This window comes from Chlorobaculum tepidum TLS (assembly GCF_000006985.1).
Classification (GTDB): Bacteria; Bacteroidota; Chlorobiia; order Chlorobiales; family Chlorobiaceae; genus Chlorobaculum; species Chlorobaculum tepidum.
Map to the genome: position 1 here is coordinate 1,927,019 of NC_002932.3, position 56,615 is coordinate 1,983,633.

A 56,615-nucleotide genomic window follows, 5' to 3' on the forward strand; every position below is an offset into this window, starting at 1 on the left:
GCCGATAGAGATGATGATTGCTTTCATGCCGGCGACTCAGACCAAATAGCTTGCGATGCGGAGAATGTCGGCGAAGACGCCGCCTGCTGTCACCTCGCCGCCAGCGCCAGGCCCCTTGACCACCAGCGGGGTCTTGAGGTAGCGCTCGGTCGTGAAAACCACGAGGTTCTCCGAGCCGTTCAGCCCGGCCACCGGGCTTTCGAGCGGCACGCGCTTCAGCCCCACCTTCGCCTTGCCGTCCCGAAGCTCGCCGGTGTAGGCGATGGTCATCCCCTCGCTCGCGGCACTCGCCATCTCATCGACGTACCAGTCGTCGATTGAAGAGAGCTGGTCGAGAAACTCGGCGGGCGACATTTCGCCTCGCAGCGGCTCCGGGACGAGGCTCTGGCACTCCACGTCCGCGTACTCGAGCTGATAGCCAAGCTCCCTACCGAGAATAAGCAGCTTCCGGGCGAAATCGGCTCCGGAGAGATCATCGCGCGGATCGGGCTCGGTGTAGCCAGACTCCTTGGCTTTGCGAACGATCTCGCTGAAACGCCCGCCCTTGCGCAGCTCGTTGAAAATGAAGCTTAGTGTACCCGACAAAACGCCCTCGATGCAGACGATCTTGTCTCCGCTGTTCTTCAGGTCGTTAAGCGTGTTGATCACCGGCAAACCCGCCCCAACATTGGTTTCGTAGAGGAACTTCGCATTACTGGAGCGTAACGCATCCATGATCTTGCGATACAGATCCCACGGCCCAGCCATGCCAAGTTTGTTGGCCGTGGCAACAGAGATATTCGCCCGGAGCAGCGCGGGGTAGCACTCGGCCACCTGCCTGCTCGCCGTACAGTCCACAACGATGGTGTTGTGCAGGTTCCGTTCCTGAATCAGACGGATATACTGCCCGATCCCCTCGTGCGACTCGCGCGGCTTCAGCGAATCGTGCCAGTGTTCGAGATCGATTCCGGCAGGCTCGATGCACATCGAGCGGGTGTTGGCCAGACCCGCAACCACAACGTCAAGGCCCAATTCTTTCTGCAGGGTGGCGCGATGCCGCCGGATCTGGCTGATGAGACTTTTGGCGATGGTGCCGGTACCCACGATGAAAACGTGCACCTTGCGCATCGAAAGGAAGAAGGATTCGTGGACGCAGTTGAGCGCCTTGTTCTCATCCGCGCTGTCGATGACCAGCGAAATGTTCATTTCGTTGGCCCCCTGCGCGACGGCGATCACGTTGACGCCGTTCTTGCCGAGCGTCTCGAAGAGCTGTGCCGACACGCCGGGGTGGCCCAACATCTTATTGCCCACCACGGCCACCATCGCAAGATTGCGGCGGACGCTGACCGGATCGATCCGGCGCTCCTCGATTTCGCGGGCAAACTCCTCTTCGAGCACCTTCTTGGCCATCGACGCCTGTCCGGGCGCTATGGCCAGGCTGATCGACTGCTCCGACGAGGCCTGCGAGATGAAGATAATGTTGATGCTGTGGCGAGCGAGGCAGGTAAACAGCCGAGACGCCGTTCCCGGCACGCCCGCCATGCCGCTGCCGGAAAGACTGAGCAGCACCACATGGTTGATCGAGGTCAGTCCGGTCACCGTACCCGGAAGCGCCTCTGCACCCGCAGCCTCGATACCGATCCTCGTGCCAGGTTTTTCGGGATTGAAAGAGTTCTTTATGCGCAACGGAATACCCGCCTTCATGACCGGCTGCACGGCCAGTGGATGCAGCACCTTCGCGCCGGCGTGCGACAGCTCCATCGCCTCGGCGTAGCTGATCTCCGGAATGACCCGCGCGTCGGGCACGCGCTTGGGATCGGCGCTGTAGAAGCCATCGACATCGGTCCAGATCCACACCTCTTCGGCATGAAGCGCCGCGCCGAGAATCGTCGCCGTGAAATCGGAACCGCCGCGCCCAAGGTTGGTCACACTGCCATCCGGCGCGGAGGCGATGAATCCGGTGACCACCGGCAGAACGTCGAAACTCCGGAAGCGTTCGTGAATCAGCTTTCCTGTCGCCAGACGATCCACCTTGGCAAAGCAATGGTTGTCGTCGGTCACGATCACACTGCGTGCATCGACGCATTCAGCTGGGGTACCCGATACGTGCATATAGCGGCTCACGATCCGGCACGACAGCCGTTCGCCGTAACTCAGCACAAGGGCGAGACTCTTGTCTGAAAGCTCCCTGAGCAGAAAAACGCCATGCAGCACATCGTTCAGTTCAGCCATCATCTCACCCAACCAGGTCTCTTCTGCTGACGCCTCCGTACCGAACAGTTCACGGATGATCCCGCCATGCAGCGAGGCGATTCCTTCGAGTTTATCGCGGTATGCCGCATCACCATTCCCCGCCAGCGCCGCAGTCTCGGCAAGCATGTCGGTCACCTTGCCAATCGCTGACACCACAACCACCAGCGGAGTGCTTTTCAACTCACGCCTGATAATGCCAGCCACATTGCTGATCTTTGCCGCCGAAGCGATCGACGAACCTCCGAACTTGAATACCCTCATCTTCAACCTTGCTGCATTACACGATTAAACTTGTCTTTGTAATTTCTTACGAGCAGGGCAATAAAACAAACCGGGAAATGCTCTTTTTCCAGAAGTTTTGGTTACGCCGGCAATCCAGCAACCTCTACGAGGCGCTGCAGAATTGGACTTCTCCGGTCTCTGGGACAAGCGGGACTTTTTTCACCACAAGTCCCGCTCATCCCAGCAGTTCCACTCTTCTCTCTTCCCCAAAAAAAGAAAGCGCCCGATACTGAGGCGCTTTCTGTACAATAGCTGCTGTTGCTTGCGCAATCACTGCTTCAGAGCATCGGCGCCAGCAACAATTTCGCTCAACTCCTTGGTGATCGCAGCCTGACGTGCGCGGTTGTAGCTGATATTCAGCACGCGGATCAGCTCTTTGGCGTTTTCCGTAGCCGAATCCATTGCGGCCATTCGTGCAGCCTGCTCGGCGGCGTTGGACTCCAGCATCACCCGCCAGAGCTGGGTATTGAGATGCTTGGGCACAAGTTCGTCAATAATAGCCGCTGGCGAAGGCTCGTACAGATACTCGCTGCTTGCGGTTTTTGCGTCACCCCCTTCTGGAGTGATCGGCAGCAACTGCTCAGTTCTGAGGTTGGGCGCGAGCACCGACTTGAACTCGTTATAGACCAGCACGACACGATCCACCTCGCCGCTCAGGTACATCTTCGAGGCCTTGTCGGCAATCTCCCTGGCAGAGTCGAAACTGAGATTCTGGAACACGCCGGGATAAGCGGCCGCCAGTTTGTATCCCCGCTTGCGGAAAAACTCGGTACCCTTGGTGCCAGCGCAGATCATGGTGACGCCACCCTTGGCGTGCAGCGCCGCGTACTCCTCGTGGATGAGCCGCTGGGCCATCTTGATGATATTGGCATTGAAGCCGCCGCACAGGCCTCTGTCTGAAGTGACCAGAATGACCAGCACGTTATTGACCTCTTCGCGGGGCGAAAGCAGAGGGTTGACCGAAGTATCGACCTTGGTCGAAAGGGAGGCGAGCATCTCTTTCAGCTTCCCGGCATACGGACGGGCCTGGATCGCCCGATCCTGCGCTCTTCTGAGCTTGGCAGCCGCAACCATCTTCATGGCCTTGGTCACCTGCTGCGTGGATTTGACACCCTTGAGGCGTATGCGTATGTCCTTTAAAGTAGGCATGTATTCCGAAACATTGTTGGTATTGCCAATAATCTTGCTAACGCCCCTGATCTTACAGGGGCGTTCAGCTCACTCTTGCATCTGCCTTCAAGCTTTGCTCTTCTCTTTGAAAGAGGCGACATATTTTTCACCCAGTTCTTTCAGCTTCGAAGCGATATCAGACTCAAGTGTTCCCTTCTCGGCGATGGAGGAGAGAATCTCGGGATGCTTTTGCTCAAGCATGGCGAGGAACTCCTCTTCAAAACGGCGAACCTGCTTGAGGTCAACCGAGTCGAGCAGACCCTGCGTACCAATAAAGATAATGGCAACCTGCTTCTCAACCGGCATCGGGATATACTGGCCCTGCTTGAGGATTTCAACCAGACGGGCGCCGCGGTCGAGCTGCGCCTTGGTGCTCTTGTCGAGATCGGAACCGAATTTCGAGAAGGCCTCAAGTTCGCGGAACTGCGCCAGATCAAGCCTGAGCGTACCGGCAACCTTTTTCATCGCCTTGATCTGCGCAGCACCGCCAACGCGGGAAACCGAGATACCGACGTTGATAGCCGGACGCTGACCGGCGTTGAACAGGTTCGACTCAAGGAAAATCTGGCCGTCGGTGATCGAGATCACGTTGGTCGGGATGTAAGCCGAAACGTCACCGGCCTGCGTCTCGATGACGGGAAGCGCCGTGAGGCTGCCGCCACCCTTGACGAGAGGCTTCAGCGGTTCGGGAAGGTCATTCATCTTCTTTGCCACCTCGATGTCGTCGGTGATCTTTGCTGCACGCTCGAGAAGACGGGAGTGCAGATAGAACACGTCACCGGGGTACGCTTCACGTCCCGGCGGACGGCGGAGGAGCAGGGAGAGCTGGCGGTAAGCCACGGCCTGTTTGGAAAGATCATCGTAGACGACCAGCGCGTGACGGCCGGTGTCGCGGAAGAACTCGCCGATGGTTGCGCCGGCGAACGGAGCGATGAACTGAAGCGGAGCCGGGTCGGAGGCGGTAGCCGATACGACCGTGGTGTACTCCATTGCGCCATACTTTTCAAGGGTGTTAACCACCTGGGCGACCGTCGAGCCTTTCAGGCCGATTGCCACATAGATGCACTGAACACCCTTGCCCTTCTGGTTGATGATGGTATCGAGCGCGACAGCGGTCTTGCCTGTCTGGCGGTCGCCGATGATCAGCTCACGCTGGCCGCGGCCAATCGGAATCATGGCGTCGATAGCTTTCAGACCGGTCTGAAGCGGCTCGTGCACCGACTTACGGAAAATAACACCGGGAGCGCGACGCTCGAGCGGCAGACGGATGTCGGTGTTGATCGGCCCCTTGCCGTCGATCGGTTCGCCGAGCGGGTTGATAACCCTGCCGAGCATCGCCTCGCCGACCGGAATCGAAGCGAGGATATTGGTTCTTTTGACCGTATCGCCCTCCTTGACCGCGTTGGACTCGCCGAACAGCACAGCACCGACGTTGTCTTCTTCGAGGTTCAAAGCCATTCCCATCACATTGTGGGGAAATTCGAGGAGCTCGCCTGCGGCCACTTTGGACAACCCGTAAATACGGGCGATACCGTCTCCGACCTGCAGCACGGTTCCTACATCATATACATCCGCTTCCGACTCGAAGCCGGCGAGCTGCTTGCGGAGTATGGAAGACACCTCATCGGGTCTGACTGCTGTTGACATATGGAAATCGATAGGTTATTATTAAGAAAAGAAAAAGATTCTCCGTACCTTCTCATGATTTCGGCTACGGCCCACAACTCTCCAGAAAAACGATTCAGAATTTAATGAAAAGCATTCAGTTATTCAAATGCCAGAACCAATTTGGATAATCATCGTTTCCAGACTGCTACGCGACCAGACCAAATCAGGAATCTTTCCCCAAATCACGCTATGAAAACCGTCACTGGATTTGCTTCAGCAACGGTTGGAAACGTTGCCTGCGGATTTGACGTCCTCGGTTTCGCCATCACCGAACCTGGAGACGAGGTCGTTCTGGCGCTTCACGATGAGCGCAGAAGCGACTGCCCCGTTTCGATCACCTCGATTGTGGGTGACGGCGGAGCCTTGCCGCTCGACCCGAAAAAAAATACTTCGAGCTTCGTTGTCCTCAAGTTCCTTGAATATATCCGCACCACGAAAGGCATCTCGTTTGACGGTCACATCGATCTGGTGCTTAAAAAAAATCTGCCACTCTCCAGCGGCATGGGCAGCAGCGCGGCAAGCGCAGCGGCGGCACTGATTGCCGCCAATGAGCTGTTCGGCTCGCCCTGCACCAAAATGGAGCTGGTACACTTCGCCATCGAGGGCGAGCGCGTCGCCTGCGGTTCGGCCCATGCCGACAATGCCGCTCCGGCCATGCTCGGCAACTTCATCCTGATCCGCAGCTACAACCCGCTCGACCTGATCACCATCAAACCACCAAAAAATCTTTTCGGCACACTCGTGCATCCGCACACCGAACTCAAAACCTCGTTCGCCCGCTCCGTGCTGCCGAAATCGATTCCGCTTTCGACCGCCACACAGCAGTGGGGCAACGTCGGCGCACTCATCGCCGGCCTGTTGATGGAGGATTACGACCTGATCGGACGGGCGCTGGTGGATGTGGTCGCCGAGCCAAAACGCGCACCGCTCATTCCGGGATTCAACGAGGTCAAACAGGCCGCGCTCGACGCGGGAGCTCTCGGTTGCAGCATTGCCGGATCCGGACCGTCAGTTTTCGCCTTCTCCTCGTCCAGGCAAACCGCAGAAGCGGTGGGCTCGGCCATGCAGTCGGCGTTCCTGCACTCAAGGGCTGCACTCCAGTCGGACATGTGGGTCTCGCCGATTTGCAGCCAGGGCGCACGCATCATCAGCACAACTTCTTGAAACGCATCACGATATGATCTTCTACAGCACGACGAAAGCGTCTGCTCCCGTCACGATGAAAAAAGCCACCCTCGAAGGGCTCGCACCCGATGGAGGGTTGTATGTTCCATCGACGATGCCGCACTTCTCCGCCGAAGAGATTGCCCTTCTGGAGAACGGCTCGTTCAACAATATTGCCTTTGCCGTCGCCAAGAAGTTCGCCGGTGACGAAATCCCGCTCGACCGCCTCTCGGAACTGATCGACGAGTGCTTTACCTTCGACACGCCGCTGCACGAACTTGACCCGGACACCTTCGTCGAGGAGCTGTTCCACGGTCCGACGCTCGCATTCAAGGACTACGGCGCCCGATTTCTCGCGCGGATGACCGGCTATTTCGCCGCCGAAGAGAGCCGCCTCATCACGGTGCTGGTCGCCACGTCGGGCGACACCGGCAGCGCTGTGGCCTACGGCTTCCACGGCATTCCGAACACCCGCGTGGTGCTGCTCTATCCGTCGGGCAAGGTGAGCCGCCTTCAGGAGCAGCAGCTCACCACGGCAGGCGACAACGTCTTCGCGCTCGAAGTGAAAGGCGATTTCGACGACTGCCAGCGCCTCGTCAAGCAGGCCTTCGTCGACCAATCGCTGCGTCAGAAGCTGACGCTCACTTCGGCAAACTCCATCAACATCTCGCGCCTGATTCCGCAGTCGTTCTACTATGCCTGGGCGGCGCTCCAGCTCCGCCAGCGCAAGCCAGACGCTCTGCCGATCTTCTCAGTACCAAGCGGCAACTACGGCAACCTGACGGCGGGCGTCATGGCAAAGATGATGGGCTTTCCGATCGGCCACTTCATCGCCGCCTCGAACGCCAACGACAGCGTCACCCGCTATCTCGACGAGGGGCGCTACGAGCCGAAACCGACCGTCCGGACGCTGACCACGGCGATGGATGTGGGCAACCCGAGCAACTTCGCGAGGCTGCGCTATTTCTTCGAAAACGATTTCCGGAAAATGGGCCAAGAGATCACCGGCATCGCGGTCTCGGATGCAGAAACCCTCGAAACGATCCGCTCGGTTTACGAGAAATACGGCTATGTCATGGATCCGCACACCGCCGTCGGCTACCGGGCGCTCGACCGGTTCCGTCAGGATCATGCCGGAGCGGGCACCCCGGGCGTCGTGCTTTCGACCGCTCACCCGGTCAAATTCGACGAGGCGATCAAAGAGGCAACCGGCAATGAGGTGCCACTTCCGGAAACGATGGAAGAAATCATGAGCAAGCCGAAAAAAGCCACGCTGATCGGCAACCGCTACGAAGAGCTGGCTCGCTTTCTCTCGGAGCTCAACACCCAGACAAACTGAACGGCTGATCCATGAACTTCCAGACGCTTCTTTTCTTTCTGGTCATCATACCGGTCATGTTTTTCGGGATGCTCTTTGCGCTCGTTTTGAACCTGTTCGATCCGAGCGGTGATCAGTTTCACAAAATGGCCGCATGGTGGGGACGCTTTTCGGCAAGGGTGCTCGGAATTGAGGTCAAGGTGGAAGGCGAGGAAAACTACAACCCCAACAAGAACTACCTGGTGGTGAGCAACCATGCCGGCATGGCAGATATTCCGCTGATTCTGGGTTCGATGAAGCTCAATCTGAGGTTTGTGGCCAAAGAGGAGCTGGGCAAGATTCCGGTGTTCGGCCCTGCGCTGAAATCTGCCGGATACGTCTTCATCAAGCGCGGGCAGAACCGCGAGGCGCTGCAAAGTATGCTGAAAGCGGCCGACACCCTCAAGGCGGGACGCTCGATCCACATTTTCCCCGAAGGCACCCGGTCCAAAACCGGCAAGATACTTCCCTTCAAGCGAGGCGCCTTTATCATCGCGGAAAAAGCTAAGGTGCCCGTGCTGCCGGTCACGATTGTTGGCAGCAACCTCATCACCCCGAAAAAGAGCCTGAAGATCAACCACGGCACCGTGCGTCTGATCATCGGCAAACCCATCGAACCTGCCAAAGCTGAAGCGCTGATGAAGGAGAGCTACAGCGTCATCAGCGAAAATCTTGAAAAGAGCGCCGCGTAGAGGTTTTTCGTGGGACGAATGGGGATCGAGAGAATAAAACGATAGAGATCGTTTTCCCTGTTGTTCCCGCTGCCCTTAATTCCGAAACAACAGCAGAATCAGCAAGGGTGGTTCGCGAACCGCCCCTGCAAGATCATTTCAGGCAAGCACAGTCCCCCGTTCACCTTACAGCTGCTTGTAAAGATTGGCCATTTCGATGGCGGCCAGGGCGGCGTCGAAGCCTTTGTTACCAGCCTTGGTGCCGGCACGCTCGATTGCCTGCTCCAGATTTTCGGTGGTCAGCACACCGAATGATACGGGAATAGCGGCCTCCATGCCGACCTGCGCGATCCCCTTGGTCGCCTCGGCAGCAATCACGTCGAAGTGCGGGGTCGAGCCGCGGATGATAACCCCAAGCGTCACAATCGCATCGTATTTGCCAGACAACATAGCCTTTCTCGTAACCGACGGCAGCTCGAAAGCGCCGGGGCAACGAATAACGGTGATCTCGTCAGCCGATCCGCCATGACGCACAATGCAGTCAATGGCTCCCTCGACCAGCTTCTGGCCGATAAAATCGTTGAAGCGTGAAACCACGAGCGCGAACTTCAAGCCGGAGGCATTCAACGAGCCTTCAATATTTTGTACCTGCATAGTCAGTTGTTGTTTGGTTTGCAATGCCACAATGGACAAAGTGAACGGAATGGGCTTTATAGGCCGCGCCACGAGCTACTCCGCATTTTCACTCATCAATCATAGCCCATCATTTTTTCGACGAGCTCCACGATGACGTGCCCCACAGCGATGTGGCACTCCTGGATTCTGTCGGCGCTTCCGGTATGGGGCACCACCACCGCAAGGTCAGCGTGCGGCTTGATCGCACCGCCATCACCACCAAGCAGGGCGAGTGTTTTCAGCCCCCGCTTGCGGGCAAATTCGAGAGCCTTGAGCACACTGGCGCTATTGCCACTGGTTGAAAGTCCGATCAGAATGTCCCCAGGGCAACCATAAGCTTCGGTGAGCCGAACGAAAACCTCGTCGAAACCGAGGTCGTTTGCACCCGCCGTCAGGGCCGAGGTATCGGTTGAAAGCGCGATGGCCGGAAGCGCCGGACGATGCACGGAGCTGCGGTATCTGATGGTGAACTCTGCGGCCAGATGCTGCGCGTCTGCGGCGCTTCCACCATTGCCGCATAGGAGCACTTTGCCCCCCTCCCTGAAGGTATCAGCGATCATCGATGCCATCGCTACAATAACGTCGCTGTCACGCCGCGCCACGCTCTCCTTAAGCCGCGCGCTGTAGAGCATCCGTTCGAGCACCAGCTCTTCGTACCGGGTGCCGCCACAGCTTCCCTCCGAACAGTTACACTGCTGAGTCATGGCCTAACTACTTTTTTGAAAAATTCCTGCAATATAAAAAATGATCGGTCAGATGGGGCTGATCAAAAAAAAAGCCTACCCGAAGTATTTGCCGGGCAGGCTGTGACGCTTTCAGTAAGAGGAATCGCGCTTAGTGGTACTTGGCGCTTTCTTCCTTGACGAATTCAACGAGGCACTTCAGGTTGGCAGGATCGACGTCGGGCAGAATGCCGTGGCCGAGGTTGAAGACGTGACCGGAGTGGTCGTTGTGCTGGCCGAACTGCTTGAGCACCTTGGCAGCTTCCGACTTGATCTTCTCGGGCGTGCCGTAGAGCACCGTCGGGTCCATGTTGCCCTGGAGGCAGACGCGGTCATTCAACTCTTTGCGAGCCTTTGCGATATCGATGTTCCAGCCGAGACCAACCGCATCGGCGCCGCAGTCGGCGATGTCGGAAAGAATAGTGTTCATATCCTTGGCAAACGCGATGACCGGAATTTCCGGATATGCGGCCTTCACGGCAGCGACGTTCTGCTTGATGTACGGCAGGGCAAATTCGCGGTAATCATCCTCGGAGAGCGCGCTGGCCCAGGAGTCGAAAATCTGGATGGCGTCGGCGCCAGCTTCTACCTGCTTGACGAGGTAGGCGCTAATGCAGTCGCTGATCTTTTGGAGCAACTGGTGAGCCATCTTCGGCTCGCGGTACATCATCTTCTTGGCCCAGGTGTAGTTCTTCGAACCGCCCCCCTCGACGGCATAGGTGAAGAGCGTCCATGCCGCGCCGGAGAAGCCGATGAGCGGCACACGGTCGTTGAGTTCCTTTTTGGCGAGGCGGATTGCGTCGAGTACGTAGCCGAGTTTCTCATCGATATCGGGATCGATCAGTTTGTCGATGTCGGCCTGCGAACGGATCGGCGGAGTCAGTTTGATGCCCTTGGTCTCGATAATCTCGACATTCATGCCCATCGCTTCGTTGACGACGAGGATGTCGGAGAAAATGATCGCGGCGTCCACACCCATCAGATCGACCGGCTGGATGGTGACTTCACAAGCCAGCTCGGGGGTTTTGCAGAGGGTCAGAAAGTCGGTTTTCTCCCTGACGGCGCGATATTCAGGCAGATAACGACCGGCCTGACGCATGACCCAGATAGGAGTACGGGGGGTAGCCTGCCTCTTCAACGCCCTGATAAAAAGATCATTTTTGAGCATGGAATGCGATGATTAGTGATGTTGTGAAAAGAGCTGCGCTTAAGGCCGGACCGAGACCGGAAACCTTGCAGACATTAAATAAATCAGGTGCAAAGGTACACTTTTTCAGCCGGATTTTAAAACAGGCGGGCGCCCTTCTCGTGGCGCCCGTAAAAGCTGATCAATCAGGCTGTAACGATATGCCGTTTGATGCCGAGTTGCCGGTCGGAGTACCCGAGCGCAAGACCCACAACTTCGGAGAGATGATAGACCGGAATCGCCCCCTTGAGGCCATTATGCTTGAGCGCCTTGGCCTGATACCCGTCCAGCACGGTGTGGCAGAGAGGGCAGGGCGTCACGATAAAGTCAGCCTTCTTGTCCATCGCCTCCTTCAGCGCCTCGGCAGCCACGTTCAGCGACTCCTCCTCGGCGACCAGCAGTGTGTGGAAGCCACAGCAGCGGTTCTTGTGCTCGTAAGGAATCGTCTTTGCGCCCAGAGCGTCGAGCAAAAGATCGAGAGAGGTCGGTTCGAGCGGATCGTCCTTGCCGAGCACGGTCGAAGGACGCAGGATATGACAACCATAAAACGGCGCAATACGGAGTTTGGTGAGCGGTGTTTTCACCTTCTTGCGAATGACATCGAGACCGACGTCGTCGATGAGCACCCAGAGCAGATGGCGCACATCGGAGGTCCCGCGATATTCAAGGCCCTCCTCCTTGAGAATCTCGTTGACTTCAGCTCGCAGTGCAGGTGACTCGTCAAGCTTCTTTTTGGCTGTTCTGATGGTCATCAAGCAGGTATTGCAGGAGACAACCAGATCAAGCCCCTGCTTTTCGGCCAGGGCAATATTGCGGGCGTTGACCAGCGCGAACTGCTTCGGGCTCACGTAGTCGAGATTGCTGCCGCCACAGCAAACGCTTTCATGCAACTTGACCATTTCAATGCCAAGATCATGCTGCCAGAGGCCAAGCGACCGATCGACCTCTTTGGTCATCGCTTCATTGATGCAGCTCTGATAGTAGGCGTAACGCTTCATACTGCTTATTCTCCGGATTTTTTTTCGTGATCCTTCGTTATATGGCTGGCCATCTCCTTCATCTCCTTGCGCAGGGACTGAATGCCCTTGGACGCCTTGACCAGCGGCGGCGGCGGCGGGGTTCGACGCTTGATGATCATCTTGACGGCCATCGGAAGCAGGTTCTTGAGCGTCCAGGCGATGCCATTGGTCCTGATCGGCAGGGTGGCCTCGACCAGCTTGCCCTTTTTCTCGATATCATCCATGAAAGCCTCGGCATGGCGGGCACCGCTGGTATCCTTGGTGCCCCGGCGCTCGATGGCATCTTCCCTGAGGCCGTGGATGGCGTCCATGATCGGAATGTTCTTGACGCAGGTCTCCTGGCAGCGGTAGCAGTGCGTGCAATCCCACACCCCGTGATCCTGCACGAGATCCGCCAGACGCTGGTCGTGAATGCCGTCGCGGCTGTCAGCATTCATACGGTACGACCTGAGCAGCACGACGGGAGAAACATACTCCTTGTGCGCCCGAAGTATAGTGCACTCCGAAACACACGAAGCGCAAAGAATACAGTCGGTCGCCTTGTCGTAGGTCTGGAACTCCTCCTCGGAAATGAGGAACTCCTTCTTCCCCCACTGCTCTTCCGGCATCCGGGAAACCACCCAGTTGGAATACTTCTTCATCTTGCCAACCACCGGGTCCATCTCGACCACCAGATCTTTGATGTGCGGCAGATTCCGAAGCGGCTCGATCTTGATGACACCCGGTTCGCGGGCCTTTTCGAGCTCGTCCCAGACCTGGGTGGTGCAGGCGAGCTTCGACATGTTGTTGATCCTCATGGCGCAGGAGCCGCAGATACCGGCCTGACAGAAAGCCCTGAAGGTCAGCGTCGAATCGACATGCTCCTTGATATAGTTGAGAGCCCTGAGCACGGTGATACCTTTTTCGAGCTTGATCGTGTAGTCATCGAAATAGGGCTTGCTGTCAACCTGGGGATTGAACCGGTGAACCCTGAAGGTTACATCCCGGCTCTCCTCATGATGCTGTATCGTTGAATCGCTCATTGAAAATCCTTCGGATTAATAGGTTCGTTCCTGAAGCTCGTAGCGGCCCATCGTGACCGGTTTGTATGCAAGCTTCGGGCGGCCATTCTCGTATGTATAAATGGTATGCTTGTGCCACTTCTCGTCGTCACGCGTCGGGAAATCGGTCCTGGTGTGCGAGCCGCGGCTCTCCTCCCTGGCAAGCGCGCCCGCGGCCACGGTTTCGGACAGGTCGAGCATGTTCTTCAGTTCGAGCACCTGAAGCAGATTGGTGTTGTAGATGTCGCTCGTATCGAAAACCCTGACGTGCCGGAAGCGCTCCTGGAGGCTTTCGATATCGGCGATTCCCTGCTTGATTTTCGAGGAATCGCGGAAGATGCCGACGTTCGCGCCGAGCGTATGGCCCAGTTCTTCGCGCAACGTGCCGTAGCGTTCGTAGTGACCGCGCGGCTGCATGAAGCTGCGCAGCTCATGCTCTTTTTCGGCCACCTCGGATGCGGGAATGGCGGATGGATTGAATTTGCCGCACTCTTCGGCAGCGGCCCTTCCGGCGATGCGTCCAAAGACCAGAATGTCGAGCAGCGAGTTGCCGCCAAGGCGGTTCGCGCCATGCACCGACACGCAGCCGCACTCACCGGCGGCATAGACACCCTCCATGATGGTGCGTCCGAAGTTGTCGGTATCAATGCCGCCCATCGAATAGTGAGCCGTCGGCCTGACCGGCACCGGCTCCTCAATCGGATCGACGCCTTCGAAGTACATGCACATCTCGCGAATCTGCGGGAGGCGCGACTTGATGAGGTCGGCGCCGAGATGGCGGAGATCGAGATGCAAATATTTGCCTGCCGGGCTGTCGAAGCCGCGACCTTCGAGAATTTCGGTTTCAAGCGAACGGGAGACGAGGTCACGCGGGCCAAGCTCCATCTTTTCTGGAGCGTAGCGCGACATGAAGCGCTCGCCGAGCGCGTTGACCAGATAACCACCCTCGCCGCGGGCACCCTCGGTCACAAGCAGGCCGCTTTTGCGCAAACCGGTGGGATGGAACTGCACGAACTCCATGTCCTTGAGTGGAATGCCCGCACGGTAGGCAATGGCCTGACCGTCACCGGTATTGCCCGCCGCGTTGCTGGAACGGTTCCAGTACATCTTGGCGTAACCGCCGGTGGCGAAAATCACCGTCTTGGCCGGAAACGCCTCGACCTTGCCGGTCTTGATGTTCATGGCGATGAGACCCCGCGAACGGCTGCCGTCAACCGAAAGAGCGAGCGCGAAATATTCGTTGAAGAAAAACACGCCCTTGCGCAGGCACTGTTCGTACAGGGTCTGGAGAATGGTGTGGCCTGTCTTGTCTGCGCAATAGCAACAGCGGGGACGGCCCGCGCCGCCAAAGGGACGCTGGGCGATGGTCTTGTCATCCATCCTCGACCACGGTGTGCCCATGTTGTCGAGTTCGCGGATAATCTTCGGAGCTTCGGAACAGAGCACCTCGACCGCATCCTGGTCAGCCAGATAGTCGCTGCCCTTGATCGTATCGTAAATATGCATCTCGACCGTGTCATCCTTGGCCTTGTTGGCCAGCGCCGCGTTGGCTCCGCCCTGCGCTGCCGAGGTGTGGGAGCGGTTCGGATAGACCTTTGAAAGCACGGCGATGTTCAGGCCCGGATTGGTCTTCATTGCCTCCATGGCCGCATAAAGTCCGGCACCGCCACCACCGACGATGACGATATCAAATGGTTTCATAAACAATCGGAAATCCTTGCCTGTCTGCCGAATGGCAGGCTGGCTGGTTGGAAAAAGGGCCGACCGCCTGCTGCGGCACCCGTGCGTTCATGATGAAAACTGCTCCGGCTGTGAAATCCGGTCAACAGCGGGCTGACCGCTTACAACGCGATATGGTCGTCGTGTACGGGAAGCTCCTCAACGGCGTGAAGGACGTCGGTCATGTTAAGCACGCCGATAACCTTGTTCCCCTCCATAACGGTGAGTCGGCGAACGTTGGTGCGTTTCATGAGGCGAAGCGCGTACTTGATCCTCATGCTCGGATTGATGCTGATGATCGGCTTGCTCATGATCTGGAACACCGGCGTATTCCAAGGGTCACGGTGCAGATCTTCACCCGGATCGATCACTTTTTCAAGAATGTCCTTTTCGGTCACAATGCCATAGCAGTCATCTTCGTTGCGAGGCTCAACCACAAGGCCGCTCTCACCGGTTTTTTTCATGAGCTGCAACGCTTCGGCAACGGTAGAACTGCCCTTGATGGTATGATAATCCTTCTGCATGAGGGCAGAAGCCGGCAGGGTCCTTAAGGTAATGAGCTGATCCATATCGATGTTCTCTCGTTTAAAAAAGGACAGACTGTCCCGTTACTATTGCTTGAAAACTAATAGCGTAGAAACTGTGTCAGAATGTTTTAACTGTAAGGAAGGCGCGCTACGAGGCAAAAACCCCAAGAAGCATAATTAAAGAATAAAAGCAAAGAAGAGAGAAAAATCAAGCAAACAGGGAAAAATTCAGCTGATTCCGTGTGCTTTTTTGTAGGCAGACCAGTTGTTTTTCAGGTCAATAAACGATTCTGCATCGGGCTGAAGCAGAAACGGATTGGTAGTTTTTTCATGACCAATGGTTGAAACTGGCGCCGTGCCATAATCATGACCGGGAAATACATTCGTACCAGCCGGTAGCACCATCAGTCGCTCGTGCAGTGAACGGTACTCCAACCGGGCATCCGCCTCGCTCCACGTGCCGCCAACCTTGCCTACAAAGAGCGTATCGCCGGTAAAAAGCGCGTCTCCGGCAAGCAGGCAGATCGAGTCCAGCGTGTGGCCGGGGGTGTGGATGATTTCGACAACGCCCTCGCCAAGCGGAAAACTCGCGCCGTGCATCACCTCGATTCCCAAACGGGCGTCGCGGTCGCCGAAGAGCAGCACCCGGATGCCGGTCAACCGCTCGAACTCCTCGTTGCCGTTGGTGTGGTCGGCATGGCCATGGGTGCAGAAGGCCCGCACGAGCTGCCAACCCTTGCGGGCGGCGGCATCGACAAGCACTTTTGGTGAATTGGAGGGATCGACCGCAAACGCCTCACCTGTCGCCTTGTCGGCGCAGAGATAGCCGAAATTGCGATCCCCGCCCGTTCTGATCTGCTCAACCTGCACGCTCATGGCCACGCTCCTCAGATCATCTTTTCGACATTCATCATGAACGCCTTTGCCGGAAACGCCGGGTCGGCGGCAAGAGGGTTCGCCTCAATGTCTTTCATGATCTTTTCCGCTTTCTCGTCTTCGAGAATCGCAAAGCAAAGGGATGAATAGACCGTGGGAATATCCTTGCCCGCGGGCCACCATGCGACCGGCTCGCCACCCGTCTCGCATGAACATCCTCTGATGGCGATGCTGCTGAACAGGGTGACCTGGTGAGCCGTGAACATCTTGCGAATCAGCGGCCGAGTCTCTTCATCTCCTATAAGGGCGATCAGTTTCATCAGATGTGTCCTTTTTGGTTATGCCGACTTCATGTTTTCGAGCCTTTTTTTCTCACCCTTCTTTTCACTCAGGTAGTAAACCAGCGGCACCACCACGAGCGTCAGGATGGTCGAGAGCACGCCGCCCCAAATAAGCGAGATGGCCAAACCTTGAAAGATAGGATCGAAAAGCATAACAACCGAACCGATAACCACCGCACCGGAGGTCAGAATGATCGGGCGGGTTCTGACGGCAGCCGACTCGATGACCGCCTGCTTCAGCCCGATCCCCTCTTCGCGGCGAATCTGGATAAAGTCGATCAGAAGTACGGAGTTCCTCACCATGATACCCGCAAGCGCGATCATGCCGATCATGCTCGTGGCCGTGAAGAAAGCATGAAGGATGAAGTGGCCCGGTATGATACCGATCAAGCTCAACGGAATCGAGATCATCATGATAAGAGGCGTCTTGAACGACTGGAACCAGCCGATAATCAGCATGTAGATGACGACAAGCACCACCGCGAATGCCGTGCCGAGATCGCGGAACACCTCGTAGGTGATCTGCCACTCGCCGTCCCACTTCATGGCGAGCCGGTTCTCGGTCTTGGGCGGCGCGGTGTAGAGCGGACTAATTTTGTAGCCGCCGGGCACCTTGATTGCCTCGATCTTCTTGTCGAGTTCGAGCATCGCATAAACAGGACTTTCGGTCACGCCAGCTACATCGGCAGTCACGTAAACCACATCCTTCAGGTCTTTGCGGAACAGGCTCTTGTCCTGGATTTTCTCCTTGACGGTCACCAGCTCGGAGAGTGGAATCTGCATTCCCGGACGGAGTCGCGAGGTCAGCGAGTTCATCCCCTGCGACTGCACGAAGATGTTGGACAGGTCCTTCAGCGAGGTTCTGTCGGCCTTCGGCAGGCGGAGCTGGATTGCAACCGGTTCGATCTCGTCCGGCATGTGCACAAGACCAACATCGACACCAGCCAGCGACATGCGCAACGTCTGAGCGATCTGCTCGGGGGTGACGCCACGCAAGGCAGCTTTCTCCTTGTTAATCACAAGGTCGTACACCTTCTGGTCGGCCTCGACCATCCAGTCGACGTCAACCACGCCCGGGGTCGAAGCAAACGCCTTTTTGACCTCTTTGGCCAGCGCAACGCGCGAGGCCTGGTCGGGACCGTAAATCTCGGCCACGATGGTGGAGAGCACCGGCGGGCCTGGGGGAATCTCGACGATCTTGGCGTTGGCACCATACCTGTTGGCAATCTCCTGTACGCCAGCACGCACGCGCTTGGCGATATCGTGGCTCTGCGCACTGCGCTCGCTCTTGTGCACCAGGTTCACCTGGATGTCGGCCATGTTGTCGCCGCGCCGCAGATAGTAGTGGCGCACCAGACCGTTGAAGTTGATCGGTGCGTTGACACCGGCATAGTACTGAATGCTCTTGACCTCCGGCACGGTTTTCAGATAACCCGAAATCTCCTTGGCCACCTGCGCGGTTTTTTCAAGTGCCGTGCCTTCGGGCATGTCGATGATCACCTGGAACTCGTTTTTGTTGTCGAACGGCAGCATCTTCATCTGCACCATCTTGAGCGGAATCATGGCGATGGCTCCGGCCAGCATCAGACCGACCACGCCGAAAGCGATCCAGGTCTTGAAGGTGCTGTCAATGAAGGGGGTCAAAATCCTGTCGAACAAGCGGTAGTAAACGGTCTTTTTGATGTCGTACTCCTCGTGGTGCCCTTCATCGGACTTCAGCAGGCGGAGCGAGAGCCACGGCGTAGCGATGAGCGCGACCAGCAGCGAAAAGATCATCGCTATCGAAGCGCCGATCGGCATCGGGCTCATGTAGGGGCCCATCAGACCAGAGACGAAGACCATAGGCAGCACCGCCGCGATAACCGTGAAGGTGGCCAGAATGGTCGGGTTGCCCACCTCGCTGATGGCGGTGATCGCCGCCTGGAGGCGCGGCTGGCGCTTCATGGCGAAGTGGCGATGAATGTTCTCGGCGATGATGATCGAGTCATCGACCACGATGCCGGTCACGAAGATGAGCGCGAAAAGCGTCACGCGGTTGAGCGTGTAGTGCAAGAGGAAATAGACCAGCAGCGTGAGCGCGAAGGTGATCGGCACAGACATAAAGACCACCAGAGCGCCGCGCCAGCCGAGGAAAAAGCCCACCACGATGGTCACGGCAACGACCGCCATGACGAGGTGTTCGAGCAGCGTGAACACTTTTTCGGATGCGGTCTCGCCATAGTTCCTCGTCTCGGTGACGGTCACGTCCGCTGGAATGAGCGATCCCTTCATGCCATCGATCCGGGCCAGAACCTTGTTGGCCAGCGCGGTGGCGTCGGTGCCCTGGCGCTTGGCGACCGTGAGGGTAACGGCGGGGTAGTCAGACTTGTCTTTTTCGCCAGAGGCCGCGCCCCAACCGAATTCGGTATAGTTGTTGACCTCTTCAGGCCCGTCGGTGATAGTGGCCACATCCTTCAGCGTCACGGGCGAAGCGCCATAAATGCCCACCACGATGTTGCCCACATCCTCCTTGCTTTGCAAGAATTTGCCCGACTTGACGACGATGTTTTCGTTAAAGTCCTTGAAATCACCCGAAGTCATCTGGCTGTTGGTGCTCTGAATCTGGCGGGCAATCTGCAACGGGGTAATGTTGAAATGCGCGAGCTTCTGCTTGTCGAGCTGCACTCTGATCTGGCGCTTCAGGCCGCCCTTGATCTCGACATCGCCGATATTCTCGGTCTGCTTGAGCTGATCGGCCACATTGGCGGCGATCCTGCGCAACTCATACGGACTTTTGTCCTTGCTCCAGAAGGTGAGGTTAAGCACCGGCACGTCGTCGATGGAGACCTTCTTGATGAGCGGCATCTGCACGCCGGGCGGCATTTTGTCCATGTATTTCATGAGCGTCGCCCAGAGCTTGACCATGCTCTCCTCGGCGCTGTCGCCAACCTTGTAGCGGACGGTGACGAGAGCGAAGTCGGGCATCGAAGTCGAATAGACGTAATCGACGCCCTTGATTTCGGTCACGGCGCGCTCGATGGGCTTGGCCACGCGCTCCTGCACCTCGGCAGCGGTCGCGCCGGGGTAGGGGATGTAAATATCGACCATCGGTACGACGATCTGCGGCTCCTCTTCGCGGGGCGTCATGAACGTCGCCATGATGCCGACCAGAAGAGAGGCCAGCATGAGGAGCGGCGTTATCTTCGAGTTGATAAACTGCTTTGCAAGCCTGCCGGCTATACCTTCATTCATTGGTGTTGAGCCTCCTTCGCTCTGTCTTCTGTGTGCGTGTCTGTAGAAATCCTTGCGCCCTCCCTCAAATCCGCCGAGGGAGACTCGACGACGGTTTCACCCTTGTCGAGGCCGCTGAGCACGATGGTGCTTGCACCCTGCGTGTGGCCGGTGCTGACCCAGCGCAGCGTGACGATGCTGTCGGGACGGACGACGAAGACCTGGTCAGTGCCCGCTTTTCTGAATACCGATGAGGTCGGCACGAGCAAAATCTTCCGGCCAGCGGCGTCAGCGGACTCCGTGACGGTCGCGACCTTTGCGGCAATAGCGGGAGCCGTGGCCGTGGTTGATGACGATGGCGTCTGCTCCTTTTTATGGCCGCCACATGCGCCAAGCAGCGCGGGCAGCAGCAGAAAAAGCGGCACGATGATTCGGGTGCTCATACCTTTCATGGTTTTCAGTTTTGCTGTCACGACTGAAAAAAATTCAATGAGCGCTGTAATATTCCAGCTCGCTTTTGGCGATGCAGTAATCATACTTCGCCTGGTTGAGGCTCATCTTCGCCCAGGTCCATGCCTGTTCGCGCATCAGAAGTTCAAAGGTCATCGCCATACCGGTTCTGAACTGCTCGCCTATGAAGTCGAAACTGACCTTTGCTGCTTCGAGCGACTTCTGCGTGACGGCGATCCGCTCGCGCGATGTCACCAGCGCGCGACGGGCCATGTCGATCTCCATCTCGCTCTGCTCTTTGGCGGCCTGGTAGTTGTAGCGGGCCTCCAGCTCCTGGGCCTTGGTCTCCTGCACTTTGCCTTTGGTGGCCATGCCGTCGAAGATGTTCCACTGCACGTTCAGGCCAATGGTCCAGCTCGATCCCTCCGTGCCGAGGAAGCTGCTGTCATGCCAGTTCTGCTGGGCGAAAGCGTTCACCCTCGGCAGGTACTGCGCGCGAGCCATGTCATGCTGATAGCCGGCGACCTCCTGGAATGCGGCAAGCGCCTTGAGGTCGCTACGCCCCTCGGCGCTGGCCTTTGCAGCCGAAGCCGGAATTCTGGCATCGACGGCGAGGTCGCCGATTGGCTGGATGGTATCGTCCGGACCGAGCGCCAGTATCGTGCGGAGTGCATCCTGCGCGTTGCGGATGGCGTCCTGAATCTGGAGCTTCTGATCGCGCAGCTCGGCAAGCCGCACTTCGGTGGAGAGCTTGTCGGACTTGGTCACCAGCCCGGCAGCGTAACCACGCGCGGCCTCGCTGCTGTAGCCCTGCATGATGCGGATCGACTGCTCGATGGCATCGAGATTCTTCTTGGCCAGAATGAGACCGTAAAAAGCCTTCTTGACATTCAGGTCAATGCTCTCCACCGCGCGATCGGTCATAAAGCCCTGTGCCTTACGCGCGCTCCGGGCCATCTTGCCGCCAATGATCGCGTCGCGATTGTAGATCGGCTGCTGCACCTGGAGGCTGGTGTGAAAATCGGTAATCGCCGAAGGATGGTTGAGGTTGTGCAGCGAAAAGTCACCAAAATCGGGCGGAGTCGTATTAAAATTGTAGTAGGCAATCTCCTGCTGGAGCTTGCCCACCAGCACCGCGCCGGGATCGTTGGAGTGTAGCAGGGTTTCGGAGAGCGTCACTTTCGGCAGGTAGGCCTGGCGGCTCTGCACGACGCGCGCATCGGCCTGGTCATTTTTGGCGCGTGCCGCCTTGAGCATGGTGTTCCGCTCGTGAGCCATCTTCAGGGCGTCGCTGAGCGACAGCCTCATGGTGGCCGCATCGGCCTGCGAACAGGTGGCGACAACCGCCACGAGCAGGGCGAAAAACCGTCTGGTTGACTTCTTGGTCATCTATTTTTTCGATATGAGTTTGATAATCTTTTCCACACTTCCTGAATCGTGACGGTTCAGGCAATTCTGCAAATTACGGTTCAGCACGAGGGAAAAGGTGTTGTCGAGGGCCGCCTTGGCAGCCTGGAACTGGGTCACCACCTTCTGGCACTCCTCTCCGGTTTCGATCATTCTCATCAATGCCTGCACCTGACCGTTCACTTTCTTGAGCCTGACGATTACATCGTCCATCCGGCACTCTTCGTTCATCGTCTGCCCCCCTCTCCTGCCTGTGCGGGAAAACCGTTTTATCTTACCTATACCCCGTTAGGGTATCGAAAATAGAAAAAAACAATTCCTTGTGCAACTAAAAGCATTCAGCCGTACAGGGAATCAGAGAAAACCGGCAGCAGGACTCAGACCTTTCCGCCCGAAGCGTCCAGTTCCGCAGTGGTACAACAGCACAGGTCGGACTGCACCTGGCAGAGCATGCTTTCGGTGGCCTGCTGCATGATCTTGGACATGACCGCCTCGGTCATGAATTTGAGTATGCCTTCCGGCATGAGGTTGAGCGGAAAGGAGAGTTCAAAATCGAGCGTGATGTCGGTTTCGAAATGGACTTCGGTACGCCGGTCCTCGAGAGGGTAGAGACAAATCCTCGTGTTGGCCTGCCCGACAAAGGTGTTCTTCTCTTTCAACGGCACATCAGGCACCTGCGGAGCGTTGACCCACTGGATGCACCGACCCGAAACAGCAGAGTCAGGAAAGCTTTCTTCCTCCGAAACCGGACCTGCCGGAACCGTACGGGAGCTATCGAGGTGCTCTTCGTTCTGCGTCACGAAAAAAACCGCCGTTATGGGATTTTCCCGAGGATCGTTGACCTGAAAAATCCACTGATAGACTCCGTGCTCTTTCAGGTAGGTGACGCCGGTACAATATGGATTACACTTAAGAATCCTGACATGATCGGAGAAATAGACCAGCGAATCGTTCAGGTGCGTCTCGATGATCGCTTTTGCTCTGCTTCTTCCTACAACCTCCATAACAACAACACCGCTTGATCGTGAAATAAATTTTGTAATTTTTCAATGAACGCCACCCCAAAACCAAGAGTTCCTCCTCTCATTTCGTGATCCGCATAGCCAGGCAGCGCTCAACGAACGGATCATCACAAGCAAATGCGCCCGTTGGAATGACGGTTTTTTGTTTATTTTGAACGCTTGAAAAACGGCTGCCTACTCAGAGAGACAACCTCTATGCAATGAATAAAGCATCGACCATGACCGATACGTTCAACTATACAACGATTTTCGCTCCTCTCGGCTTCTTCATCGGAGGAATCTTCCTCGTGCTTCTTCTCAACAAATTCATCGGCAAATCGCAGAATAAAAAATCAAGTTGAACGTATCCTGCTGCAACCTCGCTGCCGCGCCAAGTACCTGGCAGGAGCTATAGCCGTCAGACAGCAAGGCGCAACTCGATACGATCATATCACCCCAGCCAGCGCAACAGACCAGGGCCACCGCTCCTGAAATCTGTCAAAGGCGAACACACCAGTATTTCCGGCTTGCAACTCCATCGCACTGGCATCCCATACGTCCCCCGACTGTCGACAGTAATCCTGAAAACAGAAGCGATTATCAATACTTTTTTTTACATCGCCGCGCTTGCTCAACTGCTTAAAATATATTAACTTTATTTCATTATCATGAAAGCATGCCATCGTGCGGAGAATTGCTCTTATGTGCTTTCTAACAACTCAAAACATATACGCATCATGTCAAACGGAACAAACATTGATGTTGCGGGTGCCATCAACACCCTTGCCGAAACTTTCGGCAAGCTCTTCCAGATGCAGATCGACGTGGCCAACACCGCGCTGAAGGCATTGGCTGACGTTGCCGAGCCTCTCGGCAAGACCGCTACCGATCTGATCGGCAGCTTCACTGGTGCAGCCACCCAGGTTCTCCAGAGCGTTTCTTCTGCTATCGCGCCGAAGAAATAAGGTACACCACCTGACTTCAAGCACCTTATGCACTTGTGTAAGGTGCTTTTTTTTTAGGCTCCGCATCCACCCGTCACGCCACATGGAACTCACGGAATCGATCCGACTCCTCTTTCCGCCCGAAGAACGGGCCCAGCTCGACATCAGCGCCATCAAGGGCGACGCCTCCAACCGGCAGTACTACAGGGTCACTGGCCAAGGCAGTGTATCGGTCGTCTGCGCCGATCCAGCGTTCCGGGCAACCGCAGTGGAAAACTACCCTTTCCTGATTGTCCGCGACCTCTTCGCGCGGCACGGAATCCGGGTGCCTGAACTGCTCGGCATGGTACATGAGCAGGGACTGCTACGCCTCGAAGATTGCGGCGACCTCATGCTGCAAGACGAAGTGCCGCTCCTCGACCGCAACCGGCTTTCGGCACGCTACCGGCAGGTAATCGACCTGCTCGTTCGCATCCAGTCGATCAGACCCGACAAGGATGCGTTGACGACTACGCTTCCCTTTTCGCTGAGTTTCGACCACGAAAAGCTCATGTTCGAGTTCGACTTCTTCATCGAACACGCCCTGAATGGCTATTTCGCAGGACGGCTCGGCAAACCGGCAATCGCTCGGCTTCGCGAGGAGTTCATCAATATCTGCGACCTGCTGGTGCTGCCGAAGCATTTCGTCCTGAATCATCGCGATTTCCATAGCCGTAACATCATGCTGTTTCGCGCTGAACCGGTCGTCATCGACTTCCAGGACGCCCGACTCGGCCTGCCGCAGTACGACGCTGTGTCACTCCTGCGCGATTCCTACGTCCGGCTCGATCCGGGCATGGTCAATGAGCTGAAACGCTACCATTTCAACCAGCTCGTCCAACTCGGGCTGACGTCAATGGGCGAAGCGGAATATCTCCGCCTGTTCGACCTGATGGCTTTCCAGCGCAACGTCAAGGCGATCGGCACCTTCTGCTACCAGACCACTGTGGCTGGTAACCGCACGTTTGAACCAAGCATCGCGGCAACCCTCAGCTACCTGAGAGAGTACATCGAAGCCAGGCCTGAACTTGCCATGGCTGGCCGCCTGCTCAAACCGATCATTCCCGAAATTTCGCGATGAACGCTTTCGTCCTGGCTGCGGGTTTCGGCACCCGCCTGCAGCCGCTGACCGACACGATGCCCAAACCGCTCGTTCCGGTGCTGAACGTGCCGAGCCTCTGCTACTCGCTGTTCCTGCTCAAGGAGGCGGGCATCCGCAAAGCGATCATCAATATCCACCACCACACGGAGAGCCTTCGACAATTTTTTGACCGCCACGATTTCGGCAGCCTCGAAATCGTACTCTCGGAGGAGCGTGAAATTCTCGGCACCGGCGGCGGACTGAAAAAATGCGAGCACTTGCTCGATGGAGAAGAGTTCGTGCTCATCAACAGCGACATCATCAGCGACATCAACCTGCGCTCGCTCATCGACGCGCACCAGCGCTCTGGCTGCGGCGGCACGCTCGCGCTCTATGAAACTCCGCTGGCGGCGCAGATAGGGTATATCGGTGTGCGCGACGGACTGGTGCTTGATTTCAGGAACCAGCGCGGCACCGGCCTCTCGTCATCGTTTATCTACACCGGAACGGCGGTGTTCAACCCCGAGATTTTCCGCCACCTGAAAACCGAGTTTTCCGGCATTGTCGAAACTGGCTTTTATGGGTTGGCAGACAACGGGAGGCTGGCATTGTTCGAGCATCGCGGATTGTGGCAGGATATTGGCACCCTGCCGAATTTTTACCGCGCAAACCTCGACGATAATTTGCGTATTCTTCAGCTTGCGGGGCGCATACAACGGGAGATCGGCTTTTTTCCGCACATGATTTCAGATGATGCGTCGATCAACCCCGAGGCCCACGTCGAAAATTCGGTGCTCGGCGCGAACTGCGCGATAGCCGCCGAAGCCATCGTGGAGCACTCGGTGCTCCTGCCCGGCACCATCATCGAACGCGGCGAGACGCTTCGTAACGCAATCGCCGCACCAGGCATCCGCATTCCACTGTAAACTCCCGACAGCGCAAACGGCAACGGCATGGTCATCAACGGTCTCGACATACTCCTCCAGAATCCCGAAGTCCTGCGCCACCGGCGCGTCGGCCTGATCGCCAACCAGACCTCGGTGTCGATGCAGCTTGAATATTCGTGGATGCTGCTCAAGCGCGCTGGCGTCGAGCTGACGAGAATCTTCTCGCCGGAGCACGGCCTCTTCGCCATCGAGCAGGATCAGATCGCCGTCGGCCACCAGCCCGATATCGGCTGCGAAATCGTGAGCCTCTACGGCGACAGCGAGCACTCGCTCGCCCCGGCCCGCGAGCTGCTCGACGGACTCGATCTGGTGCTCTTCGACATTCAGGATGTCGGCTCGCGCTACTACACCTACGTCAACACACTGGCGCTCTTCATGAAGGCCGCCGAGGGACTCGACATCGAGATCATGGTGCTCGACCGACCGAACCCGCTTGGCGGCTCGCTGATCGAGGGGCCGCAGCTCGATCCGGCGTTTCACTCCTTCGTCGGCGTCATGCCGCTGCCGGTGCGCCACGGATTGACCGCCGGAGAGATCGCCCACTTCTACCGCAACTACAAAAAGCTCGACCTCAACCTGAACGTGATTCCGATGCAGGGGTGGTCGCGCCAGATGCTCTTTCCGGAAACCTGCCTGCCCTGGGTGCCACCCTCGCCGAACATGCCCTCGTTCGAGGCTGCGGAGGTTTACCCCGGCATGTGCCTCTTCGAAGGACTGAACGTCTCGGAGGGGCGCGGAACGACCACACCATTCCTCTTGAGCGGCGCGACATTTGTCGATCCGGAAGCACTGGCCGAGCGGCTCGCCTCGATGCCGCTGGAGGGCGTCGTGTTCCGTCCGACCTGGTTCCGCCCAACCTTCCACAAATACGCTGGCGAGGCCATCGGCGGCCTTTACCTGCACGTAACCGACCACGCCCGCTTCCGCCCCTTCGCGACCGGCGTGGCCATGACCTGCGCTTTGTACGAACTCTATCCTGAACAGCTCGCCTTTCTCGACGGTGTGTACGAATTCAGGGACGACATTCCTGCATTCGACCTGCTTGCCGGAAGCAGCACGATCCGCTCGATGATTCTCGACAATCGAGACACCACCGCAATCATCGCTTCGTGGGAAAAAGACGAGGCAGAGTTCGCGGCGATCAAACCCAACTTCCACCTGTACAACAACTGACATCACAACCGATCCGGGCACCTGTTGAGCATGCAACCTCTCGATTACGCCATCATCATTCTCTTTCTGGCGGGCAACATGATGCTCGGTCTGTGGCAAGGACGGAGCAACAAGCAGACCTCCGACTACTTTCTCGGCGGCCACAAGCTTCCGTGGTTCGCGGTGATGCTCTCCATCGTGGCCACCGAAACCTCGGTGCTGACCTTCGTGAGCGTTCCGGGCCTGGCCTACCGGGGCGACTGGAGCTTCCTCCAGCTCGCGTTCGGCTACATCGTCGGGCGGATTCTGGTCAGCTTCATCCTGCTGCCCACCTATTTCAAACATGGCGTCACCTCGATCTATGAGGTGATCGGCATGAGGTTCGGCCACGGTATCCAGAAAACCGCCTCGGTGATTTTTCTGATAACGAGGATTCTGGGCGACGGTATCCGCTTCCTCGCGACCGGCGTGGTGGTGCAGGCGGTCACCGGCTGGCCGCTCTCGCTCTCGGTGCTGGTCATCGGCATTGTCACCCTCGTCTACACCATTTCGGGCGGGCTGAAAACCGTGGTGTGGCTCGACAGCATCCAGTTCGGGCTGTACCTCGGTGGCGGCGTTATCGCCATCGCCTTCATCCTCGCCCGCCTCGACGCGCCGCTGCCCGATCTTCTCGCGCCGCTCCTGGCCGCCGGAAAGCTGAAAATCATCGACACCGACCCGCACATCTTCACCAACCCGCTCTCGTTTGTCAGCGCCTTTTCCGGCGGTATCCTTCTTTCGCTCTGCTCGCACGGCGTCGATTACCTGATGGTGCAGCGCGTGCTCGGCTGCGACGGCCTCGGCTCGGCCCGCAAGGCGATGATCGCCAGCGGCGTGTTCGTACTCTTCCAGTTTGCGCTGTTCCTCCTGGCAGGTTCGCTGATCTATGTGTTTTTCCATGGTGCGCCACTCGTCAAAGATCGCGAATTCACCAGTTTCATCGTCAGAGCACTGCCCGCCGGCCTCAAGGGGCTGCTGCTGGCCGGAATTCTTTCTGCCGCCATGTCAACCTTGGCCTCATCGATCAACTCACTGGCCGCTTCGACGGTCACCGACCTCATAAAAGGCAAGGCGTCGCTCAGCACATCACGCCTCATCAGCGTCGCCTGGGCCGCTGTGCTGATCGGCATCGCCCTTGTGTTCAACGAAAACGACAAGGCAATCGTCATGCTTGGCCTCGAAATCGCCTCGTTCACCTATGGCGGCCTGCTCGGGCTGTTCCTGCTCTCGAAAAGCAGCCGCAATTTCCACTCAACGAGCCTCATCGCCGGACTGCTGGCCAGTATGGCGGTGGTGTTCCTGCTCAAGCTCCTCGGCCTGGCATGGACATGGTACATTGCCGTTTCTGTAACGACTAACATCCTGACGACAGCCGGAGTCGAAGCGTTGCTTCCCGACAGGGAGTCTTTTGCACGGGAATAACCGTGTTTGCGAACAAACCTTTATCTTGTGTAAATAGTATATGAGATAATGGCCCCATCTACCGCCCGTGTCGCAATGTACCAGAGTAGGGTTTCTGAATAACATCGAAAACACTACGGACTATGAAAACCAATGATCCCATCCTGGTCATCGAGGATGAGGACGATATCAGGCAGATGATCTGCGACATTCTCGAAGAGGACGGTTATGCTACCGTTCAGGCATCCAATGGCAACGAAGGATTGCAGCTTCTCCAAAAAACGCCCGAGATACGCATTGTCATCACCGACCTTCTGATGCCTGAAAAAGAGGGTATCGCCATGATCAGCGAACTAAGGGAAGATTTCCCATGGATCAAGGTGGTCGCTATCTCCGGTGGAGGAATCCTCATTCCGGAAAACTATCTCAACCGGGCCAAAGCCGTTGGATCCGATGCCACACTATGCAAACCGTTTGAAAGCGGCGAGCTCCTGAGCATCATAGAGGAGCTGAACCGATAAGCCCGATCGGTGTGTTTTGCCATATCAAAACCCTATCCGCCAGCGAACTGCACCCAGTCACAAACTTTCAGTAATGAACAGTCACAAAACGGATGTGCCGGCAGGCGATGAAAACAGCATGCTCAAGGGGAGCATCGAAGCGCTTGAGAAAAAAATCGCCATGCTTGAAAACAGAGCCTCAATTGCCGAACAGAAGGCTGATGCGCTGAAAACAGCCCTTGAATCAGCCCGGGCAGGGTACTGGGAGTGGAATGTCGAAAACGGGACGATTCTTATCGACCGGCAATGGGCTGTCATTAGCGGTTACAACTCGGCCGATTTTGATATGCTGACGATGGAACAGTGGCGTGAGCTGTGCCACCCGGCCGATCTTGGCGTGGTCACAAAATCGATAGAAGAGCTTCTGGATGGCAGCATGGAGCGTCTTGAACTTGAACTGCGGGTCCGCCATAAGAATGGCGAATGGATCCGGGTGCTCGACTGCGGCAAGGTCACCGGACGCAGCAAGAACGGTAAACCGTCATGCCTGACCGGTTCAAGGCAGGCACTGGCAAGCCTGCACGACAAACCTGAATCACCGGTAAAAAATGTGCCGGAGGAACTGCAAGCGCTGGTCGACAATATCCCGGCGGCGATTTATCACCTTGATGTCTCAGGGCAAGCCACCATTCGTTTCCGGCCACCGGCCTTTCTGAAAACCCTTGTTTCAGAGCATGCCGGCACAACCCGGCTGAACACCCTTTCGATGATTCACCATGATGACCGGCATATGCTGAGCAACGCCTACAGCAAACTCAGAGAAGCCAAACATTCCCTTACTCTGGTCTACCGTATAGTCACCCCGGAGGGAAAACTGCACTGGATCGAAGACCATATGAGGTCATCGTTCTCGGATGATGGACTTTTTTCAGGAATCGACGGTATCCTGTGCGAAGTCACCGACCGGATCGCCAGACTCGAAAAAACACGCAAGCTCGAATCGCAACTGAGCAAATCGCAGAGACTCGAAACCATCGGGACCCTTGCCGGCGGTATCGCGCATGACTTCAACAACATCCTCACGCCGATTCTCGGTTACGCCGAAATGGGGCTTTCGAGTATCGATGAAGATGACCCGATACATGAATATTTCGCTGAAATCATGCAGGCCGCAGAACGGGCACAAAAGCTTGTCTCACAAATCCTGACCTTCAGCAAGGCAGAAGAGGGCAAGACCGCGCCTGTAAGCATTCAGGAGGTCATTGACGAAGTGATCCGGCTTATGCGGCCATCGCTGCCATCGAGCGTTTCCATTGAAGAGGATATTGACAGTTCATGCCACAAGGTTATCGCAGACCCGGCCCAGATGCACCAGGTTGTCGTCAATCTGTGCACCAATGCCCTCCATGCGATGGAACAGACTGGCGGAGTCCTGAAGATCGTGCTCAGGGAAGTGAGCACCGGAAACGGGATGCCGCCGATAGCACCGGAACTGCCTGATGGAAACTATGCAGAACTGATCATTTCCGATACCGGAACCGGTATGGATAGCAGAGCCATAGAACGTATTTTCGAACCATTCTTCACGACAAAATCGGTCGAAAAAGGGTCTGGACTCGGCCTGTCGGTCGTTCACGGCATCGTGACCGGCGCCAACGGACATATCAGCGTTGAAAGCACGCAAGGGAAGGGTTCTGCGTTCCATGTCTGGCTGCCGGTTATCAAAAGTAACACCCCCGACAGATTGGAACAAAACCCACTGTTAGCAAAATATGCTGCCAGTGTTCTCTTTATCGACGATGAACCGGCTACAGTGAATCTGGTAACAATCATGATGACCAAGCTCGGCTATAATATCAGGGCAGAAAACTCTCCGGTCGAGGCGCTGAAATTCTTCAGAGAACAACCAGACCAGTTTGACCTGGTAATCACTGACCTGACCATGCCTGAAATGACCGGCATACAGTTGAGCAGCGAGATCCACAAAATCGCGCCCTCGATTCCGGTGATTCTGATGACTGGATACGGAAAAATGATTGACCACGATATGCCGCTGAGACACTACGGCATAAACCACTTGTTAAAAAAACCGCTCAAGCTTGCTCACTTGGCGTTGGCTGTCAAAGAAGTACTCTCATCAACAACCAATCTCCTCACAGAAATATGAAAATTCTTGTCATCGATGACGATCCTTCCGTCAGAAAATTCATAACCACAACGCTGAAAAAGGAAAACTATGCCGTTACCGAAGCGGAAAACGGCGCAGAAGGATTGATCAAACTTCAGCAGGAGAAAGACATCTCTATTATTATCACCGATCTGATCATGCCTGAAAAAGAGGGCATCGAAACGATCATGGAGGTGCGCAAGATCAATCCCGCTGTGAAAATTCTGGCCATTTCGGGCGGAGGAAAAGCCGGCCCCGAAAATTTCCTGCTGCTTGCCGATGTCGTTGGAGCCAATGCCACGCTCAAAAAGCCCTTTGGCGGCCAGGAACTGCTCATGTGCCTGCGCATGTTGGCCTGACCGGCACAAAGCCGCAGAATCTTTGTTGCACCGCTCTATTATTTTTTTTAACTTAAGCTAAGATATGACTATTCACTAACAAGGATTTTTCACCATGAACAACCCAAGGGGAGCATTCGTCCAGGGAGCTGAAGCCTATGGCAGGTTTCTTGAGGTATTTATCGATGGCCACTGGTGGGTAGTCGGTGATGCCCTTGAAAATATCGGCAAAACAACCAAAAGACTCGGCGCAAATGCCTACCCTCATCTTTACGGCGGCAGCTCGGGGCTGAAGGGTTCATCTCCGAAGTATTCCGGTTATGCCACACCGAGCAAAGAGGTGAAAAGCAGATTTGAGAAGTGAACATCGCCGATGTTGCAAAAAAGGGCTTTAAAGCCCTTTTTTGTTTTCCAATCCACCTTCGTTTGAAGGGTTATCGGCGAATGAGTACATTTTTACAGAGCAATACCCGTGCTGTTGATTTTTGAGGTATTTACCATTTGCTGACAGCGCCGGAACGAAATTCGATCACTCAAAGACTCAATACAAAATCAAAAAAGGAGAAGTCATTATGGCAGACGAGGAAAAAATCGACACTATGAAGTCATTCGACTTCGCCGTCAAAAGCATCACTGAGGCCGGAGTCAACCAGCTCAATCTGATTTCAAACACCATCCAGTCCGCAGTGCCTGCCGTCACCAATGCTGCGCAGAGCCTTACTAACGCTGTTTCGGTATCGGTCAAGACGGTGAGCGAGGCTGCCGGAGCCTTGGCCGGCGCGCTGGGAGAGCTTGGTGGTGCCGTAGCCAACCTAGCTGGAGCTTTGACAAATTCAGCCGTTTCGATCGCCCAGTCGGGAGTGAGCGCCGTCACAAACGCTATCGGATCGGTTCTTCAGGCAAAGAAGATCTGAACCGCTCATCAGAGATTGCCAACCACCTGCAGAACCGGAATCCTGGCAAAGTCAGGATCCCGGTATGCAGTCTCCCCCGCTCCTGCTATTCAGCGAGCTTGTCAAAGCAGCCGGCAAGCGACTCCTGCGGCTCCGGAGTCTCGATAATCACCTCGAAGGTTTTGTTTGCGGCCTTTTCAACCCACAGTGAAAGCACGGCCAGTTCGGCCACGTCTGACCGGTTCATCCAGCCATTCCACAAGTGATCGCCCTGCTCGACATGCAGCCGGTGCTGGAGCGGCTCGCCATCCCTGAGACCGCCGGGGCGGATAACCGTGTATGAACGCCCTTCAGAACCGAAGATTTTCCGAAGATGCTCCTCGGCAGCAAGCTTCATGCTGAGAACACCGCCAAACAGGTTGAGCGGATGAAACCACTTGGTCACCGCAATTGAGCTGACCATTGCGAAATGCCGCACGCCAGCCTTGGCGGCCTCGTCGATCAGCCTGATCGCGCCATCACGGTCAACCTCAGACGGCGAGGCCTCACCGCTCATCGCCGATGAACCGAGCGCAGAGATGACCGCGTCACAGCCGCTGACCGCCCGGCGGATTGCCTCGGCATCCTGGATTTTCCCAGTCACAACCTCGACGCCCTCTCCGAACAGACGTCTCGCTTTCTCCTCACATCTGACAAAAACCCTGACCGGCACACCATAATGCAACAGGCGCTTGACAACCCAACTGCCAGTTTTACCCGTAGCTCCGGCTACAAGCACTTTTTTTCCGTATTCCGATTTATGAGCCATGAGGCTTCCTGATTATCGAGTTTCCTTTTAAACTGGTACTCAATAAACAAAACCATTTCTACAGGCACTCTGTTTCCAGCATTTTTTATAAAAAAGAGGCCGCCAGTATGGGAAAGAGCCTGATGGACTCTCTCTCTTTTTCATTAAGTTTCAACATAAGCCGCTGCTTGCAAGGGAAAACAAACGGCACGCCCGTCAAGTCAGCATTCTTCCAGACACCATACAACATCGCACCATGAAAATCCACAGCCAGGCCTTTCCGGCAATCATTCTTGCGATCACGCTCTCCGCCCCATCCATTGCCCATGCCTATAACCGCGATCAGCTGCAGTTGCTCCAGAAAAGCGTTGCTGAATGGAATGCCATGCGAAATCAACATCCGGAGCTTGCTATCGACCTCTCCAAAGCCAATCTCGAGGATGCGAAGCTGAACGGCGCGAATCTGTCGAAAGCCAATCTCTCCAAAGCCGATCTCAGCGGAGCGTCACTCGACAAGGCAAATCTCGAGGGTGCGAACCTATCAATGACGTATCTGAAAAAAGCCAACATGAAAGCCGTCAATGCCGCCCACGCCTGGCTTGCTGACGCGAACCTGAACGGTGCTTTCATGAAAGATGCCTCTCTGAAAGCGGCCAATCTTGCGAGAGCAAACCTGAGATGGGCGAAGATGAGTGGTGCCGATCTGGAACAGGCCAGCCTCAAAGATGCGGTGCTGTTCGAAGCGGATATGGAAGGCGCAAACCTCAAGGGCACACAGTTCAACAAAGCACGATTCCTCGGAAACGCCATACTGAAAGATGCTGTCCTGTCAAACAACAGCGTACTGCCCTCAGGCGAGCCGGTCACTCGCGGCTGGGCAATGATGCACGACGCTCGTTTCGCCAAAGAGGAACCTGCCGCGCCACTGGAGTTCGTGCCACCGGTCGTGGCCGCGCCGGTGATCATTCCGGAGAACATGCCAGCGGGAGGCGTTCAGGCCATTCCAGCACAGCCCGTGCCAGATGTAAGGGAGGTCGAGGAGTGGAATGCCATGCGACAGAACAATCCTGAAGCGAAAATTGAAATGACCGAGGAAAAACTTGGTCACGCAGAACTCGGTGGCGTCGATCTGAGAAAAGCGTCATTATCTAAGTCTGATTTCGAGCGGGCCAACCTTGACAAGGCCAATCTGGCGGGAGCGAACCTGGCCGGAGTAAACTTCCAGAGAGCTGACATGAAAGAGGCAAACCTGAAAGGTGCGAATCTTGAAGGTGCGAACCTCGACAGGGCCTTCCTGAAGGGGGCTGACCTTTCAGGCGCCAACCTCAAGGGTGCCATACTGTACGGAGCGATGCTTTATGGGGCAAATCTGGATGGAGCGATACTGACCAATGTCTCGCTGTTCGACGCCAATCTGGAAAAAGCTTCCCTGAAAGGGGCTGACCTGACCGGTGCGACCTTGATCGGAGTGAACCTGACCAATGCGCTCATCTCTCCAGCCACGACCACGCCTTCAGGCAAAAAGGCGACACGAGGCTGGGCAACGCTCAACAACGCTGTGTTCATCGATAAATAACTGAGGCCGTAACGCTAAACAGGAAAGGTTCCATCATGGCTAACATTCTTGTCGCAAGCTACTACAGCCGTTGGGATCTGGCTGAGCACAAAGGAAGAATCGCGCTGTACGATTCAAGCAACCAGCTCATCGAAAACCACCTGTTCACAAACCCGTCCGAGTTCCAGGTTGTAGCAAGCATGCTGCGGCATGAAAAACCACTCTGGTTCGATACTGAGGCCAAACACCTCCGTACCGGATCAGAGCCGGTTGGCGAATGGGAAAATTAAGTGCAGGCAAAAAGCGTGTCCCTCATGACAAGAGACGCTTTTTTTGATCAGTTGGGAAAGCGCTTCCTGTGAAAAAGCTGCTGCAAGGGCTGGGCTTTGCTGATATTGGGGTCGTTGACCGGCAGGCGATGCGTTTTCCCCGTACGGGTGATCACTTCGATCGTGCCGTCGCCGTTAACAGCAGTCACTTTCCAGAACTTGTCAACCACATAATGATAATGCTCACCATGCTCAAGGGCGTAGACCTGCCTTGCTCTCGGCCCTGGCGACACGGAGCTTTTTGGCTTGTGATAAATGATTGAGTCACCGACCCTGAATTGCGACATTACCCCTCCTTCCCGTTGATTCAACGGCGTATAACCCTGCATATAAAAAGCTTGTTACCGTTGATTGTATAAAAAAAATCAAAAAAACGCTACACTTTTTTTCATCCTTTAGAAGCAGGAGCTGTGTTGCCTATCTGCATCTCTCCGGCAGCCCACTCACGAAAGCTCTTCTGAAAAGCCGATGATAAGCCGGTCACCCTCCCATCGCGCCCCGGTGGTTCTAAGCGTCGCCAGCGCCTGAGGCAGTACCATGTTCCGCCGGTGGTTACCGATCCTGATATTCAGCTCGTCACCACTCTTGCTCAACTGAACTGAGTCATCAGGAAGGCCCGGAAGCAGCAGTTCAAGATCGTATCCGCCTTCCGACTGTTTGATCTGATAGGGATTCCGCCGGAAATAAACCTGTGAAGGATCCTCGTCTCCGTAAAGCATCTCTTTGAGTTTTTCAAGGGTGGCCATACCGCATATTTCCCTTGAATAGAGAGGCACCTCCCTGACAGGCAGCGGACTGAAACTGTCGATAATCTCCTGCCTGTAAAGCTTCTGGTTCTCCTTCCAGTACTGGAAATAGGGATCGGTCACCTCATCGGGAATGATCCGGTTGGCAACAACCATGTCGATGGCGATGTTATAGAGGCTGAGATAAGCCTGCGCCCGCAGGGACTCCTTGATGACCATCTTTTCGGGATTCGTAACCAGGCGCACGGACGTCACATTGTTGTCGGTCAGTATCTTGCCCAGCGCTTCGATCTGCTCGTAAAATTCGTAAGGAAGATCCATCATCTCCTTGTCGGGCAGCGAAAAGCCGGCAAGCGGCTTGAAAATCGGCTCCACCAGCGGCCTCAGGTACACAGCCATCTTTTCGAGCGGCTTGTACAACCGTCGCATGTACCAGCCACCCACTTCGGGAATGCTCAGGAGGCGCAATGCTGTGCCGGTAGGAGCAGAATCGATGATCAGCACATCGAAATTGCCCTCCTTGTGATGGCGAAACACCCTGACCAGCCCGAAAATTTCATCCATGCCGGGCAGGATGGAAAGTTCTTCGGCCTGCACGCCATCCAGCCCCCTGGCCTGAAGCACTTCGGTCATATAGCGTTTGACGCTGCCCCAGTTGTGCTCGAGCTCTTCGAGCACATCAAGTTCCGCGCCCCAGAGGTTCTCGCAAATCTTGCGAGGCTCATGGCCAAGCGGCACATCGAAACTGTCGGCAAGCGAATGCGCCGGGTCAGTGCTCAGAACCAAGGTTCTGTAACCCAGCTCAGCACAACGCAGACCGGTAGCCGCAGCCGTAGAGGTTTTGCCAACGCCACCTTTACCTGTCATGAGAATCAAACGCATACACGCTCCTTTTTTTTCTTAACCAACCACAGCCGAGAAAAAATAGTTTGTTCTTCCCTGCCATGCCCTCGATCCGGGGACAGAGCAATACCACCCCATGGAATAGCATGCAAAAAAGCCTCTCTGCCATAATGGCGAAAGAGGCCTGTTGCTTGCTCCGGCATTCAGCATATGAAACGCCGGCGTTGCCCGAAGCGATCAGAACAGCGGGTTATCCGTTTTGCGCAGAATAATCGTGTATTCGTACTGATCAGTCATGGGCTTTCTTTTGATCGAAAGGCTCCACTCGACATTCAGCCAGGAACCATCTCCGGTCTTGAATCTCGAATAAAACATGAGCACCGCCTCATGAGGCTTCTGGCGATCAAGTGCCGTCTTGAAATGCAGGTAGTCCTCCGGATGAAGAATTTCCGAAAGCGCCACACCAGCAAGCGAACCGGGCGCAAAATCCAGAAATTTCTCTATCGAGCTACTCAAGTCGACGATCTTCTCTTCGTCGTCAAGCACGGCATAGGCTTCAATGGCTGGCTTGAGGCGTTCTTCAAAGCGACCAATGTGCATCCGCACCTGCCGAAGCAGATTATCAATATCCATCCTGTAACGGGAAAGCGCTAACGCGTCGCTGATCGGACTGGTCTGTTCTCCTACAGCATGGCCGGTGAGAATCCAATCGATATCGGCCCCATCCTTTTCGAGCCGTTCCAGCATCTTTTTTCCCGGCAGGCACTTGCCTTTGAGATATGGAGTCATCTGCGCTGGATATTTGATACCTACCGCCCTGCAGAAAGCGTTGACTGAACCATGCTTTTTAAGGATATAACTTCTGAGACGATGATTGAATCCACTGTGTGTAGTCGTCATGGCAGTCAATAAAGAGCTGTTGATAATTTGTGCGTACTCAACGAAAAACCGTCACGACGCAGTGATGGCAACTGCCATCGGAAATTGTTGTTTCGCGCAGCAGAAAAGCCCCGCAGCATCTCATTCGACACCTTCCTTTGCCGGCACATTAAACAAGGCGCTGGTAACCAAAGGTGCCAGGAAAATGGTCACGGTGATGACCGACATCACAATATCGGCCTGGTGTCCTTCGAGATAACCAAGAATCACCATCCCCGGCCAGAGATGTTCAAAAAAGGAGAAGGTTAGCCTCAAGCCAAGAACAGCAAGAACGATATAGGCACAACTCTCCAGAAATGGGTACTCTTCCATCAATCGTATAAAGCCATACGCGACGAAACGCATGACAAGAATACCGATGAAAACACCGGTACAAACCAGAATGAGATTGTCCGTGAAGGCTACTGCCGCAAAGACATTGTCGATCGAAAAAGCGATATCCATCATCTCGACAAACAACACCGTTGCCCAGAACGGCCCGATTCTTCGAGAAACAAATCGATAGAGGCGATTGTCACGTTTTTCTGTACACATCGCGTCGCCATCCTTCGAGCCGCGGTTATTCCACCAGTTCCAAACAAGATAGAGCAGATAGAGACCACCAAAAGGCCTGAGCCACCATGCACTGACCAAAAAAGCAGCAAAAAACAAGAAAAGGCCCCGAAAAAGATAAGCACCTAAAATACCATATGTTAAAGCTGCTGGACGCTGTTTCTGGGGTAAATCAAGAACCATGGTCGCAAGTACTGCCGCGTTGTCCACCGACAGTAGACCTTCGATCACAATGAGGTTGAAAATGACAAGCAGTGACGAAGCCGGGTGCTCAATGATATGCTGGACAAGTTCTTGCATCAAAATACAGAAAGCTCTTTTCCCTTTCTCTATATCAATATAGAGAATAGTATACAGAAGACAAATACAAGCGCGGGAAAAGCAGTATTAAATCTGTACCTGCACACCTATTTCGATAACCTGCCCCGAGGGAAGATCGTAGTAAGCCGTAGCGCTCAGTGCATTGCGGGCCATAAGCGCGAACAATTTTTTTCGCCAGACGCTCATTTTCGATTTCATACCCGTAACGATCTTTTCCCGATTGATAAAATAGCTGATTGCATCAGTCCTGAAATGCATTCCCTGCTGGTTAGCAAGAGCAAGCACCTGCCTGATGTTGGGATACTCCATGAAGCCATACCGGGCGATAATCTTGTACATCCCGTAATTGAGCTGAATGACTTCCACTTTTTTGCTGTTCGGCACACGAGGCACACGCTCGGTGGAGAAATGCAACAGGCCTACCTCTGAATGCAGAATCTTGTTGTGGCGCATATTGTGTAACAGAGCCATCGGCACCACATCAGGGTTGGCCGTCAGATAGATTGCCTGCCCCTTGACCCGCTGCGGCTGCTGAATGGCGAGGCTTTCGGTGAACTCGCTGACCGTGAGCGTACGATCCTGAATCTGCTTCATCAGAAGCAAACGCCCCTGCTTCCAGGTCAGCATGAGGGTGAACAGCGCAAACCCGATAACCAGCGGGAACCAGGCGCCGTGGAAAAGCTTGCTGACGCTGGCCCCGAAAAACGACAGATCGATCAGCATGAACATGCCCATCAACAGATTGAGGCCAAGACGGTTCCAGTTCCAGAGATCACGAGCGACATAGTAAAATAGCACGGCAGAAATCAGCATGGTCGCCGTCACGGCCACACCGTAAGCCGAGGCAAGTTTACTCGAGGAGCCGAACCCGGCGACAAGGGCAATCGTCGAGAACATCAGCGCCCAGTTGGCCGCTGGAACGTAAATCTGGCCAATATGACTGGCTGAGGTATGCTGTACGGTGAGCCTCGGAATATAACCGAGCTGGATACCCTGCTGGGTCAGCGAAAAGATCCCCGTGATAAGCGCCTGAGAAGCGATGATGGTGGCAAGCGTGGCCAGAATGACCATCGGAATGATGCCCCATGACGGAACCAGGGCATAGAATGGATTCCAGGACTTGGCTGGTTCGGAGAGCAGCACCGCCCCCTGGCCGAAATAATTCAACAACAAAGCCGGCAACACCAGCAGGCTCCAGGTCAGCCGGATCGGCCGCCGTCCAAAATGGCCCATATCGGCATACAGCGCCTCGGCGCCGGTAACGGCAAGAAAGACAGCGCCAAGCACCAGAAAGCCTTTAGCGTGATTGTTTACGAGAAACTCCAGCCCATACCAGGGAAATACCGCCTTCAGAATCGCCGGATACTTGACAATCTCTACCAGACCGCACAGCCCGATCGAGGTGAACCAGAGCAAAATAATCGGGCCGAAAAATGAACCAACCTTGGCCGTGCCATGATGCTGAAAAAGGAACAGCCCGGCAAGGATGGCGATGGTCACGGGAATAACCAGCGGACCGAAGCTGGGGGCGATGATCTGGATACCCTCGACAGCGCTGAGCACCGAGATCGACGGCGTAATCATACCGTCGCCATAGAGCAGCGCCGCACCAAACAGGCCGAGACTGACCAGAATCCACCGTTCGCTTTTGTTCTTCTTGCTGTGGGAAATGATCAGAGCGGTCAGTGCCAGAATCCCCCCCTCCCCTTCGTTATCAGCCTTCATAATAAAGGTCAGGTACTTCAGGGTAACAATCAGGAGTAGTGCCCAGATCAGCAGAGAAAGTACTCCGAGCACGTTGGGAGTGTTCACGGGAATGCTGAATTCGCCATGAAAACATTCGCGGATGGCATAGAGAGGACTGGTACCAATATCCCCAAACACCACGCCAAGCGCGGCAAGCGACAAGGTAACAAGACGCTTGAAATCAAAATTATCGGAGGAGAAAGATAAATGGGATTCGTCTGACGTCGTTGACATAGGGCAGGAAAAGTCTTGTTACCACAAAGGGTTCACCGGAAAACCGGTTACGGCGAGATAAGCCCTTCGCGAATGGATCGTCGTTTCTGGCTGACAGCTTTGGGTGATAACAGACGATCTCATAAGCTTCTGGATAATGCGAACGAAAGAATATACACATTCGCTTCCAATTGCAAACAAGCACCACCCGACGCGGTTCAGGGCGGCATGCTATCCCGGCTCGTTATCTCCCTGAGCGCCTCGACAGCCAAAGAATCGCCAAACGCCGCAGCCCGCCGGAGATCTTCAATGGCACCCTGCCGGTCACCAGCGAGCTTCCGGACGACGCCCCGGTTGTACCAGCCCGCAGCATCTTGCGGAGACTTCGATATGACGAGGTTCAAGTCTTCCAGAGCCCCTTTATAGTCTCCCAGTGAAAGCCGAGCGAAAGCCCGGTTATTCCGGGCGACAAGCATACCAGGATCGAGCACAAGAACCTTCGAGTAATCCTCAACGGCCTCTTTTGCATCTCCGAGGGAGATGTGCGCATTGCCCAAATTGTACCAGGCGACCTTGTAACGAGGATCGATCCGAACCGCTTCGCGGTAATCAGCGACCGCACCTTGAAGCTGGCCAGAGAGATTTCTGGCAAGCCCGCGATTGTTGTACGCACCGGCAAGCAACGGATCAAGCGCTATGGCTCTGGTGAAATCGGCGATCGCAAGCGCATATGCCTTTATGGACATCCTGATCGTGCCTCGATTGTTATACAATTGAGCCATGTCCGGCCGGAGAGCTATCGCTCGTGACATGTCCGCGAGGGCTTCCGCATATCTGCCAAGAGCCGCCAGGGCAAATCCGCGGTTATTGTATGCTCCGGATGAACGGGGATCAAGGCTTATGCTCATGCTATAATCGGCAATCGCGCCTGTCAGGTCGCCAATTGAAACACGGGCAAGACCCCGGTTGTAAAAAGCATCTGCATTGCGGGGAGTAAGACGTATCGCGCGGCTGAAATGATCGATCGCGTCCTGATAATTGCCTTCAAGCCCCCTCCGGATACCCTGATCGATCAATTCTTCAGCAGGTCCGGCGGCGGACACAAACGGCATGGTCAACAGCAGATACAACGCCATCAGAATGGCGCCAGTCACCCGTGTGACGGCAAGCCAGGTTCGTTTGTGTCCCACGTGCTGACTCTACTGGATATGTTTGATCTGAATGCTCAATATCCTGACTCAACCGCAATGGAGGCTAAAAAGCTTCCCGCACCCGGCGACACACCCCGGACCGCGCAGGCCAGCAAAATGAAAAATGGGCACATAATCAGAAGCAGATACAACGCGCATCCGACACATTTCTCGCAGTTCTTTTACTCAAAACGGCGTTCATTTCAAAACAGGAAATCAAACAGAATGGCGGCCTAACTGTCTTTACTATAAATAGTTAATAAAAAATCAAAAACAATTACCTCTGGCTATCGGCATTCAGATCGACAGGATTTCGCACTTTAAAAACATTTTTCTTATATTTTCAGTCAAGCATCAATACTACAAAAAGAAACAGCGCTCTACCAGAAACATTCACATGAAAAAAACCAAAACCATACACAGCACCAGACCGAGTAGACGCGCGTTAAACAACAGTATGCGATTATGAAAAAACGCTTTATTTTGTACAGCCACCTTGTATTGGCATTATCCTTCTTCATGTCAGTTTCTCCGTTCAACGCTTTTGCAAGCCAAAACGGAGCCATAGCTCAATCCTCACCACAGAAAAACAGTTCATCCCGGAACGCAGTATTAAAATTCACAACTGCAAAGCCGCTGGACAACGGCAACCGGTTTATGGTTGCAATCGGAAAAGCATCCTATTACACCAACAGATTCCGCGGCCAGACAACAGCAAACGGCGAAACGTTTGACATGAAAGAATTCACCGCTGCCCATCGTTCTCTGCCGTTCGGAACTATCGTCAGGGTAACCAATCTCAACAACGGAAAAATGGTCTTCGTAAAGATCAACGATCGGGGGCCCTATGTCAAAAACCGGATCATCGACCTCTCGAAAGCTGCAGCCAAACAGCTCGACCTTGTTGACAGTGGCGTCGGCAGAGTCAAGATAGAAGCGTATAACTAACTCTCACATCAGGCTTTCATAAACTCCCTCAGTTTGTTCAGGCAATCGAAGGTTTTCGATTGCCTGTTTTTTTTATCTGAGGATTTTCATCGATTCCGCTTATCCCCTTCTATTCGTTACACGCCCGTAAATCGTTCAGAAAAGCTTGTCGTTCTCCCAACAATAGTGTAATTAGGTGCGGTTTTTTCCCAACTCTTTTCCCAAGAAAAATTATGAACAAACAGGTCGATGTTCTTGTCATTGGCGGCAGCGCGGCTGGCATTGTCGCCGCCACCACCGGCAAGGCATTCTATGCATCCAAATCGTTTCTCATCGTCCGCAAGGAACCCGAAGCGGTCGTGCCGTGCGGGATTCCCTATATTTTCGGCACCCTCGATGGCGTACACCAGAACATCGTTCCCACCGCGCCGCTGGCCAACGCTGACGTCGAGCTGCTCATCGACGAAGTCGTTTCAATTGACCGCGAAGCCAAGTCAGCCACCACCGCCGGAGGCGTGGTCATCTCGTGGGACAAGCTCGTGCTCGCGACCGGCTCCGAACCGAAAACCCCCGACTGGCTCGAAGGGCGCGACCTCGACGGCGTGTTCGTCATCCCGAAAAACCGCGACTACCTGTGCCGTCTCCGCTCGCGGCTCGAAGAGCCTCGCCGGGTGGCCATCATCGGCGGCGGCTTCATCGGCGTCGAACTGGCCGACGAGCTGGCCAAAAAGGGCCATGACGTGACCCTCGTCGAAATTCTTCCGCATGTCCTCAGCATGGCCTTCGACAGCGACCTCTCGCTCAAGGCCGAGGAGCTGCTCGTCAAGAGAGGCGTGAAGCTGAAAACCGGCGAGAAGCTCAAGAAGCTCGCAGGTCAGGCGAGCGTCTCAAAGGTCATCCTCGAAAGCGGCGAAGAGATCGAGGTCGACATCGTCATTCTGGCCACCGGCTACGCGCCCAACGTCGAGCTGGCTCGCTCGGCGGGCATCAAGATCAATGAACTCGGCGCCATCCGGGTTGACGAGTACATGCGCACCGAAGACAAGAATATCTTCGCCGTCGGCGACTGCGCCGAAAAGTTCTCCTTCATCACCCGCATCGTCAAGGGGCTGATGCTCGCCTCGACCGCCTGCTCGGAGGCGCGAATCGCGGGCATGAACCTGTTCGGCCTCTCCCGGCTGCGCACCTTCAGCGGCACCATCGCCATCTTCTCGACGGCCATCGGCGGCACCACCTTCGCCGCCGCCGGAGTCACCGAACAGCTCGCCCGCGAGCGCGGCTTCGAGGTCGTTTCGGCAGGCTTCACCGGCATCGACAAGCACCCCGGCACCCTGCCCGAAACCTCCAACCAGTACGTCAAGCTGATCGTCAACAGCGAAAACGGCCTGGTGCTCGGCGGCGCGGTCATGGGCGGACAGAGCGCTGGCGAGCTGATTAACGTCATTGGCGTCATCATCGAAACCAAGATGACCGTCAACGAACTGCTCACGCTCCAGTTCGGCACCCATCCGCTGCTCACCGGCCCGCCGACCGCCTACGCCCTCATCAAGGCCGCTGAAGCCGTCGAAATGAAGCTCCGCCACTTCAAGTAAAGCCAGCCGAAAACCCACCATCCCCCCGGATCACGCCTGATCGGCAATCCGGGGGAAGCCTGGCCTGCCATGCCTGCGCGACCCCCCTGAGAACGATTTTCCAGCTATCGACTACCGCTCCCTTTCTTTGTTTTCAAATAACAGGTCACCAAAAGACGAGACTCTCGTCAATTCAGATTTTGCAAACAATTAACAATAGTTTGCATTTAGATTATATTTTGATGCAATTTGCTCAGAAAAACTTGCCTGCAACGGCTTATCGTCTGATTGAATAACAACGCCCGATCGGCAAGCTTTACCCTCATCCTTCCATTTTTTTGTGATCCGCCTGCCAAGGGCACGCCACAATGCCTCGGTGCTGATTGCTCGGCGTTCGATTGATTTTTGGATTGCGTCCTGCTCGTCATTGTTTTCGATGGCATCAAGCGGTTCGCGGGTACTTCGGTATTCAACATTGTTGTTCGCCATTTTTTCCAACAATCTTTACGTCAAGTAAATACAGGAGGAATTTTTATGCCACGAACGAAAAAACACGTGTTGGCCATGCTTGCCGCCGCGCCCTTGCTGCTTGCCTCGGGCAACGGATTTGCGACCACGGGGCCGGCAGCAAAACCCGCCGTCAAGCCCGTAACCGAATCGCGCGGCGAAATCCTCTCGCTTTCGTGCGCCGGATGCCACGGCACCGACGGCAACAGCTCCAGCGTCATTCCGTCGATCTACGGCAAATCGCCGGAGTATATCGAAACCGCGCTGATCGACTTCAAGAACGGCAGCCGGACATCAACCGTCATGGGCCGTCACGCCAAAGGATATACCGGCGAGGAGATTCACCTCATCGCCGAATATTTCGGAAATCTTTCCAAAAAGAACCACTAACCCGAAGGAGGCGGATATGAGCATTTCAAGACGTGATTTCAACAAGCTGCTCCTGGCCGGCGCGGCAGGCTCGGCGTTCGGGTTATTCGGCAGCGGCAACACGGCGTTCGCGGCCAGAAAACGGGTGGTGGTTATCGGCGGCGGATTTGGCGGCGCAGCTACGGCCAAGTATCTCAAAAAGCTCGACCCGACGCTCGCGGTCACGCTCATCGAACCGAAACCGGCTTTCGTGACCTGCCCCTTCAGCAACTGGGTGCTTGGCGGGTTGAGAACCATGAAGGATATCACTCACACCTACACGGCTCTCCGTACCAGACATGGAGTGAATGTCATTGCCGACAGGGTCGTTTCTGTCGATGCCGCAAAAGGCACGCTCAGGCTTGCGGGTGGCCGGGTTATCGGATATGATCGTCTCGTCGTCTCTCCCGGTATCGATTTCAAGTATGACACAATTCCGGGATACAGCCAGAAAATCGCCAAGTCAAAAATGCCTCATGCCTGGCAGGCTGGCCCGCAGACGATTCTCCTGCATCGCCAGCTTCAGGCGATGAAAAATGGCGGCACCGTCGTCATCTGCCCGCCTGACAATCCGTTCCGTTGCCCTCCCGGCCCGTACGAGCGCGCAAGCCTGATCGCTTACTACCTGAAACAGCACAAACCGAAATCGAAGATCGTCATCCTCGACGCCAAGGAGAAGTTCTCCAAGCAGGGACTCTTCACCAAAGGGTGGGAGAGCCGCTATCCCGGCATGATCGAGTTGCGCGGCTCAACCGGAGGCGGAAAAGTTCTTGGCGTTGACGCCAAAGCCATGACGGTCGAAACTGATCTCGGCGCGGTGAAGGGTGACGTCATCAACGTCATCCCGGCGCAGAAAGCAGGCAAAATCGCTTTCGAGGCAGGACTTACCAATGAAAAAGGGTGGTGCCCGGTCAATCCTTCATCCTTCGAATCGACGATTCACCAAGGAATTCACGTCATCGGAGACGCTTGCATCGCCGGCGCGATGCCGAAATCCGGCTTCGCGGCCAGCAGCCAGGGTAAGGTTGCCGCAGTGGCGATCATCAACCTGCTTCGCGGACAGGAACCAGCTCCGCCGTCTCTGGTCAATACCTGCTACAGCCTGATCGGGCCGAAATACGGCGTTTCCGTTGCGGGCGTTTATCAGCTGTCTCCCACCGGAATCGTTGAAATACCGGGATCGGGCGGCCGACTCCGGCCGATGCCAGCGACGAACAGCTGGAACAGGAGGCGATTTTCGCCGAAGGCTGGTACACCAATATCAGCAAGGATATCTGGGGATAAACCATTGGACAGCTGCGGAGTACCGGCTGTCAACCATCAAGCGCCATTACCCCTCACGCACAAGGCAACTCCTGATTGCCGTAAGCGCTAATAGATTACAAACTCTGGCGCTACGGCAATCGGTGAGATGTTTTTTTTGATGAAAACCCGCAAGAATAATTCTGACCGCACCAAGTATCCCCCCTTTGATGTTCCATCTCTTCATGCACATCAAGAAACGCTGTTGAAAATGTGTCCTGTCTTGATCTTTCAAGAAGCGCTTTGGGCGGTCGAGTGAAGCTATCCAAGTGTTCAATACGCTACATTTTTGCACATTGCATCTCAAGTCGCAATACTCGCCGATTTTCCCTATGAAGTATTTATGAGTGCAGACCCGATCACGATCTTCCGCAAAACCTGGGGCACCTACCAGAAAGTCATCAGTCACAACCTCATGTTCCACAGGAGGGAGATCACGACTGCCGTGGCAAAGCTGTTCGAAAGCCGCAATGCTAAAAGGTATGATCGCAACGTTTAAACAGAGGTTAACTCAAAATCAAAATTCCATAAAAACACCCATGAAATACCGGATCACATCACAGGAACAGAGGGGTTCCGCAAAACGGCCAGACCAAAATCAACGACTGACAAGCAGATGCGGTTCATTGCAAGAACCATAGCGACGCGGGAACCATCATAAAAAGATTGTTTTTTCAGTCAGTTCTGTTATTGACATGGCGCTATCGTTTCAAAGCTGCCGATACATAGCTTAACCCCAGGCAATTTTACAAGCTACCTGAATGACGATGCAACGGTATCCGCCCGGTACGCCTCGATCCACGCAATCTCAAGCCAGAACGCCCCCGCCTGTTTGTTCGAGACAAGCAGCCCGATCTGCACGATATTGCTGCTATCGAGCGGCGGAACATCGACAAGCGTTCTGCCCCGAAATGACGGAATGAAGCCTGCAAAAGAAAGATCGATCTCCATCCATTCGTCCGGCACGGTCTCGAAATCGAATTTATAGACGACGCCGTCAAACCGCTCGTCATTCCTCGCCCTGAAGCTGTAGCGCTTGCCGTCGCCCTTTACCCTGATCCGAAACCCGGCAAAATCCGCATAGTTCCGCCGCTCCAGCACCGTCCGCACCGAAGCGAACCCGCCGGAGTTTTCGAGCGACAGATTCCCGGCAAACACAGCGGTTCCGTCCTGGGTCAACTGCATCGCGCTGTTCGATACACCGCCCATCACGACATCATCGACATTCACCCAGTTCAGGCAGGTGGTTTTGAAATCACAAACAAGCATGGTGGTAAAGTCGTAAATGTTCTTTGTCTATTTCCCGATACAAAACTTGTCAAAAATCGTATTCAAGACCTCTTCATTCACCACCTTTCCAGTGATTTGGCCGACGTAGTCGAGGGCGGCTCGGAGTTCGAAGGCGATGAGTTCGGTCTCGCTCTCATGCGCGATGAGTTCGAGGGCGTTTTGCAGAGCATCGGAGGCGTTGCGCAGGGCTTCGTAGTGGCGGAGGCTGGTAACGAGCACGCTCGCTTCGTGGAGTTTGTCGAGGTTTTTGACGAGATCGCCCATGTGCTGCTTGAGCGTGTCGATACCGTCTCCGTTGAGTGCGGAGATACCGATGACTTCCGTGCCGGTACCGTCGGCGATGGCGCGGATGAGGGCGTCTGCGTTTGCGGCGCGGTCGAGCTTGTTGGCGACGGTGAGGAATTTCGCTGCGGGGTGAGCCGCTTTCAGTTCGCGGATTTCGGTAAGTTCATCGTCGAGCCGCTCCGTGCCGAGGTCGAGCAGGTAGAGAATCAGGTCGGCTTCGGCCATCTTCATGCGGCTGCGGCGGATGCCTTCGTGCTCGATCTCTTCGCCCGCTTCGCGCAGTCCGGCGGTGTCGGTGAGGCGAAACATGGTCTTGTCGTGAATGAAACACTCCTCGATGTAGTCGCGCGTGGTGCCGGGCATGTGGCTGACGATGGCGCGTTCCTGACCAAGTAACGTGTTGAGCAGCGTGGACTTACCGGCGTTCGGCTTCCCGGCGATGACCGTCGAGACCCCTTCGCTGACAATCCGGCCGTGCTGGTAGGAGTCGATGAGCCGGTTCACTTCGCTACGGAGCGTTTCGATTTGCATGGTCAGTTCGTCGCGGCTCTGGAATTCTACATCTTCCTCGCTGAAGTCGAGTTCGAGTTCAATGAGGGCGCAGGAGCGGATGAGCTGTTCGCGCAATCCACCGAGCCTCACCGAGAGGTCGCCCTTCATCTGGCTGACCGCCGTGCGGTAGGCCGATTCGGTGCGGGCGTGGATCATTTCGCCGATCGCTTCAGCCTGCAGCAGATCGATGCGCCCGTTGAGGAAGGCGCGGCGCGTGAACTCACCCGGCTCGGCCAGGCGGCAGCCGTTGTCGAGCATCAGCCGCAGCACGCGCCCCACCACCACCGGCCCGCCATGGCAAGTAAACTCCACCATCTGTTCGGCGGTGAATGAGCGCGGCGCGCGGAACACCAGCGCAATCACCTCATCCACCATCTCCTCGCCGTCGTAGAGCCGTCCGAAGTGCGCGGTGTACCCGGCGGCCTCGGCGAGCTTGCCGCTGCCGTGCACTTTGCGGAACACGCGGTCGGCCAGGTCGAGTACCCCCGCGCCGCTGATGCGCACGATGGCGAGCGCCCCGACACCGACCGGCGTGGCAATGGCGGCGATGGGGTGGCCGGGAACGGGAAGATGAAGATCGGAAGGTGACATAAGTCATAACAAAATTATGAGTTACAAAGGGCGAACGGTCATTTCGTCGGGAAGCATGCCGTCTGGCAATGCAACAAGCGAGACGATCAGCTGGGCGAGGTCATCCGATTGCATATGCTTTTTCGGTTCGATACCGGCGTGATCGAAAAACTCCGTCATGACAGAACCGGGATTGATGCACGACACGCGGATGCCAAAGCCGCGCAGCTCCTCCATGAGTGATTCGGAGAAGCCGTTAACCGCGAATTTCGAGGCGCAATAGGCCGTGCCACCCCTGATGCCGCGCTTGCCCGCCACCGAGCCGATGTTGACGATCATGCCGCGTCCGGCGGCTTTCATCGACGGCACGACCTTGCGCGTGCAGAGGAACATGGCGGTCAGGTTGGTGTCGATCAACCGCCGCCACTCCACCGGATCGATGGATTCGATGTCGCGGAAAAAGCCGATTCCAGCATTGTTGACCAGCAGATCGATGCGCCCGCTCTCGGCGAACACAGCCTCGAACGCCTGGTCGATCTCGGCTTCGACGGTCACGTCAGTCTTAAGCCAGCGGAACCGCTCGTGCGCGATGGGCGTCTCGCGGCGGCTGAGGCCAAACACCGAAGCTCCGGCGTCGAGCAAGGCGCGGCAGATGGCCAGACCGATGCCGGAGCTGGAGCCGGTCACAACGGCAGTTGAGTCTGCAAGGTTCATGGGCTGGATGCTGATTCAAGCGCTGGGAGCGCCGGGCTCCACAGCTTTCTGTTTTAGAATATTCTGCGTTTCACAATAGTCTAATGCAAATCGTTGCACGAGTTAACTACAAATAAGATGCTGAGCTGAAGCCCGGCGCTCCCCGGGTAAAACGCTTCGTCATTTTAATAGTAAGAATTCTGCACGCGAAAGAGTAACTTCCGGCACATCACAACAAGCCCCCGACATCATGAAGCACGAAGCGAACCCATCCATTGAAACACTGAAGGAGTCCGTTCTCAAACACAACGCGGTCACGCCCGCCGAGCATTTCGAACGGGTGGTGAACCTGGTGCGGGTGCTGCGCTCGGAGTGTCCGTGGGATCGCAAACAGACACCGGAATCGCTGGCGCACCTCTTGCTCGAAGAGAGCTACGAGCTGGTGCATGCCATCGACACGGGGGACGATCCTGAGCTGAAAAAGGAGCTGGGCGACCTCTTTTTGCACGTCTGCTTTCAGGTGCTGCTGGCCGATGAGGCAAAGAAGTTCTCCTTCATCGATGTCTTCGAGGCGCTCTGCCACAAGCTCATCAGCCGCCATCCGCATGTGTTTGGCGACGTGAAAGCTGAAACCGAGCAGGATGTACTCGGCAACTGGGAAAACCTCAAGATGAAGGAGGGGCGCACAAGCCTGCTCGACGGTGTGCCGAAGGCGATGTCGGAGCTGCTTCGCGCCTACCGGGTGCAGAAAAAGGTGGCGGGCATCGGTTTCGACTGGCCAAGCGACGAAGGAGTGCTCGACAAACTCACCGAGGAGATCGGCGAGCTGCGCAACGCGGCCAGCAAGCAGGAGCGCGAGGAGGAGTTCGGCGACCTGCTCTTCACGATCGTCAACTACAGCCGCTTCATCGACACCAACCCCGAAGACGCCCTGCGCAAGGCGACCAACAAATTCATGGATCGCTTCAGGAAGGTCGAAGCCTCTGTTCTGGCTTCAGGAAAAAGCTGGAAGGAGTTCTCGGCTGAGGAGCTGAACGGCTTGTGGAACGAGGCGAAGAAGGCGAAGTAAGCGAAGTCATACGTCGGGCGAAGAATGACCGCAGGGGCAACCCAGGTGCCGTTAATTCACCCTCTCCCTATCTTGTTTAGAAACCTTCCCGCAGCATCAAAATACTCAGCCGTTGGCCCATGCCCTCCCCGGAACTGGCTCACCACCGGCTCAATCCCCGCCTCTCGTAAGCGGGCAACATCGGCCTCGAAACGCTTCTGCGGATAGAACCGGTCACGATCGCCCCGCCCAATGTGCACGGCGCGCATCCTTGAGCAGTCGGCGATTTCCGGCGGGATATCGCCGCCGAGGAGCATCACGCCTACAACCGGATGGCACCCAAGCACGGCGGTTCGACAGGCCATTCCCGCGCCTTGCGAAAAGCCGTGGAGCACGAGGCGACCATCGACCGGCTGCTCCGCCATCACACGCCCGATCACCGCATCGACATAACGCACATTTTCGGCGATGCGTCGGTCGCGGTCGCGCCGGGTCATCCAGCTCGAGCCGGGCTGGCCTTTGGCATTGATGAACGGATGCAGCGCCTCTATCGGCAAGCGGATCCATCTGTCCGAGCCGGGGATGTTCCGCAGCAGTTCCAGCTCGTCTTCGGCGGTCTGGCCGTAGCCGTGAAATCCGGCGAGCAGCGGAAACGGACCGCTGCCGGGTGGCGATTCAACCAGATAGCAGCCGCTGACCGTGGTTTCGAGATAGTATTCATTCATGGAATCGCGTGGCAAAAAAAGCCTGTCTCGCGTTTGCAAGCGCGAGACAGGCGTGAATAGTGCGGATGGGTCAGTTACGGATGAGGCGCAGGATGCCGTTCATTGGAATCGGCAGCCACTCGGGGCGGTTGTTCAGCTCGTAGTTCAGCTCGTAGATCGCCTTGTTCATCAGGTAGCTGCGCAGGAGCAGCTCACGCTGGCGCGGCTCTTTGGGAATCAGGCCCGAACCTTCGGTTTGCTGCGTATAGACATCGATAAAATGCTGACCAACATAGTAGCTCCAAAGCTCGGCCCACGGCTCGAGCGCCTTGCGATCTTCGGGCCGGATAGCCTGGTTCTGCATCAGCACGTTGAAGGCCGCGTAGTCGAACGAACGCAGCATACCCGCGAGGTCGCGGTAGACCGAGCGTTTGATCTTGCGCTCCGAGAGTGAGCGGGCCGGCTCGCCCTCGAAATCGAGAATCACGAAGTCATTACCGGTGTAGAGCACCTGGCCGAGATGGTAGTCACCGTGAATCCTGATCTTGACCGTGTCGATCTTCTCCTTGCGGATCGGCTCGAACTGTTCGAGAATCTCCTTCTGCATATCGAGCAGCTTATGGGCAAGCGGACGGGCCTCCTTGGGAACGGCGTGTATGGATTCACGCAGGAAGATCATGCTGCGCTTGACCTGGTCAGTCATCGCCTGATAGATGGAGCGCTGGTAGAGCGTCGTGAACGGCTCGGGCGAGAAAGCAGCATCGGTATCGACAGAGCCGAGCGCACGATGCATACCGGCCGTGCGCTCAGCAAGCTTGCCGACCATCTGGAAATAGAACTCGCCGATCAGCTCATGGATAAGCTCCGGCAGTTTGCTTGTGGTGCCAGAAAGTTCCGGCAGCGTTGGCGGAAGCACGCCCTGCGAACAGCGCGACAATACATCCTCATAGTACCGGCGGACATGGCCGAGACTCAACTGCCAGCCGTCGGATTCATTCGGAACGAAATTCTGGAGAATGCCGAGCGAACAGCGCTCCCGGTAGCTTTTGCCGTAGTCAAACGAGCCGAGATAGACCGGAATGTTCCGGTACTCTGTCTGATCGGTCAGCACGCGGGAGATTTCGATTTCGGGTGCCATGCCGCTGTCGATCTTGCGGTAGAGCTTCAGGCAGAGCTGCTCACCGTAGCGAATCGAGGTATTGCTCTGTTCCAGGCCCATCAGATGCGAGGCGGGCGGCTCTTCGCCGGCGGTCGAGAGGCAACTGTTTTCGAGCATCTTGCCGGCATCCGCGGTGATCTTGCCAGCTGCGCCGGACCAGGTCTCTCTGTGCAGGATAAGATCGAGCAGCCTTGAACGGAAGGTCTCGTCGGCTGAAGCGTCGATGAGGAACCCTTCAAGGCCATCAAGTTCAACCCTTGCTATGGCATGACGGTAGAACAACTCATCCGCAAGGTTACCTCGCTCCACTGGCACGAAGGTCAGCGGAAGCTGGTAGCGTTCATTCTCGCCACTCGGATAGTTCACTTCAGTCATCGCAAACGCAGTGTTCTCCATTCCGGCGACCGGCACGGTATCGGTCACCCTGATTCTGATGATATTGCGGGCTTTGCCCCCGAACCAGCGCACGCTCTTGTAATAGGGTGGCAGAATAGCGGTTTCGAACTGGTCGAGACTGCGGCCAACAAACAGCTCCTGCCAGCTTCCGGCACGAAGGGCAACCTTTTCAAGCAGGGCAGACCTGTCCGCCGGCGACTCCTCGCGGATCAGCCGAAGCCAGAAATAGCCGTATGGTCCGAGCGCGACCATATATGGTGTTTTGTGCACTCTCGGGAAGCGGTTCATGCTGAAAATCTCCTCCGGCACGCATCCCTCATAAGCGGAAAGATCGACGTTGATCACCTGTGCGTTGCGGGACAGGTTGATCACGGTGAGGATGGTTTCATCTTCGTACGAGCGGATAAACATCAGCACCTTGGGGTTGTTGGCGTTGAGGAACTCGATGGTGCCGCGGCTGAACGCTCGGAAGCGGCGGGCCGTGGCGATGGTGTGGCGCATCCACCAGAGCAGCGAGTTGGGATTGGACTCCTGCACCTCGACGTTAACCGCTTCATAGTGGTACTCGGGGTCGATGATCACCGGCAGAAGCAGGCGCTGCGGATTGGCACGCGAAAAGCCCGCGTTGCGGTCGGCGTTCCACTGCATCGGGGTGCGCACGCCGTCACGGTCGCCGAGGTAGTAGTTGTCGCCCATGCCGATCTCGTCGCCGTAATAGAGCACCGGAGTACCGGGCAGGGAGAGCAGCATGATGTTCATCAGCTCGATGCGGCGGCGGTCGTTCGACATGAGCGGCGCGAGGCGGCGGCGGATGCCGAGGTTGATGCGCGCCTTGACATCGTGGGCATAAACGCGGCGCATGTAGTCGCGCTCCTCGTCGGTCACCATTTCAAGCGTCAGCTCGTCGTGGTTGCGCAGGAACGACGCCCACTGGCAGCTCTCCGGAATTTCGGGCGTCTGGGCGAGAATGTCGATGATCGGAAAACGATCCTCGGTAGCCAGCGCCATATACATGCGCGGCATGAGCGGGAAATGGAAGTTCATGTGGCACATGTCCCCCTTGCCAAGATAGGCGGCGGAGTCCTCCGGCCACTGGTTAGCCTCGGCAAGAAGCATCCGGTTGGGATAATGCTCGTCCACATAAGAGCGCAGCTTGCGCAGGAACTCGAAGGTCTGCGGCAGGTTCTCACAGTTGGTGCCTTCAGCCTCGTAGAGGTAGGGTACGGCATCAAGCCGCAGGCCATCCACTCCCATGCCGAGCCAGAAATCGAGCACGTCGAACAGCGCCTGGTGCACGGCGGGATTCTCGAAGTTCAGGTCGGGCTGGTGATGGAAAAAGCGGTGCCAGTAGTACTGGCCAGCCACGGGATCCCAGGTCCAGTTCGAAGCCTCGAAGTCCTGGAAAATAATGCGCGCCTCGCCATACTTCGTCGGGTCGTCGCTCCAGACGTAAAAGTCGCGCTCCGGCGACCCTTTCGGAGCCTTGCGGGCTTTTTTGAACCACTCGTGCTGGTCGGAGGTGTGGTTCACCACCAGCTCGGTAATCACCTTGATGCCGCGCCGATGCGCCTCTTCGAGGAAGTCGCGGAAATCCTCGATCGTGCCGTAGTCGGGATTGACCGACTTGTAATCGGCGATGTCGTAGCCGTCGTCGCGCAGTGGCGAGGGGTAGAACGGCAGAATCCAGATCGCCGTCACTCCGAGGCTTTCAAGGTAGCCGAGGCGGCTCTTCAGGCCGCGAAAATCACCGATGCCATCGTTATCGCTGTCACAGAAGGTTTTGACATGTAGTTCATAAATAATGGCATCCTTGTACCAGAGCGACTCCGGCTGATAGCTTGTTACAGCTTGTTTTTTAGGCATTGGTGGTAAAAAAGGTGCTTTAGGTTATGATGGGAGATTGACCCTGAAAATATGTGCCGGCATCTGGTGCGGATTCAGCTCGACGTAGTTCCACTCGCCGTTCCACTCAAAGGTGCGTCCCGAAATCAGGTCTTCGACCGTGAAGCGCTCGGTGTGCGGGCGCCCGAACTTTTCAAGCGGAAAGCGCAGCCAGCCGCCCTGCGTGTTCCGGTCGTCGAGCGTCACCACGGTGAGGATGATGTTCGCGCCATCGGGCGAGCACTTGACGTAGCCCATGAGCTGGTCGTGCTCCTGACCTTGCGACACCTCGATCTTCACGAAGGTGATGTCGCTGGTCTGCTGGAGCGCGGGATTGTTGTGGCGAATGCGGTTGACCATCGCAATCTCGGAGCGGATGTTACCAGGGCGGTCAAGATCCCACTGCTTGATTTCGTACTTCTCCGAATCGAGGTACTCCTCCTTGCCGGGATACGGCACGTGCTCGCACAGTTCGTAGGCCGGGCCGTATATGCCGTAGTTCGACGAGAGCGTGGCGGCGAGCACGAAGCGGATGATAAAGCGTGCGCGGCTGCCACCCTGCAACTCCTCGTGCAGAATGTCCGGCGTGTTGGGCCAGAAGTTCGGGCGCATGTACTCGCGCAGCTCGGTCTGGGTCAGCTCGGTGAGGTACTCTTGCAACTCGTGCTTGGTGTTGCGCCAGGTGAAGTAGGTGTAGGAATGGGTGTAGCCGCCCTTCGCGAGCCGCGCCATCAGCTTCGGGCGGGTGAACGCCTCGGCGAGGAACATCGTCTCGGGATACTGCTCGCGGATCGAGCCGAGCGCCCATTCCCAGAAACCGAACGCCTTGGTGTGCGGATTGTCCACGCGGAAAATCTTGACGCCCTTGCCGATCCAGAAAAGAAATACCTCGCGCAGCGCGATCCAGAGGTTCTGCCAGTCCTCCGACTCGAAGTCGATGGGAAGGATGTCCTCGTAGCGCTTCGGCGGATTCTCGGCGAACTGCACCGTGCCGTCGGGACGCCAGCGGAACCACTGCGGATGCTCTTTCACCCAGGGATGGTCGGGCGAGCACTGGAAGGCAATGTCGAGCGCCACCGAAATCCCCTGCGCTTCGGCCTCCTGCACGAAGGCCTCGAACTCCTCCATCGTGCCGAGTTCGGGATGCACCGAGGTGTGGCCACCGTCAGCGCTGCCGATGGCCCAGCAGCTTCCCGGATCGTCCGGCCCGGCAACGAGCGCGTTGTTCTTGCCCTTGCGCTTGGTGAGGCCAATGGGGTGGATCGGCGGCAGGTAGATGACGTCGAAGCCCATTCGTGCAATGCGCGGCAGGAGTTTTATGCAGTCGCGGAAGGTGCCGTGCTTGCCCGGCTCCTCCGACCACGAGCGCGGGAAAAATTCGTACCAGGTGCTGAATCCGGCCTTTTTCTGGTCGATCTGAAGCAGCAAAATCTTGTCGTACAGCGTCGCCATCGCTTTTTCGGGCGAACGCCGCATGGCCGCCAGAAGCCCCTCGCTCAAGGCCGCCTCGACTGCGGCATCGCTGCCGCCAACCGAGAGCAAACCGACGTAGTGGTGCAGCGTGCCCGCATCCTCATCCTTCGCCCGCGCCGCGCCTAACTCAACGATGGTCGCGCCGATGCGCAAGTCAAGCGACACATCCTGCCCCGCATCGAGCTTCTTTTGCAGCCCCTTCCGCCAGGTCTCGAAATGGTCAACCCAGCCCTGCACGGTATATTCACACATGCCCGGCGCACCCACCTCGAACGACGCCTTCCAGCGGTCGTTGCCAATGTGTGTCATCGGAACCGCGCTCCACGCCGCCTCGCCCTTCCGGCGGTACAGCAGCTCGGCGACAATGGTATCCGCCCCATCGGTGAAAATATCGGCCTCGACGGTCATCC

General features: G+C 56.1%; 53 protein-coding genes and 1 pseudogene (2 of these 54 running past the window's edge). 22 read left to right on the plus strand and 32 right to left on the minus strand.

The annotated features are described in order from the left end of the window. From AYT24_RS09165 to atpA, 4 genes are all read right to left on the minus strand, one after another. Positions 1-27: the start of a competence/damage-inducible protein A gene (locus AYT24_RS09165; RefSeq protein ID WP_010933684.1), read on the minus strand. The gene continues 1,245 nt to the left of window position 1, outside the view; 27 of the gene's 1,272 nt are visible here — the first part of the coding sequence; the start codon lies at positions 25-27; its stop codon lies beyond the left edge, outside the window. A gap of 9 nt (positions 28-36) precedes the next feature. Beyond that, a complete protein-coding gene (gene thrA, locus AYT24_RS09170; protein WP_010933685.1) occupies positions 37-2,493 on the minus strand; it encodes a bifunctional aspartate kinase/homoserine dehydrogenase I in 2,457 nt (818 codons plus the stop codon). Positions 2,494-2,784: 291 nt separating this feature from the next. After that, positions 2,785-3,663, minus strand: coding sequence for a F0F1 ATP synthase subunit gamma (locus AYT24_RS09175; RefSeq protein ID WP_010933687.1), 879 nt, complete (start codon positions 3,661-3,663; stop codon positions 2,785-2,787). Between the two features lie 87 nt (positions 3,664-3,750). After that, complete coding sequence (gene atpA / locus AYT24_RS09180) at positions 3,751-5,331, minus strand: F0F1 ATP synthase subunit alpha (RefSeq protein ID WP_010933688.1); 1,581 nt, start codon at positions 5,329-5,331, stop codon at positions 3,751-3,753. 210 nt (positions 5,332-5,541) lie between these two features. On the opposite strand from atpA, the gene AYT24_RS09185 reads away from it, so the two are divergent. Genes AYT24_RS09185 through AYT24_RS09195 form a run of 3 tightly spaced genes read left to right on the plus strand, consistent with a single transcriptional unit; the run spans position 5,542 to position 8,565 of the window. Then, positions 5,542-6,516 (plus strand): homoserine kinase, encoded by a 975-nt coding sequence (locus tag AYT24_RS09185; RefSeq protein ID WP_010933689.1) that lies wholly within the window; start codon positions 5,542-5,544, stop codon positions 6,514-6,516. A 13-nt stretch (positions 6,517-6,529) separates the two neighbouring features. Continuing rightward, on the plus strand, positions 6,530-7,855 hold the full coding sequence (thrC, locus tag AYT24_RS09190) for a threonine synthase (protein WP_010933690.1): 1,326 nt from the start codon (positions 6,530-6,532) through the stop codon (positions 7,853-7,855). Positions 7,856-7,866: 11 nt separating this feature from the next. After that, the gene (locus AYT24_RS09195) at positions 7,867-8,565 is read left to right on the plus strand and encodes a lysophospholipid acyltransferase family protein (RefSeq protein ID WP_010933691.1); all 699 of its coding nucleotides are present in this window, start codon (positions 7,867-7,869) and stop codon (positions 8,563-8,565) included. 165 nt (positions 8,566-8,730) lie between these two features. Here AYT24_RS09195 and ribE read toward each other — a convergent pair whose 3' ends face one another. The 14 genes from ribE to AYT24_RS09265 form a co-directional block, all read right to left on the minus strand. Further along, positions 8,731-9,198, minus strand: coding sequence for a 6,7-dimethyl-8-ribityllumazine synthase (gene ribE, locus AYT24_RS09200; RefSeq protein WP_010933692.1), 468 nt, complete (start codon positions 9,196-9,198; stop codon positions 8,731-8,733). A gap of 95 nt (positions 9,199-9,293) precedes the next feature. Continuing rightward, positions 9,294-9,923: a D-sedoheptulose-7-phosphate isomerase gene (locus AYT24_RS09205; RefSeq protein WP_010933693.1), complete on the minus strand. Its 630-nt coding sequence runs from the start codon at positions 9,921-9,923 to the stop codon at positions 9,294-9,296. Positions 9,924-10,053: 130 nt separating this feature from the next. Next, complete coding sequence (gene hemE / locus AYT24_RS09210) at positions 10,054-11,109, minus strand: uroporphyrinogen decarboxylase (protein ID WP_010933694.1); 1,056 nt, start codon at positions 11,107-11,109, stop codon at positions 10,054-10,056. Positions 11,110-11,273: 164 nt separating this feature from the next. Further along, a complete protein-coding gene (locus AYT24_RS09215) occupies positions 11,274-12,125 on the minus strand; it encodes a CoB--CoM heterodisulfide reductase iron-sulfur subunit B family protein (RefSeq protein WP_010933695.1) in 852 nt (283 codons plus the stop codon). A 5-nt stretch (positions 12,126-12,130) separates the two neighbouring features. Beyond that, positions 12,131-13,168 (minus strand): succinate dehydrogenase/fumarate reductase iron-sulfur subunit, encoded by a 1,038-nt coding sequence (locus tag AYT24_RS09220; RefSeq protein ID WP_010933696.1) that lies wholly within the window; start codon positions 13,166-13,168, stop codon positions 12,131-12,133. A 15-nt stretch (positions 13,169-13,183) separates the two neighbouring features. Continuing rightward, positions 13,184-14,887: an FAD-dependent oxidoreductase gene (locus AYT24_RS09225; protein ID WP_010933697.1), complete on the minus strand. Its 1,704-nt coding sequence runs from the start codon at positions 14,885-14,887 to the stop codon at positions 13,184-13,186. A gap of 140 nt (positions 14,888-15,027) precedes the next feature. Continuing rightward, entirely contained in the window at positions 15,028-15,474 is a 447-nt protein-coding gene (locus AYT24_RS09230) for a CBS domain-containing protein (protein ID WP_010933699.1), read from the minus strand. A gap of 186 nt (positions 15,475-15,660) precedes the next feature. Beyond that, complete coding sequence (locus AYT24_RS09235; RefSeq protein ID WP_010933700.1) at positions 15,661-16,308, minus strand: hydroxyacylglutathione hydrolase family protein; 648 nt, start codon at positions 16,306-16,308, stop codon at positions 15,661-15,663. Between the two features lie 11 nt (positions 16,309-16,319). Continuing rightward, complete coding sequence (locus AYT24_RS09240) at positions 16,320-16,628, minus strand: hypothetical protein (RefSeq protein ID WP_010933701.1); 309 nt, start codon at positions 16,626-16,628, stop codon at positions 16,320-16,322. An 18-nt stretch (positions 16,629-16,646) separates the two neighbouring features. Next, positions 16,647-19,880 (minus strand): efflux RND transporter permease subunit, encoded by a 3,234-nt coding sequence (locus AYT24_RS09245; RefSeq protein ID WP_010933702.1) that lies wholly within the window; start codon positions 19,878-19,880, stop codon positions 16,647-16,649. Continuing rightward, positions 19,877-20,302 (minus strand): hypothetical protein, encoded by a 426-nt coding sequence (locus AYT24_RS09250; protein ID WP_164927138.1) that lies wholly within the window; start codon positions 20,300-20,302, stop codon positions 19,877-19,879. The genes AYT24_RS09245 and AYT24_RS09250 overlap by 4 nt, the downstream gene beginning before the upstream one ends. Positions 20,303-20,345: 43 nt before the next feature. Further along, positions 20,346-21,698 carry a TolC family protein gene (locus AYT24_RS09255; protein ID WP_010933704.1) on the minus strand — a complete coding sequence of 451 codons (1,353 nt, stop codon included), beginning with the start codon at positions 21,696-21,698 and terminating at the stop codon, positions 20,346-20,348. Continuing rightward, positions 21,699-21,929, minus strand: a complete 231-nt coding sequence (locus tag AYT24_RS09260; RefSeq protein ID WP_164927139.1) for a metal-sensitive transcriptional regulator — start codon at positions 21,927-21,929, stop codon at positions 21,699-21,701. It lies immediately after the preceding gene. A 164-nt stretch (positions 21,930-22,093) separates the two neighbouring features. Then, positions 22,094-22,720, minus strand: a complete 627-nt coding sequence (locus tag AYT24_RS09265) for a DUF1997 domain-containing protein (protein ID WP_010933706.1) — start codon at positions 22,718-22,720, stop codon at positions 22,094-22,096. Between the two features lie 218 nt (positions 22,721-22,938). On the opposite strand from AYT24_RS09265, the gene AYT24_RS09270 reads away from it, so the two are divergent. The 11 genes from AYT24_RS09270 to AYT24_RS09320 all read left to right on the plus strand — a co-directional run bounded on the left by AYT24_RS09270 (position 22,939) and on the right by AYT24_RS09320 (position 32,239). Beyond that, the gene (locus AYT24_RS09270) at positions 22,939-23,079 is read left to right on the plus strand and encodes a hypothetical protein (protein ID WP_010933707.1); all 141 of its coding nucleotides are present in this window, start codon (positions 22,939-22,941) and stop codon (positions 23,077-23,079) included. A gap of 375 nt (positions 23,080-23,454) precedes the next feature. Further along, on the plus strand, positions 23,455-23,682 hold the full coding sequence (locus AYT24_RS09275) for a chlorosome envelope protein B (protein ID WP_164927140.1): 228 nt from the start codon (positions 23,455-23,457) through the stop codon (positions 23,680-23,682). Positions 23,683-23,764: 82 nt separating this feature from the next. Then, positions 23,765-24,781, plus strand: a complete 1,017-nt coding sequence (locus tag AYT24_RS09280) for an aminoglycoside phosphotransferase family protein (RefSeq protein ID WP_010933710.1) — start codon at positions 23,765-23,767, stop codon at positions 24,779-24,781. Continuing rightward, positions 24,778-25,707, plus strand: coding sequence for a sugar phosphate nucleotidyltransferase (locus AYT24_RS09285; RefSeq protein WP_010933711.1), 930 nt, complete (start codon positions 24,778-24,780; stop codon positions 25,705-25,707). Before AYT24_RS09280 ends, AYT24_RS09285 begins: the two co-directional genes overlap by 4 nt. A gap of 27 nt (positions 25,708-25,734) precedes the next feature. Then, entirely contained in the window at positions 25,735-26,901 is a 1,167-nt protein-coding gene (locus tag AYT24_RS09290; RefSeq protein WP_010933712.1) for an exo-beta-N-acetylmuramidase NamZ family protein, read from the plus strand. A 30-nt stretch (positions 26,902-26,931) separates the two neighbouring features. After that, positions 26,932-28,341, plus strand: a complete 1,410-nt coding sequence (locus AYT24_RS09295; RefSeq protein ID WP_010933713.1) for a sodium:solute symporter — start codon at positions 26,932-26,934, stop codon at positions 28,339-28,341. A gap of 122 nt (positions 28,342-28,463) precedes the next feature. Beyond that, complete coding sequence (locus tag AYT24_RS09300) at positions 28,464-28,841, plus strand: response regulator (protein WP_010933714.1); 378 nt, start codon at positions 28,464-28,466, stop codon at positions 28,839-28,841. 73 nt (positions 28,842-28,914) lie between these two features. After that, positions 28,915-30,987: a hybrid sensor histidine kinase/response regulator gene (locus tag AYT24_RS09305; RefSeq protein WP_164927141.1), complete on the plus strand. Its 2,073-nt coding sequence runs from the start codon at positions 28,915-28,917 to the stop codon at positions 30,985-30,987. Beyond that, positions 30,984-31,346 carry a response regulator gene (locus AYT24_RS09310; RefSeq protein ID WP_010933716.1) on the plus strand — a complete coding sequence of 121 codons (363 nt, stop codon included), beginning with the start codon at positions 30,984-30,986 and terminating at the stop codon, positions 31,344-31,346. The genes AYT24_RS09305 and AYT24_RS09310 overlap by 4 nt, the downstream gene beginning before the upstream one ends. Positions 31,347-31,440: 94 nt before the next feature. Next, positions 31,441-31,689: a bacteriochlorophyll c-binding family protein gene (locus AYT24_RS09315; RefSeq protein ID WP_010933717.1), complete on the plus strand. Its 249-nt coding sequence runs from the start codon at positions 31,441-31,443 to the stop codon at positions 31,687-31,689. A gap of 208 nt (positions 31,690-31,897) precedes the next feature. Further along, positions 31,898-32,239 carry a chlorosome envelope protein D gene (locus AYT24_RS09320; RefSeq protein WP_010933719.1) on the plus strand — a complete coding sequence of 114 codons (342 nt, stop codon included), beginning with the start codon at positions 31,898-31,900 and terminating at the stop codon, positions 32,237-32,239. Between the two features lie 85 nt (positions 32,240-32,324). Here the strand turns inward: AYT24_RS09320 and AYT24_RS09325 are convergent, their stop codons facing one another. Beyond that, entirely contained in the window at positions 32,325-33,026 is a 702-nt protein-coding gene (locus AYT24_RS09325; RefSeq protein ID WP_010933720.1) for an SDR family oxidoreductase, read from the minus strand. A gap of 235 nt (positions 33,027-33,261) precedes the next feature. Here AYT24_RS09325 and AYT24_RS09330 point away from each other — a divergent pair, with 235 nt between their 5' ends. Both AYT24_RS09330 and AYT24_RS09335 read left to right on the plus strand, forming a co-directional pair. Continuing rightward, complete coding sequence (locus tag AYT24_RS09330) at positions 33,262-34,581, plus strand: pentapeptide repeat-containing protein (RefSeq protein ID WP_010933722.1); 1,320 nt, start codon at positions 33,262-33,264, stop codon at positions 34,579-34,581. 35 nt (positions 34,582-34,616) lie between these two features. Continuing rightward, on the plus strand, positions 34,617-34,850 hold the full coding sequence (locus tag AYT24_RS09335; RefSeq protein WP_164927142.1) for a hypothetical protein: 234 nt from the start codon (positions 34,617-34,619) through the stop codon (positions 34,848-34,850). A 47-nt stretch (positions 34,851-34,897) separates the two neighbouring features. Here the strand turns inward: AYT24_RS09335 and AYT24_RS09340 are convergent, their stop codons facing one another. The 6 genes from AYT24_RS09340 to AYT24_RS09365 form a co-directional block, all read right to left on the minus strand. Next, positions 34,898-35,176: a hypothetical protein gene (locus AYT24_RS09340; protein ID WP_164927289.1), complete on the minus strand. Its 279-nt coding sequence runs from the start codon at positions 35,174-35,176 to the stop codon at positions 34,898-34,900. Positions 35,177-35,332: 156 nt separating this feature from the next. Continuing rightward, positions 35,333-36,517, minus strand: a complete 1,185-nt coding sequence (locus AYT24_RS09345; protein ID WP_010933725.1) for a TRC40/GET3/ArsA family transport-energizing ATPase — start codon at positions 36,515-36,517, stop codon at positions 35,333-35,335. Between the two features lie 198 nt (positions 36,518-36,715). After that, on the minus strand, positions 36,716-37,378 hold the full coding sequence (locus tag AYT24_RS09350; protein WP_164927290.1) for a PAS domain-containing protein: 663 nt from the start codon (positions 37,376-37,378) through the stop codon (positions 36,716-36,718). Between the two features lie 120 nt (positions 37,379-37,498). Further along, positions 37,499-38,269, minus strand: a complete 771-nt coding sequence (locus AYT24_RS09355) for a DUF475 domain-containing protein (protein ID WP_164927143.1) — start codon at positions 38,267-38,269, stop codon at positions 37,499-37,501. An 87-nt stretch (positions 38,270-38,356) separates the two neighbouring features. Next, positions 38,357-40,270: a potassium transporter Kup gene (locus tag AYT24_RS09360; RefSeq protein WP_164927144.1), complete on the minus strand. Its 1,914-nt coding sequence runs from the start codon at positions 40,268-40,270 to the stop codon at positions 38,357-38,359. 197 nt (positions 40,271-40,467) lie between these two features. Beyond that, positions 40,468-41,439, minus strand: coding sequence for a tetratricopeptide repeat protein (locus tag AYT24_RS09365; RefSeq protein WP_226986810.1), 972 nt, complete (start codon positions 41,437-41,439; stop codon positions 40,468-40,470). Between the two features lie 465 nt (positions 41,440-41,904). Here AYT24_RS09365 and AYT24_RS09370 point away from each other — a divergent pair, with 465 nt between their 5' ends. Then, on the plus strand, positions 41,905-42,387 hold the full coding sequence (locus AYT24_RS09370) for a septal ring lytic transglycosylase RlpA family protein (protein WP_010933732.1): 483 nt from the start codon (positions 41,905-41,907) through the stop codon (positions 42,385-42,387). Between the two features lie 212 nt (positions 42,388-42,599). Next, on the plus strand, positions 42,600-43,958 hold the full coding sequence (locus AYT24_RS09375; RefSeq protein ID WP_010933733.1) for an FAD-dependent oxidoreductase: 1,359 nt from the start codon (positions 42,600-42,602) through the stop codon (positions 43,956-43,958). 189 nt (positions 43,959-44,147) lie between these two features. On the opposite strand, the gene AYT24_RS09380 is transcribed toward AYT24_RS09375, so the two are convergent. Continuing rightward, positions 44,148-44,426: a hypothetical protein gene (locus AYT24_RS09380; protein WP_164927145.1), complete on the minus strand. Its 279-nt coding sequence runs from the start codon at positions 44,424-44,426 to the stop codon at positions 44,148-44,150. Between the two features lie 75 nt (positions 44,427-44,501). Here AYT24_RS09380 and AYT24_RS09385 point away from each other — a divergent pair, with 75 nt between their 5' ends. From AYT24_RS09385 to AYT24_RS09395, 3 genes and pseudogenes are all read left to right on the plus strand, one after another. Continuing rightward, positions 44,502-44,834: a cytochrome subunit of sulfide dehydrogenase gene (locus AYT24_RS09385; RefSeq protein WP_010933735.1), complete on the plus strand. Its 333-nt coding sequence runs from the start codon at positions 44,502-44,504 to the stop codon at positions 44,832-44,834. 16 nt (positions 44,835-44,850) lie between these two features. Beyond that, positions 44,851-46,136 (plus strand): annotated as a pseudogene (locus AYT24_RS09390) (FCSD flavin-binding domain-containing protein). 361 nt (positions 46,137-46,497) lie between these two features. Then, positions 46,498-46,653, plus strand: coding sequence for a hypothetical protein (locus AYT24_RS09395; RefSeq protein ID WP_226986811.1), 156 nt, complete (start codon positions 46,498-46,500; stop codon positions 46,651-46,653). Between the two features lie 254 nt (positions 46,654-46,907). On the opposite strand, the gene AYT24_RS09400 is transcribed toward AYT24_RS09395, so the two are convergent. The 3 genes from AYT24_RS09400 to AYT24_RS09410 are packed head-to-tail and all read right to left on the minus strand — an operon-like array spanning position 46,908 to position 49,565. Beyond that, complete coding sequence (locus AYT24_RS09400; RefSeq protein ID WP_010933738.1) at positions 46,908-47,423, minus strand: CIA30 family protein; 516 nt, start codon at positions 47,421-47,423, stop codon at positions 46,908-46,910. A 27-nt stretch (positions 47,424-47,450) separates the two neighbouring features. Then, a complete protein-coding gene (gene mnmE / locus AYT24_RS09405; protein ID WP_010933739.1) occupies positions 47,451-48,872 on the minus strand; it encodes a tRNA uridine-5-carboxymethylaminomethyl(34) synthesis GTPase MnmE in 1,422 nt (473 codons plus the stop codon). A gap of 21 nt (positions 48,873-48,893) precedes the next feature. Beyond that, on the minus strand, positions 48,894-49,565 hold the full coding sequence (locus AYT24_RS09410; RefSeq protein WP_010933740.1) for an SDR family oxidoreductase: 672 nt from the start codon (positions 49,563-49,565) through the stop codon (positions 48,894-48,896). A gap of 229 nt (positions 49,566-49,794) precedes the next feature. On the opposite strand from AYT24_RS09410, the gene mazG reads away from it, so the two are divergent. Next, positions 49,795-50,613, plus strand: coding sequence for a nucleoside triphosphate pyrophosphohydrolase (gene mazG / locus AYT24_RS09415; protein WP_010933741.1), 819 nt, complete (start codon positions 49,795-49,797; stop codon positions 50,611-50,613). A 56-nt stretch (positions 50,614-50,669) separates the two neighbouring features. On the opposite strand, the gene AYT24_RS09420 is transcribed toward mazG, so the two are convergent. From AYT24_RS09420 to AYT24_RS09430, 3 genes are all read right to left on the minus strand, one after another. Continuing rightward, positions 50,670-51,317 (minus strand): alpha/beta hydrolase, encoded by a 648-nt coding sequence (locus AYT24_RS09420; protein ID WP_164927146.1) that lies wholly within the window; start codon positions 51,315-51,317, stop codon positions 50,670-50,672. 70 nt (positions 51,318-51,387) lie between these two features. Further along, positions 51,388-54,714 carry a maltose alpha-D-glucosyltransferase gene (gene treS, locus AYT24_RS09425; protein ID WP_010933743.1) on the minus strand — a complete coding sequence of 1,109 codons (3,327 nt, stop codon included), beginning with the start codon at positions 54,712-54,714 and terminating at the stop codon, positions 51,388-51,390. Between the two features lie 24 nt (positions 54,715-54,738). After that, positions 54,739-56,615: the 3' portion of an alpha-1,4-glucan--maltose-1-phosphate maltosyltransferase gene (locus tag AYT24_RS09430; protein WP_010933744.1), read on the minus strand. The gene runs 136 nt beyond the window's last position; 1,877 of the gene's 2,013 nt are visible here — the last part of the coding sequence; its start codon lies off the right edge, out of view; the stop codon is at positions 54,739-54,741.

What these genes read in the sequence shown, in the direction of transcription:
- thrA (WP_010933685.1), bottom strand. Translation starts at nt 2,493, where the DNA reads ATGAGGGTATTCAAGTTCGGAGGTTCGTCGATCGCTTCGGCGGCAAAG.
- AYT24_RS09175 (WP_010933687.1), bottom strand. Translation starts at nt 3,663, where the DNA reads ATGCCTACTTTAAAGGACATACGCATACGCCTCAAGGGTGTCAAATCC.
- atpA (WP_010933688.1), bottom strand. Translation starts at nt 5,331, where the DNA reads ATGTCAACAGCAGTCAGACCCGATGAGGTGTCTTCCATACTCCGCAAG.
- AYT24_RS09185 (WP_010933689.1), top strand. Translation starts at nt 5,542, where the DNA reads ATGAAAACCGTCACTGGATTTGCTTCAGCAACGGTTGGAAACGTTGCC.
- thrC (WP_010933690.1), top strand. Translation starts at nt 6,530, where the DNA reads ATGATCTTCTACAGCACGACGAAAGCGTCTGCTCCCGTCACGATGAAA.
- AYT24_RS09195 (WP_010933691.1), top strand. Translation starts at nt 7,867, where the DNA reads ATGAACTTCCAGACGCTTCTTTTCTTTCTGGTCATCATACCGGTCATG.
- ribE (WP_010933692.1), bottom strand. Translation starts at nt 9,198, where the DNA reads ATGCAGGTACAAAATATTGAAGGCTCGTTGAATGCCTCCGGCTTGAAG.
- AYT24_RS09205 (WP_010933693.1), bottom strand. Translation starts at nt 9,923, where the DNA reads ATGACTCAGCAGTGTAACTGTTCGGAGGGAAGCTGTGGCGGCACCCGG.
- hemE (WP_010933694.1), bottom strand. Translation starts at nt 11,109, where the DNA reads ATGCTCAAAAATGATCTTTTTATCAGGGCGTTGAAGAGGCAGGCTACC.
- AYT24_RS09215 (WP_010933695.1), bottom strand. Translation starts at nt 12,125, where the DNA reads ATGAAGCGTTACGCCTACTATCAGAGCTGCATCAATGAAGCGATGACC.
- AYT24_RS09220 (WP_010933696.1), bottom strand. Translation starts at nt 13,168, where the DNA reads ATGAGCGATTCAACGATACAGCATCATGAGGAGAGCCGGGATGTAACC.
- AYT24_RS09225 (WP_010933697.1), bottom strand. Translation starts at nt 14,887, where the DNA reads ATGAAACCATTTGATATCGTCATCGTCGGTGGTGGCGGTGCCGGACTT.
- AYT24_RS09230 (WP_010933699.1), bottom strand. Translation starts at nt 15,474, where the DNA reads ATGGATCAGCTCATTACCTTAAGGACCCTGCCGGCTTCTGCCCTCATG.
- AYT24_RS09235 (WP_010933700.1), bottom strand. Translation starts at nt 16,308, where the DNA reads ATGAGCGTGCAGGTTGAGCAGATCAGAACGGGCGGGGATCGCAATTTC.
- AYT24_RS09240 (WP_010933701.1), bottom strand. Translation starts at nt 16,628, where the DNA reads ATGAAACTGATCGCCCTTATAGGAGATGAAGAGACTCGGCCGCTGATT.
- AYT24_RS09245 (WP_010933702.1), bottom strand. Translation starts at nt 19,880, where the DNA reads ATGAATGAAGGTATAGCCGGCAGGCTTGCAAAGCAGTTTATCAACTCG.
- AYT24_RS09250 (WP_164927138.1), bottom strand. Translation starts at nt 20,302, where the DNA reads ATGAGCACCCGAATCATCGTGCCGCTTTTTCTGCTGCTGCCCGCGCTG.
- AYT24_RS09255 (WP_010933704.1), bottom strand. Translation starts at nt 21,698, where the DNA reads ATGACCAAGAAGTCAACCAGACGGTTTTTCGCCCTGCTCGTGGCGGTT.
- AYT24_RS09260 (WP_164927139.1), bottom strand. Translation starts at nt 21,929, where the DNA reads ATGGACGATGTAATCGTCAGGCTCAAGAAAGTGAACGGTCAGGTGCAG.
- AYT24_RS09265 (WP_010933706.1), bottom strand. Translation starts at nt 22,720, where the DNA reads ATGGAGGTTGTAGGAAGAAGCAGAGCAAAAGCGATCATCGAGACGCAC.
- AYT24_RS09270 (WP_010933707.1), top strand. Translation starts at nt 22,939, where the DNA reads ATGAATAAAGCATCGACCATGACCGATACGTTCAACTATACAACGATT.
- AYT24_RS09275 (WP_164927140.1), top strand. Translation starts at nt 23,455, where the DNA reads ATGTCAAACGGAACAAACATTGATGTTGCGGGTGCCATCAACACCCTT.
- AYT24_RS09280 (WP_010933710.1), top strand. Translation starts at nt 23,765, where the DNA reads ATGGAACTCACGGAATCGATCCGACTCCTCTTTCCGCCCGAAGAACGG.
- AYT24_RS09285 (WP_010933711.1), top strand. Translation starts at nt 24,778, where the DNA reads ATGAACGCTTTCGTCCTGGCTGCGGGTTTCGGCACCCGCCTGCAGCCG.
- AYT24_RS09290 (WP_010933712.1), top strand. Translation starts at nt 25,735, where the DNA reads ATGGTCATCAACGGTCTCGACATACTCCTCCAGAATCCCGAAGTCCTG.
- AYT24_RS09295 (WP_010933713.1), top strand. Translation starts at nt 26,932, where the DNA reads ATGCAACCTCTCGATTACGCCATCATCATTCTCTTTCTGGCGGGCAAC.
- AYT24_RS09300 (WP_010933714.1), top strand. Translation starts at nt 28,464, where the DNA reads ATGAAAACCAATGATCCCATCCTGGTCATCGAGGATGAGGACGATATC.
- AYT24_RS09305 (WP_164927141.1), top strand. Translation starts at nt 28,915, where the DNA reads ATGAACAGTCACAAAACGGATGTGCCGGCAGGCGATGAAAACAGCATG.
- AYT24_RS09310 (WP_010933716.1), top strand. Translation starts at nt 30,984, where the DNA reads ATGAAAATTCTTGTCATCGATGACGATCCTTCCGTCAGAAAATTCATA.
- AYT24_RS09315 (WP_010933717.1), top strand. Translation starts at nt 31,441, where the DNA reads ATGAACAACCCAAGGGGAGCATTCGTCCAGGGAGCTGAAGCCTATGGC.
- AYT24_RS09320 (WP_010933719.1), top strand. Translation starts at nt 31,898, where the DNA reads ATGGCAGACGAGGAAAAAATCGACACTATGAAGTCATTCGACTTCGCC.
- AYT24_RS09325 (WP_010933720.1), bottom strand. Translation starts at nt 33,026, where the DNA reads ATGGCTCATAAATCGGAATACGGAAAAAAAGTGCTTGTAGCCGGAGCT.
- AYT24_RS09330 (WP_010933722.1), top strand. Translation starts at nt 33,262, where the DNA reads ATGAAAATCCACAGCCAGGCCTTTCCGGCAATCATTCTTGCGATCACG.
- AYT24_RS09335 (WP_164927142.1), top strand. Translation starts at nt 34,617, where the DNA reads ATGGCTAACATTCTTGTCGCAAGCTACTACAGCCGTTGGGATCTGGCT.
- AYT24_RS09340 (WP_164927289.1), bottom strand. Translation starts at nt 35,176, where the DNA reads ATGTCGCAATTCAGGGTCGGTGACTCAATCATTTATCACAAGCCAAAA.
- AYT24_RS09345 (WP_010933725.1), bottom strand. Translation starts at nt 36,517, where the DNA reads ATGCGTTTGATTCTCATGACAGGTAAAGGTGGCGTTGGCAAAACCTCT.
- AYT24_RS09350 (WP_164927290.1), bottom strand. Translation starts at nt 37,378, where the DNA reads ATGACGACTACACACAGTGGATTCAATCATCGTCTCAGAAGTTATATC.
- AYT24_RS09355 (WP_164927143.1), bottom strand. Translation starts at nt 38,269, where the DNA reads ATGCAAGAACTTGTCCAGCATATCATTGAGCACCCGGCTTCGTCACTG.
- AYT24_RS09360 (WP_164927144.1), bottom strand. Translation starts at nt 40,270, where the DNA reads ATGTCAACGACGTCAGACGAATCCCATTTATCTTTCTCCTCCGATAAT.
- AYT24_RS09370 (WP_010933732.1), top strand. Translation starts at nt 41,905, where the DNA reads ATGAAAAAACGCTTTATTTTGTACAGCCACCTTGTATTGGCATTATCC.
- AYT24_RS09375 (WP_010933733.1), top strand. Translation starts at nt 42,600, where the DNA reads ATGAACAAACAGGTCGATGTTCTTGTCATTGGCGGCAGCGCGGCTGGC.
- AYT24_RS09380 (WP_164927145.1), bottom strand. Translation starts at nt 44,426, where the DNA reads ATGGCGAACAACAATGTTGAATACCGAAGTACCCGCGAACCGCTTGAT.
- AYT24_RS09385 (WP_010933735.1), top strand. Translation starts at nt 44,502, where the DNA reads ATGCTTGCCGCCGCGCCCTTGCTGCTTGCCTCGGGCAACGGATTTGCG.
- AYT24_RS09395 (WP_226986811.1), top strand. Translation starts at nt 46,498, where the DNA reads ATGAGTGCAGACCCGATCACGATCTTCCGCAAAACCTGGGGCACCTAC.
- AYT24_RS09400 (WP_010933738.1), bottom strand. Translation starts at nt 47,423, where the DNA reads ATGCTTGTTTGTGATTTCAAAACCACCTGCCTGAACTGGGTGAATGTC.
- mnmE (WP_010933739.1), bottom strand. Translation starts at nt 48,872, where the DNA reads ATGTCACCTTCCGATCTTCATCTTCCCGTTCCCGGCCACCCCATCGCC.
- AYT24_RS09410 (WP_010933740.1), bottom strand. Translation starts at nt 49,565, where the DNA reads ATGAACCTTGCAGACTCAACTGCCGTTGTGACCGGCTCCAGCTCCGGC.
- mazG (WP_010933741.1), top strand. Translation starts at nt 49,795, where the DNA reads ATGAAGCACGAAGCGAACCCATCCATTGAAACACTGAAGGAGTCCGTT.
- AYT24_RS09420 (WP_164927146.1), bottom strand. Translation starts at nt 51,317, where the DNA reads ATGAATGAATACTATCTCGAAACCACGGTCAGCGGCTGCTATCTGGTT.
- treS (WP_010933743.1), bottom strand. Translation starts at nt 54,714, where the DNA reads ATGCCTAAAAAACAAGCTGTAACAAGCTATCAGCCGGAGTCGCTCTGG.